This window comes from Viridibacillus sp. NPDC096237 (genome assembly GCF_050278625.1).
Taxonomy (GTDB): domain Bacteria; phylum Bacillota; class Bacilli; order Bacillales_A; family Planococcaceae; genus Viridibacillus.
This window is the reverse complement of record NZ_JBNNTI010000030.1, coordinates 1-52,056: the sequence shown is the minus strand read 5'-3', so window position 1 is coordinate 52,056 and position 52,056 is coordinate 1. Positions and strand designations below refer to the sequence as shown.

The window sequence follows — 52,056 nt, the reverse complement described above, 5'->3', positions numbered from 1 at the left end:
AGGATGAATTAAAAAAGGCGTTATATTTAATTAATAATCGCCCAAGAAAATGCTTGGGCTGGAAATCTGCACACGAAGCGTTCATGGAGCAAGTGGTGCACCTAATTTGACAAAGTAACATATTTTAAAATAATTGGAAATAAGTAGTTTTTATGGATAAAAGCATTCTAAAGAGTCCAAAAATAAAAGGACCTCTGATAGCAGACCTCCAAAAAGTACGATATATGGTAAGTTTGTACAAGGTTATTATCTACAATACGATGCTACATTTTCCGTTATGGGGGCTACAAATAATTACGTTAACTACAATGGAGAACAATTTGAAGTCAATATTAGCGAATAAGGTACAACGTTGTTGACAGTCCTATTATGCACTTATCATTGAGTCAAAAGAACGCGAAAATAAACTAATGGACCATTTATAACGCTCGAATGAATCCCAAGAAATAACGGCGTTAGCTTTACAGAGGATAAACAGTAATCTTTCAGCGTTAGAAGGACGTGTTGATCGTATTGAAAAACATTTATTTAAAAACAGAGAGGAAGACTAATTATGACAGACAAACTAAAACAACATTCACCAGATGCTAAAGCACATCTTTCTTGTATGTATTTTTATTGGCGTATATAGTTAATGAACATTTTTCATAATCCCCTTCAATTTCATCTGTTAATTGAGCATTTGCTATGTTGGTAAACATAAAAAACACACACCATTAATATTAGGTAGTTCAGATAATGTGGAGAAAATGTAAAAAAACATATCAAATCGCACTAGTACGTTTAGCACCAAACGTACTTTCTTTTTATGAAAGGGAAATGAAAATTTATGTTAAAATAAATTCGAGTGAGAATGCTTGTCTTCTTTATAAACCGCAGTATCGAGCTTCAAATCTTCTACTGTCATTTCCCTAAAACGTATCGTGAATTTGTATCAGCTGTACTTGACTGTCTTCTAAACCGAAATACTTTTTACCAACTTGCCCTTTCTTACGAGCATTATTAAGATTGTAGTGTATTTTATCAGTATTTAACCACATTTCTTTGAATGTCTTATTGGTCAAAGGAACCGTCTCATATTTTTCTAAAAACTCCAAGCAACAACGGTACAACCATTCTATTTATGATAGTAAGTGCCAACACCGATTTCTAAAATATCGCAAGTTCGACTGATTGGCATTTTATTTAATAGTATTTTCGCAAACATTGGTCGACTGGATTCGCCGTTCTTCAGTGCCATTTTCAATTGATTTCTTCGACTTCAAAGGTCTGTTGCATCCTCTACATAGATCATAGTTTGTCTTCCAGTTTTTCAGTTTTTGAAATGCGACTTACGTGATAACAAAATTGCATATTATATTTCCAATGTCATATAATTTGGATAGGAGTGTGATTTTATTTTGCTAGTTAAAATTAAAAAACAAGACATTGATTTGATAACATGTCCTGATCTTAGTCAAAAATGCTTTGAACCACTTATTGATTTTTATAAAAGTGGAATATCAAATGAAACTAATTTCACTCAATTCAAAGAACAATTTTACGAGCGACTTTCTGAAGGTCAAAAAGCTTTGTTTATTTTCCACACTTATTACAGTCATGCAAGTAAATCACTTATTGAATTTTATTGGTGGAGTGTCTATTATTACGCTCAACCTAAAAGCTGGTTAGCGCTTAAAGCCAGTACTAGGTATTTTAAGGATGAACCTATGCTTTTACTCTTTGAAAAGATTGAACTAGCACTTAAACAAAGTAATCATCCGAATACATTAGAAGACTTTACTGTCACGCGTGAGGACCTAGACAAAAACATAGAGCTCAAAGCTTCTATCTCATCTCTTCATGTCATATTCGAAAATACAACTCCACTAACAATTAGAAAAATAAATAATAACATTGAAAAAAACATACAAGAATTTGTTGAAATAATTGATTAGAATTTAATCGCTCATAATACAGCATCTTTAAAAAGGTGCTGTTTTTTTAATACTAATACGTAGTTTTTTTCAACTCTGTATCAGTATTGCAAATGTATATGCCATACTGTACTAGGTACAACAATCACTTTATTGTTACCATTAATGAAATACTTTGGAGAATGATTCTTTATGTGACCTAGCAATTTAGCTAATTCAATTTCTATATGAGTAGAATTGAATCTTTTGTATTGAATTATCCGTATAGAACTAAAAGAAGAGAAAAATTATTAGGAGGGATGCGAATGGGAACGGTTATTTTATGTTTTATATTATTTATTCCAATATATGCAATATTAATATGGCAAATTTCTAACCCTAAAGATGCAATATTATGGGGAAAACGATGGATGTACAAAGAAGAGCCCAATGTTACTGAAACTGCTATTACCTACACTAAAATTGCTTCTGTTATATGTATTGTATTTTTAACAATCCTTTTTGTTATCCTTTTCATAAACCAATTATAAAACTCGAATACGCTTATAATTTGAAAAAAATCAACAATCAAGTTAAACAAATCCTATGAATAAAAAATGTCAAAATGGATATCTAATTTTTGTTCATTTAATTTTCATGACCAATACCAAACATATTTAAAACAAATATGTAATCTGCTTATTTCATTGCACGAAGACATCTTGATTAGAATTTTAATTTATAGTCACTAGCACATTCTCAAGTTTGTACTATATTTTTTGTAAAAAAACTAGTTGTCATCCCTACAACAAGTATCGTAATAATAGAAAGGAAGAATGTATCATAAGATAGTAATAGACCGCCCACAATGATTACAACCGAATCTATTAAGATTATAAGTATACCAACATTAATACCCACTTTATCACTTATAAACTGAGCAATAAGATCTGTACCACCTGTACTTGTCTTAAACCGTAACATTATACCAATTCCAAGACCTATAAGAACTCCCCCTAATATCGAACTGTAAATTGGATTAATGTGTACAAGGGTATCAAAAGGTTCTAAGATATCAATAAAAAAGGAGGTAACAAGTAAACCATGTAAACTATTGAAGAAATAATCTCTATAGTAAATCCAAGCAATAATAAATACAGGGATACTTAAAAGTATTATGATGAATCCTGCCTGTAGTCCCCATATATAGTTAGATATTAAACCTAGACCTATAATGCTCCCATCTAATACCTCGTATGGTGCTAAAAAGAGATTTATCCCTAAAGATACTAGTATACTACCAACGACTATAACAATACTTTTCTTTATAAAATACATATAGACTTCCCCCAAAAAATAAACATGTAAGTACTTTATGCGAAAATCTAGATAAAAATGTAAAACTGGAGATGTAAACAATTTTGTATAATGGTATTAAGACAAGAATCAGGGTAGATTACACCACTAAAATTGTTAAAATCCCAATAAAATTACCTACTCTATAGCAGTACATTTTGCAACATAGTCATTATTCATAAAAACTGTTTTAAGGTCTCTTGTTTGCAAAACAAAAAAATCCATTTTGGAATAAACTAAACCAAAATGGATTTTTTCTGTTTTTTATAATTAGTTTCTTAAATAAAATTGACTAGTTTGCTCTCTACCATACAATTTTATGAGCAGAATCAATAACTACTAATAAGTTGGATTCATTAAGCAGTAACTTCATTCTGTAATTTTAGAGATACTTGCAAAATTTGATGATTATCGCTTTTTGCGATTTTCCATTGTTGATTTTCACGATGAATAGGTGCTTGCTTACCGTCCGCTTGTAGCATTTCTGCTTGTATCCATCCTCCGATTGTATCAACATTATACGTATTATCAAATGTGATATTAAATCGATCTTCTAATTCGTCTAAAAGGACACGCCCATTAATCAGATATTCATTTCTACCATTCTCAAAAATATCTGGAATTTCATCGTTATCAAATTCGTCGCGGATTTCACCAACGATTTCCTCTAGAATATCTTCCATTGAAATAATACCCGAAGTTCCGCCAAACTCATCTATGACTATTACAATATGAATTTGTTCCTTCTTCATTTTTAGCAGTACATCTTGTAAACGCGCTGTCTCAAGAATGAAAGGTATTTTGTGAATATGCTCTTCTAATGTTGTTTGCTTGCCAAGTGCATATTTGGTTACCATTTCTTTCGTATTAACTACGCCAATGACTTTATCTTTATTTCCATTTTCTGTTACAGGGTATCTTGTAAAATGATGTTCATCAATTATTTGTAGAATTTCTTCTTTTTCCATTACACTATCTAAAACAACCATCTGAGTACGTGGAACCATTATATCTTTTGCTACACGCTCATCAAATACAAAAATGTTCTGCATGTATGTTAGTTCCGTTTGATTGATCTCGCCACTTTGGAAGCTCTGTGTCATAATAATCTGTAGCTCTTCTTCCGAATGCGCCTGTTCATGACTAGTAGGTTTAACACCTAATAAGCGAAGTAAAGTACGAGATGTTCCATTCATAAACCAGATAAGCGGGAAGAATATTTTACCAAACGTAACTAAAGAAGGTGCTAGAAGTAACGTCAAACGTTCTGCATACTGAATCGCCAATGTTTTTGGTGCTAGCTCCCCTAATACAACGTGAAGCAGGGTCATAACCATTAGCGCAAGAGCGTAAGATGCTACAGTTGACATAGCTGCTGGTATCCCTAAGTAATCAAAAACTGGATGTAGAAGTTTCTCTACTGTAGGCTCTCCGAGAGTACCTAATCCTAAAGCTGTTACAGTGATACCAAGCTGACAAGCAGATAAATAATAATCTAAATCTGAAACAATTTTTTTAGCAGCGACAGCTTTTTTATTTCCTTCTTCAATTAGCTGATCAATTCGAGACATTCGTACTTTAATAACAGCAAATTCAGAAGCTACAAAGAAAGCTGTTAGCATGATTAAGATGGATATTAATATTAAATTCGTAAAAATTGTTATGTCCAATTATTTCCCTTTAAAAAGGGATTCACCTCCGTGATGATATATGACTAAGTAATTATGAACAATGGACACTAACAAATAGTTAATACTGAGTGATGCTACATTTCTCATTTTGTCATGTAATTTCAAGTATTAAAGCCACATACGCTTTTTTTATTTCTTATTCTTTGTATTTTAGAATATTGGTTTCTACCTAATAGTTCACATTTTTTTAGATGCATACTTAGAATATAGACAATATAAAGTAAGCGAGTAGCATAATCCATCGTGTTTAATGGTTTCTCTAATTTAGTAACGTGGATAGTTTTAAATATCGCCTTCCCAATAGTCTCACCTCTTTCAAAGTATGATTTATTCTAACACATCCAAGAATTATCTAACTATTAGTAAGTCTTTATTTTTTATAAATAATTAATTATTTTTCGAAATTTTGTAACATAATAACAAATTTTTAGGTATGAACATAAAAAAAGAACCCTTTATAATATGAATACAAAGGGTTCTAATCTTATATTAAGTCATAATGAAGTTAAAAAATATAAAGAAGGAAAAGACTCTTTCCAACTTTCTATATTATAGAAGAAGTTATTACAACAAACCAGCTTTCTCTAAAAACTCACGTGCTACTTCAGATGCTTTTTTACCTTTTACATTTACTTTATAGTTCATTTCACGCATTTCATCATCAGTTATTTGATCAGCTAGTTTATTTAAGGCTTTTTCAATTTCAGGGTACTTTTTAATTGTTTCATTTCTTAATATAGGTGCACCTTGGTATGGGGGGAACAGTTTTTTGTCATCTTCTAAAACGACTAATTTGTGTTGTCTGATTTCACTATCAGTTGAATAGGCATCTAATAAATCAATATCTCCAGATTTTATAGCCTGATATCTAAGTTTGGGTTCCATCGTAGTAATATTAGATAAAGTAGTATCATAAAGCTTACGTATGCCTCGATAACCATCTTCACGATCATTAAACTCCATTGTAAACCCGGCTTTTATTTTTCCTTGAGCAGCCTTTAAATCCGAAATACTTTTCAATTCATATGTTTTTGCAGCCTCTTTTGATACTGCTAATGCATACGTATTGTTGTATTTCATGGGATTAAGCATTATCATGTCAAACTTCTTCAACATACCTTCTTGAGCTTGATGATAAACATCATCTTGGTTATTATTTATGGCTTTTTCTTTTAAAAACTCAGAAATTGCAGTACCAGTAAACTCGGGATAAATGTCGACACTACCTGATTTCAGTGCATTAAATACAAATGAGGTCTTACCTAAACCAGGCTTTAATTGAACATTCAAATCAGTCTCTTTTTCAATAAGTAATTTATACATATTGATAAGAATTTCAGGCTCTGCTCCAAGTTTACCGGCAATTACGATTTCTTCTTTTTCATTGATATTTATTAGAGGAAGAAGAATCATTAGTAACGCTGCAACACTAATAGTACTTAATGCTGTTACTGTTTTTTTAAAGGAAAGTGATTCAATTTTTTTTAGTAAAAAGTCAAAAGCTAGCGCTAATAGTGCAGCTGGTGCGGCTCCTAAAATAATTAATGATGTATTATTACGATCTATCCCTAGTAAAATAATATCTCCAAGTCCCCCAGCACCGATTAATGCCGCCAATGTAGCTGTACCTACTATTAAAACCATGGCAGTCCTTATTCCAGCCATCATAACAGGCATAGCGAGAGGTAGCTCTACTTTCACTAACCTCTTTCGAGTATTCATCCCCATTGCCATTGCGGCTTCCTTTAACGATGCATCTACTTCATTTATGCCAGTGTATGTATTACGTAAGATTGGTAAAAGCGCATAAACAACTAATGCTATGATGGCTGGTATCTTCCCTATACCAAATAGCGGAATTAACAAGCCTAGTAATGCCAAAGAAGGAATCGTTTGAAGAACAGCGCTAATACCAATAATACTTTCTGCTATTTTTTTCTTATTCGTTAAATAAATCCCTAAAGGTATTGCTATAACAACTGCAAAAAAGAGAGCAATAAATGAAATCTGGATATGTTCAAGTAAAGAGGCTACCAGTTGTCCTTTACGTTCGTTAAAAACACCTACTAAATTTGTCATATGCTTAACCTCTTCCTAAAGAATCTTTTGCCAAATACTTAATAATCGATTCTCTCGTTATAATACCTAATATTTCATCACCTTGAGCTACCGATAAAGTTTCATGATCTGTCAAACTATTAAGGATTACTTGCAATGAATCTTTTACAGACACTTTGTGTAAAACTTGCAAATAGGCATGTTCTTTTGAAATGGGCTGGATGATACTTTGTATATTAAATGTATCGGACATATCCTGATTCAAACCAATAAATTCTCGAACAAAGTCATTGGCTGGTTTTTTCATAATTTCTTGAGGTGTACCAAGTTGTACAATTTCCCCTTCCTTCATAACGCATATCCTGTCTCCAAGTTTTAAAGCCTCTTGCATATCGTGTGAAACAAAGACAATTGTTTTTTTTATTGTTTGCTGTAGGTCTAGAAGGTCATCTTGTAACTTAGTACGACTAATGGGATCTAAAGCACTAAATGGCTCATCCATTAGAATAATTTCAGGATCTGCTGCTAAAGCACGAACTACACCCACTCTTTGTTGTTCTCCACCTGAAAGTTCTGCAGGTTTTCGTTGACTATACTTATCTGCTTCAAGTCCGACCATATTTAGCAACTCACGAATTCGCTTCTGAATCTGTTCCTTGTTCCACTTTTTTAGTTCTGGCACAATGGCAATATTCTCTTCAATCGTCATATGTGGAAAAAGTGCTATTTGTTGAAGGACATACCCAATATTCCAACGTAACTCATTTATGTCATAATCGCTTATTCTTTTTCCTTCAATTCGAATAGTTCCTTCAGTCAAATGAATTAATCGATTAATCATTTTCAATAAAGTCGTTTTCCCACAACCACTTGGACCTATAATGACAAAGAATTCACCTTTTTTTATTTCCAAATTGAGAAAGTTTACTGCCGGTTGATTGTCATCATACTTTTTAGATACATTCTCAAATACGATCATTTCATAACCCCTTATCTTTTCGTATTAATTTTAAATTTTAACTTACTATTTTAAGTATGATTTACGTCGTGCTATTAACAACAATATTATTTAGCTTACTTAAATCACACATGTTATATTCTCACATTGATTGTACAAAAAAAATGCACAACAATTAAAGTTCTTTAAGCAACTATAACATTTAAAATTTTATCCTCTTATTGATATCCACCTCTAATTATTTAAAAACGCAGTTATATGCATATATAAATACCTCATTTGCATTTTCTTTAAACCTTTAATAAACTTCTATTTAATCATTTCTATATCAAATATTGATAACCTCTTATATTGTTGGATATTTTACTTGCATTTTTAATTTATTAGCGTATAATTTATATTTAGGTGCCAAACCTACGTAATGTTTGTTTTCGAACTTTCATTACAAACTAAGATTCCATAACGACTCGGATTGTCGGGAATCTTTTTCTTTTTTCTAGCAGGCAGATGAGCGCCTGCTTTTTTTATGCTCTTTTTTAAACAATCCCCGCTTTTTATTCTTCTATCTAATTAATACATAGTATTGAATTCCTTTAAAATACTAAAATCAACTCTAATTTTGAAGTGCGGACTTCAGACTGAAGACAAACTCGAAAAAAAAGAGTGTTCTACAGTCTTTTTTTATACAGGATAGATCAGGTTTTCCGAAGCTTACCACTGCTTTCCGCGAGCGAGCGCCGAGCCGCTTCGTCGCTACGCTCCTGCAGGGTCTCGTCTGTTTCGCTTTTCCCGCAGGAGTCGAGCAGACGCTTCTCCAAACCAATAAAATGCTACCTCCTACTTTTCTATTGACTCATTCATTTTAATAATTGAAAGTAATAATAATCTTGAGTTATGACGGAAAATGATGGACGAGAAATCAAAATCATGAACTCGACCAATTAGAGACAATTACAATTGAACAACTATTCTACGATTGCCTGCCTTATTCACGTACAAAAACAAACGCTTTCTATTTAACACCATAATTTCCATTAAATAACTTATACTGTTCACAAGCAAGCTGTATGAAATCTTCTAAATAAGAAAAAATATATTTATCCTTATGCCATGCAAGTTCAGTAAAAACAGGCTCCATTGTAATCGTATTTTCTAGTTCTATTAGTAGTCCATTTTCTAACTCTTTTTTAACTGCCATTTTAGGCAACAATGTCATACCTACTCCTGCAATTACGCACTGTTTTATTGCTTCAATACTAGAAAATTCTATCATTTGTTCAGGATAAAAACCTTCTAATTGACACTGATACTCAAATTGATTTCGATATGAGCAGCCTTCTTCAGTTAATAATATCGTTTCTTGAGCAACGTTCTTTATTGTTAAAGTTTTAATTTGTGTTAAATGATGCGTTGGTGCCACTACAAATACTAAATCTTCTTCGATTAATTCCTTTTTACAAAGCATTGTTGTTTCTTTATGTGTATCCGTAATAAAAGCCAAATCCAGATTTCCCGATTGCAATAAATCCTTGGCAACCTCAATAGTATGAACAGGCTTAAAGACTATTTTCACCTTCGGATGACGATTTTTATATAATTGCAATATTTTAGGTAAACGATAAGTACATTGACTTTCCTGCGCTCCAATTGTTAAAGTCACATTCGATTCATCTTGATTAGATAATGCTTCTCTCATGGTTTCATCAAGATCTATCATCTTTTTTGCATATTGTTTTAATTGCTTACCGGCATCTGTTAAATAAATTCGTTTTCCTAAACGCTCAAATAAGGGTACCCCTAATTCTCCCTCTAAAGACTTGATTTGAGCAGTAATACTAGACTGTGCGTAATCAAGTAATTCTGCTGTTTGCGTAAAATTTAATGTTTTAGCAGCAGTTAAAAATGTATGTAAGTGCTTAATATCCATGTTCTGCTTCACCCCTTAATCGTTTTTACCGATTAATTTAATCGAATTATTCATCTTTATTAATAATGAATTTAAGTTTAAGCTTTTTATAGACGAAAGTATAGAGAGGATTGACATATATGAAGATTACAACATTTATCGGTAGTTCAAGAGAAGAAAGTAACAGTAAAATATTGGCCGATTTGGTGACGAAAGATATAAAACATAATAAAATTGATTTAAAAAACTTATCCATTCAACCAATTCATGATTTACGCCATGCCGATGGTGGCTTTCAATTTGTAGACGATGATTATGACACAATCATAAACGCTTTATTAGAAAGTGACCTAGTCATTTTTTCAACTCCAATTTATTGGTATACTATGTCGGGTATTATGAAAAACATGATTGATCGTTTAAGCCACGCAATACGTGATGATCGATTCCCACAGTTTAAAGAACACTTAAAATCTATGGAAGCCATCGTAGTAGCTGTAGGTGGAGACGAACCAAAAATAAAAGGACTACCTCTTATTCAACAATTCCAATATACTTTTGATTTCTTAAATATACGTTTTTCATCTTACATTATAGGTGAAGGTAATAAACCAGGTGATATTTTACAAGATCAGCAAGCAGTAGCGCAAGCTAACCTATTAAATAAACAATTAAAGGATTTAACATAATTGTAGGAAATACCCTTCGTTTTGAAGGGGCTTTCTTACTCCTAACATCTTATCATTTGAAAACGTGATCAACTACTCGATTAGTTGTTTTCAAGAAACCCGCTATCATTCATAAAATCAATATTTAATCAACAAATTATTTCCTGGAAAATAAAAAAACGCACATTAGCCTAAGCCTTACTAGTCATGAAACGTACTAATGATACTTCTTATTTGTTTTATCTACTAAAGTTGTTTTTATAGTGTATGTATTAATTGCTATCGTCCTTTCGTAATTCCTTATTTCTACTACTTTCTATACTCCATTAACCAACAATCCCTTAGCTCGCCTTCATGAAGCTCTTGCTTCGGCAAATACTTCACCTTTTGAAAACCGCATTTCTCATAGCAATGAATGGCTCTCGCATTCCATGCTTGCGGATCCATAACAAGGATATCAGCCTTTTTCTCGTTGACTAAGTATTCCTTCATCGCTAAAATAAGTTTGGTGCCAACACCTTTATTCCAATAACTAGATTCGCCAATAAATTGATCTAACCCATAAATAACATCAGCGTCGTTATTGTAGCCATAAGCAATCCTATCCTCATGCTCTAAAGGATAAAACTGAATATAACCGATGCTCACTCCATCGTATTCAATAATACATCTAGTCTCTTCTTCGTTAACATCGTAAAATTTTTCATGCACTTTTTCAATATCAAATGTATTATCTTTGCCTTCGTAGTATGTTAAAATATCTGCGTCTGAAAGCCATTTGGCAAGATAAATATCATCTTTTCTTTCTAACTTTCGAACTGCTAATTGTTCATTTTGTAATATCATATATATTCTCCATTCTATGTTAAGATAATTTGCACACGATTTTTAAAAAAATAATAGAATATGTTCACCCTCAACCCATATTTTTCATATATTTTTGTTATTTTAGTATGATTTCGGTCAAAATGAGCATAAAAACACCATTTTTACAATCAATTAAGTATCATTTAAGTTACAATTATATATAAGTTTCGTAACACTTGTAACAGTTTTATAACAAATTCATTGATTTGTCCCTATACCCATGATTTTCATGATTTAATTGAAAGAGTGTTAATTTAATTTGACATGGGAAATGAGCACTAGTTTCATATTCCTTATTCAGAATTGATATAAAGCTTAAACTGTATTGGCTTTGAAACTTAAAAAGGAGATTATCATGTCTATATCTACTCAAAATGAAAATAAGAATCTCAGCACTCAAATTGCCCAATATATTTTAGCGCAAAATGAAGCTGTTCCTAATAAATCTGTCTATATTAATTTTGCCAAGCAACTGAAACGTGATAAAAAAGTTGGCCAAGCAAAAAAATTATTAGAAGAAGGTTCAAAAATATATCCACTGAACCTATCTATCCATACTGAATTGATGAAAATTTATGTTCGTCAAAAAAGTTGGAAAGATGTGGCAAAGCATTTACCGAGAATTTTAGTTAATATCCCACGAAAAACAGAATCTACACTTACTTATAAGTTATACAAATACTTGATTAGTAACAGACACTATTCTGAAGCGAGTGAAATACTTGAGCTGCTTGTGAAGGTAAACCCTACGAATGAAACACTTCAATATGAATACGTCCAGTTGGCATTTGCCTCAAAGAATTGGCCTATTGCTATTCAAAGAGTTGAAGAACTCGTGCAATTTTTAGGTGAAAAGGTACCTGCTTCGGTGCTCGTTGACTTAAGTATTGCCTATCAAATAGTAGGCGAACATGAAAAAGCTAAATCATTATTCGCAGAATGTTTGACTAAGTATGCAGATGAGTTGCCTGAACTATTTGTTGATGGATATCGTAAAGTCACTTTATTTGATAATGGTGAAAGTAGAATTGAATTCTATAAATTCATTGAACCAACAAACACTTTATTCGCAACCTTTGATTCCATTGATAAAACATGGGAAAGAACACCATTTGCTTTCAACTTATTGAAGAAAAAGAGAGTCGATTTAGTCTCTTTAAGACGAAGAACAACGAAAAACTATCACCAAGACATCTCACGAGAAGAATATTACGAGACTGTTGCAAAATTGGCTGATGGATATGACAAAAAAGTTGCATACGGTACTAGTTTAGGCGGATATAGCGCATTGTATTTTGGTTCGACTATCGATTGCAACATTTTGGCACTTAGTCCAAGAAACTCTGCACATCCAAACCATGGGACTAAGATGAGAGTTGAAACTATCTTCCAACATGAGTTACAACATCCATATAATCCAACGATTACTCCGACGATTATTTACGACCCTAAAGAATCAATTGATAGTAAATATATGAAAAAAGTAATTAGTAAATCTTATCCAAATGCGAAATTTATCTACTTCCCTTATGCCGGACACCGTATTTCCATTTACTTATCTCAAATTGGTGTATTAAAAGATATTGTAGCTAAATTTATGGGGGAAGAAGAGATTCCAACTTATGAACGTGCACTCCGTTCAAAATCAACTGAATATCATCGTATTTTAGCACTACATTGTGCAAAAACTAACAAAAAGAACTGGGCGCTTCAATTGGCTGATGAATCCATCCGATTATCACCGACTTATGATCGACCACGCGTATTAAAGGTTGAGCTTTTACGTGATTTATATCGTATGGATGAGGCATTTGAAGCTGCTTATGAAGGCCTAGAACTATTCCCTAAATACACAAGATTACATTTATTATTAATCAGTCTATTTGAACAGGAAAATCAGTATAAAGAAGCATTTAACGCAGTCGATGAAGCACTCAAAGTGAGCAAATCGCCAAAGCTAAAAGAAAAAAGAGAAGAATTATTAGCAAAAGTTGAAATTCTTGCTACCGAATAATCCTTATACAAAAAACATCGTAGTGCACTACACTTCGGTGTTTTTTGTATTAATCTTAGCTGAAATTATCTTCTACTTTACTTAATCAGAATCACCTATCTGTTACACAATAAATACTTAGTATCTTAATTTCTACTATAGCAGCGCCGTGTACTTTTCACGATAAATAAGCAAGGATGATTCTAACTGTTCATCATATATTGACGAACATAAATTTATTAAGTTCCACCAGTTCTTTATTCATCGATTGTCCAAAGTTCTATTAGAAATCCTATAGATTCTTCTTCCTCTAATTATTAATATCAAAGCAGTGCTAAAATGATTTTAGAATCTAATGAACATCCATGGTAGCTTGTCGATCAAGTTTGTTCACCTGGAGGTACTACAATTCAAGGTGTCACTTCCTTGCAAAACGACCATTTCGCTAGTACCATTTACGATGCAGTAACTGCAGTTATTAAAAAGGACGAAACTTTATCATAAAATCTTCGCAGACAAAATATTTCGCTACTTTGCGTTCAATTCTGTCTGCTTTTTGTTACCTTAAAACAAATACCTACCTTTCTTATAGGAATAGTGTATAATGATATTAATCTAACTTTGAAATTGAAAGGATGATTTGATGAATAATTTAATGTTTAACTTAACAAATACATCTAGACAATATATCGCTGACGCCAATAAATCACCTAAATATTATACTCTTCAACCCTCGGAGGTTCGAGCTGCAAGAGCTCTTAGCCCGAATCCTTTGATAGACTTACCATTATTAAAACAAATTACGAATCGTAAAATACCTGTTCGAGACGGTAGTGAAATTAATGTTCGTATATATACCCCAAACGGGCAAGGCCCTTTCCCTATGATAGTTTATTATCATGGAGGAGGATGGGTATTCGGTAATTTAGAAACGGCGAATGCAGGATGTCACTTGCTAGCCGCTGAAGCAAATGCCATCGTTATTTCCGTCGACTATCGATTAGCTCCCGAGTATAAATTCCCGACTCCTATACATGACGCCTTTGATGCACTTCTATGGGTCTATGAGTTTGCCGCAGAGTTAAAAGGAGATTCTTCGAATATTATCGTTGCTGGTGATAGTGCAGGCGGTAACCTAGCAACTGTTGTAACGCATATGGCCAAAGAACAAAATGGTCCGCTCATCACTGCACAAGCACTAATCTATCCTGTGACGAATATGGATATGACTACCGCATCTTATGAAAACTATGCTAATGACCTTGGGTTAGATCGTGACGCTATGAAATGGTTTGGTGGGCACTATGTTAATAATGAAGAGAATTATCAACATAGTGCAGTTTCCCCTCTCCAACAAAAGGATTTATCTAATTTACCTAAAGCGCTTATTATTGCAGCTGAATATGATGTTCTTTTTGATGAAGGAATGGACTATGCAAAGCGGTTAAAAGAATCTGGTGTTCCAACACAACATACGGTTATGCCCGGATTAATCCATAGCTACTTTAGTAAGATGGAATTTTTTGAAGAAGAGACGAAAAAAACCGTTCAGCTAATTGCTAATTTTATAAGAAAATAGAAAAAACGCTTGGACAATCTATTTTCCAAGCGTTTTTTCTTAATTACTATTAAACTTCATTTTTATGAAAACGTCCTTTATACACATAAGTTAGCGTAATAAAAATGTAAATTGCTAATGTAATACTAGTAACGATAATAGAAGTTGTGAAAATGATACCGATTAGGATTGCACTTAAAGCAATGATGGCAAACCAAGTTGTATATGGGAACCACTTAACAGCATAAGTACTTGTTTGCTCAGGCTGTTTTTTACGCGATTTTACATGAGCAACCGCAATGATTAACCAAATACATAATACTGTATACCCTAGGGATCCCATTAGAAAATCAAATGTCTTACTCCCCGCAAATAATGAAATTAACACGCCAATATATAAAACAGATGTACATAATAGTATTGCATATACAGGAACTTTCTTTGCCGATAATTTTGAGAAGACTTTAGGAATACGTCCGTCCATAGCTTGAGTATACAGAACGCGTGATGATCCATATAGTCCAGAATTCATCGATGAAATAATAGCAAGTAACACAACCGCATTCATAATATGGTCTGCACCTGGAATACCAATCATTTTAAATACCATTACAAATGGACTTTCTGGTACACCATTAACTTCGTTCCAAGGAATTAAGCTGACAATAATTAAAAATGGTATTAGATAGAAAGAAATAATTCGCACTAATGTACTACGAACTGCTTTTGGAACTACTTTTTCAGGATTTTTCGTTTCAGCTAATGTGACACCAATAATTTCTGTTCCTCCGTATGAGTAAATTACTACAAGCATCGCAGTAATTAACCCTGTTGGGCCATTCGGAAAGAAACCACCATGACTCGTTAAATTAGAGAATCCGACCGCTGTATGATTACCAAAAGTGACAAGTAATAATATGAACCCTGCTATGATAAACACCACAATAACGGTAATTTTAATTAACGCAAGCCAGTATTCTGTTTCAGCAAAAGCTTTAACTGATAGTAAGTTAATGACTGTAACTAAGACTGACACGGATAACGCAAGTATCCAAATTGGATAATCTGGTAGCCAATATTGAATGAAAATCGCAGCAACGATAGATTCAGCTGTAATGTTTAATACCCACATCTTCCAATAAATCCAGTCTAGAAAATATGCTGGGTACTTTCCTAAAATCGATTGAACTAAATCTCTAAATGTTCTTGCATTACTATTGCGGACTGCCATTTCAGCTAATCCTTGCATAACGAATAATAGAATGACACCACCAATTAAGTACGCTAGTAGCACGGATGGACCTGCCATATCAATGGCTGCACTACTCCCTTTAAATAATCCTGCTCCAATTGCCCCACCTAAAGCCATCATCGTAATATGTCGTGAAGTCATTGTTCTCTGTAACTTTTGTTTGTCACTTTCCATATCCTTACCTCCAATAATCAAAAAAAGCATATCGTCTCTTCCTTCATCATCAAATGAAAGAAGAGACGATATGCCTTAAGCAAACCGCGGTACCACTCTTATTGGTTCTTATTTACGAACCCTACTTTAAAAACCTGGTAACGAAGGTTAATCGTTAAAATAAAAATAATAGTCTGTCTATTATTTTCACACTACCACTCCTAGGCAAGTTCAAAGTATTATTGGACTGCGTTGCACCAACCCGCAGCTCTCTATACCAAATAATGAGCTTTTACTACTCCTAATCATTGCGTTTTGAAAAATTATTTCTGAAAATTTTAAATCAATATCCCATACTATACGGTCTTGTTTCAGGTTTGTCAACATTTTATTTTAGAGTAATTATTAAGTTATAATGTTATATACATTTTGGAATGAATTGTTCAAAATGGCGGTTTAAAATACAATTCAAAAGTCCGTATGTTGAGTACAACTAATAGTTTAGACCGTAAAGAGTCTTCGCACGAACACAGTCTGTTACTTTATTTTGAGGAATATCTAAGAAATATTTCAGCTGCCATTCTTGTGTTTTTTTTGCTTGTTTGCTTGTAGGTTTGTCCCAAGGGGGATAAACGCGTATAGCACGTTTACCCCCTTCTCCTATATTGGATATTATATCCTGCTCATTTAAAACCGCTTTGGGAAAGACAAATTGACCAAATAGATTGCCTTTTCTAACGCAAATTACAAAGAAATCAACTGTATCTGATATGTCATAAGGTTGAATTGGACCATCCCCAATTCTCTCCCATAAAGTCACAAATTGTCCGATTTTAGTAGGTGTAATTTTAGCGACACGAAATCTAATCGAAAGACTATTCAAGTTATATACATAAGCTCCATATGCAGCATTTTGTGATTCAATTAGCGGTTGTGAACACGTAAATTTGCACAGATTATAGACAAGTCCCTTGGTTTCTAGAAGATCATAATGAATTGTTTCATAGGCAGTCCAGGCGTTATGATAGCCAAGTTCCCCCTTTGACAATTCTCGTTTTTCCTCATCCTTCTCGCATAATTCACTCTTGTAGTTTACAAGCTTATTATTCATGAGTTAACCGATAGATAGATTTTAATGCTGCCGTCTTTACAATAATGTTCAAAATCCGTTTTATAAGCTCTGTTAATATCGCTTTTCCATATTTCTCCCCAAGCTTTATAAACACCTTTTGGATCACTATGATCTACTTCTATCACAAGGTATTTATCTGCTGGAATTATGACACTATCGTCATTTGTACTTTGCTCTTCAGTACCGATATGGAGATCATAATCGTCTGTAAAATCACTTGCATAATTAGTATAAACAGCATAAATCTCACCTTTTGGATTTAGGCCAAGAAACTTTTCCCACAGTCCCACTATAGCCTCTGTATTTTGATTATTGGTTCTAATACTTCTCCCATAAATATGTTTTTCAGTAATTGCTGTATGCATGTTAATTCCTCCTACTAGTTAATATAAAAAGAATAGCATTCATAATATGACAACAGTTTGTCAGCTTTTATAAATAATTTGAATTTCTTTCATGTATTCATCTTTTAGCCATTGCGGTGATAGGATCTTTACACGGCTACCAAACATCAATATAAATGGCAGTATATTTTTATTTACTTCATAATGAAAAGCTACCGCAATACGTCCATCTTCAAGAATCGATATTTCATCATCAGTAAAAAAATCATATAATTTACCAAGTTCACTTTTGGCAAACTGTAAAATAATCTGCTCCATTTGCTTTTCATTCCCTAAATTAGCATTGCTATGACTATAAGCTGTTCTAGTCTTGTCCTTAATTACTTCCATATTTCTTATCCTTGTTAATTTGAATAATCTCAAAGCCTCTTTATCCTCACAGTAAGCCTCTAAATACCAGCTACCATCCATAAAATTCAGTTTTAATGGTTGAATAATACGACTAGAAATATTCGCGGTCTGAGACACATAAGAAATACAAATTTTATAGCCTTCTTCAATAACAGAAAGTATATTTTTTACCTTTAGTTTTGTTTCTTCTTCAATTGTTTTTCGGTGTAATGTGGATGATAACACCGTGATTGGCGAATGATACTCTTCATTATTTTCTTGCAAAAGTTCTATTTTTCTTTGTAAGATTGAAAATTGATGACTATCAAATAGTTCATTTTTCAATGATAACCCTTCCAATAAGAATTTCTTTTCTTCTTCATTAAAGGTAAATTTATCTAATTGATAAGTATCAATTAACGTAAAACCGCCATTTTTTCCTAGATACGAAATTATCGGAATACCGATTGATGATAATGCATCCATATCCCGATAGATCGTTCTTTTACTTACTTCAAATTCATTTGCTAACTCTTCAGCAGATACTTTCTTTTTCTGCAATAAATAAATCAATATCGAGAGCATTCTCTCTGTTTTCATGGTCTATGTATCCTCCAAATAGGTTCTAATCTAACTTTAATAATAATAAGTACGATTTCCAATTACTTTCGACACTATTTTATCGAACATAGTAACAATTTTCTATACATATGCTAGATAGTCGATTTATATCGTTTTAATTTTCAAATAAAGACGGTATAACTTTAATCATTAAAGAATGTGAAGAATTTATTACTATTTTTGTGTCTAAAAAGTACTATCTAGGTGGAAAAATGCTCTGATTCACTGGAAGTTTTGCAGATTATAAGAGATACTATAAGATAGAGCTTAAAATGTATTATTATTTATGATTAATAGGAGAGAGGTTTACAATGCAAAGTGATGTAAAAGTTGATCAGAGTGTAGAATCATCGCCCGAAACGATGCCGACGCAGCCTCTATCAAAAATATTAGCCCAAACAGTTAAGACCGGAATTATCAAATCAAACTTGATCCCTATGATTGCAGGATTAACATTAGCTTTATATAAAAATCAAATAAGCCCGTTTGAGAAAACTTTAGAGATTATCTGTGCGCTATTTGGTACTGCTTTAGTAATTGGTGCAGCCGGTGCATTTAATAATTTATATGACCGAGATATTGACGCTGTCATGCAAAGAACGAAAAACAGACCAACTGTAACAGGTACTATCAATGCTAAAACTGTCCTTATTTTAGCTATTTCAATGACGATTATTGGATTAGGTGCACTTGCTTACGCAACACCAATGGCTGCACTTATGGGATTCCTAGGTTTATTTGGCTATGTAGTTCCATATACAATGTGGAGTAAACGCAGAACTATATATAATACAGAAATCGGAAGTATTTCAGGTGCAATGCCTCCACTAATTGGTTGGGCAGCGATATCTCAAGATATATCGCACCCAGCTATTATCGGATTATTTGTCTTAACTGTGTTATGGCAAATGCCTCACTTTTATGCAATTGCGATTCGTAAGCATGACGATTATAAGGCAGCAAACGTTCCAATGCTTCCTGTAGTTAAAGGTATGCGTCGTACGTATATTCAAACAAATGTCTATTTAATACTATTAATTGGCGCGAGCCTTTTACTCGGGACTCTAAGTATTGGTCTTATGTTAGTAGCAGTCATTTTAAGTATTTGGTGGCTTCTAATCAGCATTTCAGGGAAAAGAAAAGAGAACCCAGAGAAATGGGCAAAATCAATGTTTATTTTCTCTCTTTATCATATGACTATTTTATTCTCAACAATTATCATATACTCTCTAATCGGTATATTCTTTAAACTATAAAGCCTACAAAACAAAACCAGCAAACGAGAAATTATTCTCGGAGCTGGTTTTTATCTATTATTCTTCTTTTTTTCAATCAACTTATATTCCCCACCTGCATCTATGACACTTCTTTCTATCAAACTTCGAATTTCAAATGCATGCCCATTTTCTTTTATAGTAAGCTTCTCACCATCTTTAAATTTAAATTCATAATATGTAACCTCTGGGTCCATTTTATAAAAATTGACCTTTCTTACTTGATTCCATTCATGACTACTTTCCTTTTTTGCAAAAATCCCTCTATACTTGATAGTATTATCTGTTATTGTAACAAAGGACTTAGATACGCCGTAAAAAAGAACACTACTGCCAATTAAACAGCCGATGGCTAACACAATTGAAGTTTTTTTCAATTTTAATAGAAATAGTAAGGATAGTCCTAAGAATATTAAAAACCATCCCGTTCCATACACCCAATAATTTATTGACGGTGCATATACTAAGCGCACTCCATATTGATAATATAATGTATGTGCAACCCCTAATGGAGCCAACAAAACAAATAGAGGAGAAAATAACAATGCACAAATGGCTAGTACCATGAAAATGTGACGCGTTTCATATCTCTCATAGAGCATTTCAGATACACCTCTCACTTCTTTTTAATTAGGTAATTATCTATGGGAGTATATACACCCTCTTCCCACTTTCTTGCTATTTCAATTGTTTCATACTCGAAACAATCTATAAGTGGTACAACTTTGAAATAACATGTGACTCTATTATTAACTCCTACTCGGCTTCGTGCATCTCCTTTAAAGAGCAGCATTCGATAAGCATTTTGTGTACTAAATTTCAATGTAGTTAAATCCTTTGCAGCGTCATAATTGAAATATTATAACCTCCCTATAAATCACCTACTAACAATGTTAAAGTGGTACATGGAGGTTTTTATATGAAAAAAACAAGTATGTTTATAATTTTATTAATTGCTATTGGATTAATTTTTGAGCTTACTGACTCAAATGATTCAAACAAATCAACAGATCAGCCTTTTACAGGTAAAGCGTCAGATGTATTAGTACATATAATCGACATCGGCCAAGGAGATTCTATTTTACTACAGTCTGAAAATGAAAATATTTTAATAGACGCGGGTAATAAAGGGGCTGGCGATGAAGTCGTTTCTTATTTACAGAAGAATAATGTGACAACGTTAGACGCTGTCATCTCTACTCACCCAGATGCTGACCATGTTGGCGGCCTTGCTGAAGTCATAGATTCTATAAAGGTAAAGAAAGTGTACGCACCTAAAGTAAGTCATACAACAATTGCTTACAAGAATTTCTTAACTGCTGTGAAAAACCAAGGTTTGGGAATTACACAAGCAAAAACTGGGGTAGAAATTCCGACTACTGAAGAAAATTTATCATTAAAATTTATCGCACCTGTTAATACATATAAGCAAAGTGATTTAAATGACTGGAGTGCAGTTTTACTATTACAAAATGGTAATAACAAATTCTTATTTACCGGTGATGCTGAATTCCCTTCTGAAAATGATATGCTAGCCAAAGATTTAGTGCCACAAGTGGACGTTCTAAAAGTAAGCCACCATGGAGCTGAGGAAGCGACGTCTGAAGCGTTTTTAGCAAAAGCAAAACCAACATATGCAGCTATTAGTGTAAGTGCTACCAATGGCTATGGTCACCCTACAGCAGCTACATTAAATCGACTAAAAAAAGTGGGTGCAAAAGTATATAGAACCGATAAGCAAAGTAATATTATCTTCACATCAAATGGTTCAGAAATATCCGTAAAGGACAATCAATAATGAAAACTGGGATAATCGACCGTTTCGAAAGTCAAATAGCCGTCATAGAGTTTGAAAAAGACATGCAGGATATCGCCATTTCCGAATTACCGAATGGTGCCCAACCTGGTGATGTCTTAATCTTTCACCAAGGAAAAGTTACAATTGACCCTTCAGCTAGACATACACGAGATAAGGAAATCCATGAATTAATGGAAAACCTATTTGAAGATTAATTTCCGATTAGCCAGGCGAGTTTAATACGCCTGGTTTTTTTGACTAATTTTCATTAATCTCAAAGTTACTTTCCTTACAGAGTTAGTTAATAAAACTTCACTTGAAAAGCAATGGATTCACGCTGACTTAGGTATTCGGAATACTCTTTTTTAAAAAAATTATTTATTATCGATTTTGGTGAGTCTAGAATCGGGCATCCTTAGTTTGATTTAGCGGCAATCCTCACATCAAACGTACCAGCATATTATAATGCAATTGAAATTAGACATTAAATCGATCGTTTTATCTCATGCTATTCTAAAATTGAATCTATAAATATCTCTTTATTAAAATACTTTATTTTTTTGTGGTTTATTCGCGGCTGCTCACAGCTTATAACAAAAAGCTTTTAATACAGCACTTTACTTCCTTAATATGTTCAACAAATATAAACTCGCTTTTACTGAAATATAGAAAGCTGCTGATGGAGAAAGTTTAATTCTAAACTCCAACAGCAGCTTTCTGCTAAATCTATAGTGTAGCTTTCACAAACTCAGCAAATTTCTCCTCTTCCTCAACAAATGGAAAGTGGTTACTTTCTTCAAATGTAAAAAGCTTGGCATTAGGGATTAGTCCAGCCGTTTCTTTTGAAAAATGATAAGGACATTGGGCATCATGAAGACCACAGTAGATATACGTTGGGACAATGATTTCCGGAAGCTGGGGTCTTAAATCATAATTTATTAATTCTACATACCTGAAGTAATTGAGACGTGCATTTACTACTTTTCCGCTATTTGGTCGATTAAAGTACTCATCATAGCGGTCTCTATAATAGATAGACATCTCAGTCCACTCACGATTTAACTTACGGCGCTCTTCCAACGGCTTTTTCGGATCATTTAATTGTTGCATAATCCCCCTAATACGTTCGTTGTTTTCATTTTCTTTACAGTATATGCTGTCTTTATGTTGCATATATTCTCTTGATGCTGAAGCTCCACCTACAATGATTTTAGTTAAAGCTTTTGGGGTTAAAATAGCATATATGAGCGCCAACATCCCCCCTGTTGAATGGCCGGCAAACGCCCACTTTTCAAACTGAAGTGCTTCTCGAATGGCTTCTAAATCTTTCACTGAATTTACCAAACTTAGATCATGCTCTGTAATGGAAGGTGCTGAATTGCCTGCACCTCTTAAATTTACTAAATAGACCGTATGATACTCCGTAAACTGGTTTGCGAAAGTATTACCATTTGCATTATATTCACTGTACAAATGCGTCACACAAAGGGGTGAGCCACTCCCTTTCACAAAATATTCAAACGTACCACTTGAAGTTTCAATTAACTTCTGTTCCCACATGATGATTCCTCCTTCATAAAAACAAGTTCATGGTGAACATCAAATCCTCCAGATTGGTATAAATGGATTGCACCTAGTTCAGTCTTTTTTACAGTTAGGGAAATTTCCGTTATTGCATCGTATGTAAATAAAAAGTCTAATCCATGCATTAGCAATTTTCCACCTAGTCCTTGCTTACGAAATCGATCATCAACGGCAATATACTCAATTGTACCTTCCCCGTTCTCGACATCCGCTTCCACATATACATAACCCTTTAATCCTTCGTCATCACAATAACAAAAAACAACTCGATTTTCGTTCAAACGTGACAAGATTGATAGTGCATCATAATACGTATTTGGAAATGCTATGTTATGCAGTTTTTGAAAGGCTTCTGCATTGGTTGAATCTAATTTATGGATACTTTCAGAACTTTCAAATACATGATTTTGACGTTCTTTATGTAATATATAGTGATGCCCTCTCATTTTTGTACCAACTTTTTCAGCAAAAGCGATCGCTTCTGTATTGTCAATATTAATGAAAAAATGAGGCTGTTCCAAAGGGATTGGTAGTTGTTCACATAATTTCATCCACATTTCAGGTAAAAGTAATTCTGATACACCTTCCTTAATAAACGGTCCCCAAACTTCTGCAGATTGATCATCCTCATCAAAATCTAGCCCTATAGAGGCATAAATCTGTTCATTTTCTATCGCGATTATCATAGAATTTTCAAAAGGTAAATCTGAGAATTCGTGTTTCAATGTAGATTTAATTTCTCTCTCATCTTGACCACAATAGCCAATATGATGTTTTGAAGTTGCGTTGCAACTGTACAAAAAGTGTGCCAGCTGTTCAATGTCTAGTTCCGTAGCCATTCTAATCATTTGACCACCTCCTTTGTAGATTAATTAGATGGAAATCGAAAGAAGCAAAGTGATAGACCATTTAAAAATACCCCCGATAATGGAAAAAGCTCGTCTTGATAACAGAGCAAATAAAATATCAATTACAGAAAAAACAGTGAATATTACTATAACGAGCTCAAGCTTCACTACTGGCCCACGCATATTTATTTCGAAAAAACACACATACATACATACTTACTTACTTACTTACTTACTTACTTACTTACTTACTTACTTACTTACTTACTTACTTACTTACTTACTTACTTACTTACACAGTAATTCACCAACATTGGTAAAGTCAAGATTATTTTACAAATTAAAACAATCATCTGTCCTTTGGAAGCGCTTTCGTATATACTATAAATAGGAGGGGATCGTTATGAATATGGTTTCTGTTACTTCATCAAAATTGGTAAATGTAGGTTTTGACCCTAGTGCTATGATTTTAAGAATCGAGTTTAGAGATGGTGTATTTGAATATTTTGGCGTTCCTGAGCGAATTTATATAGATTTGATGGAAGCAGACTCAAAAGGCATCTACTTTAAGCGTTATATAAAAGATCGTTTTAGATTTGTCCGTGTTTAAAAAGTAACGGCTAATTATTTTAGAAATACCCCCCGTAAAAGTTAGATTGGTGTCTAACTTTTACGGGGCAGTTCAATTCCATTGGCGACGCTTTTTCTTGTTACTTTAATATTTCATCAAAAAAAGAGTTACAGCTTACATTTTTGTTAAACTCTTGTGTCGTCTAAATGCATAAGAAAACCTGATAAGTGCTTTTCCACTCATCAGGTTTACCAACTATTAATAGCTCCCTAATCGTTCGAGATGCTTTTTAGCTAACTCATCGCCCGCACTTACAGCACGTTCATACCAAACAAATGCGCGATTTATATCCATAGCAACGCCCATAGCAAATTCGTACATTTCTCCAATCCGCACCTTCGCACTTGCATCACCTTGCATAGCTGCACACTTATACCATATAAGTGCTAGATCGTAATCTACAGTTGTTCCAATTCCATTTTGAAACATATACCCAACATTATATTCAGCATCTACATTACCTTCTTCCGCGGCTTTTTTATACCACTGAAAGGCCAGTTCCTTATTTTCCTTTACACCTATCCCTTGATCATATATATTACCCATTCGATATTGTGCTTCTGGATAACCATTTTCTGCTGAGGTCTTATATAATATCAGTGCTTGTCCCATATTCTCTTTTACGCTAAGACCTTGTTCATACATAATACCTAATGTGAATTGAGCTTCTTTAACACCAGCATTTGATGCTATTGTAAACCATTTTAATGCTTCATCTAGATTTTCTTTAACATATTCTCCATTAAAGTACATATCGGCTAGATTGTTGGCCGCATCAGCATGGCCTTGGAAGGCTGCTCGTTCATAAAGTTGAAAAGCTTTCTCTATATCTTCCTGAACACCTAGCCCTTCATAATAATAATTGGCCAAACAAAATTGACCTTCTGCTACATTTAATTCAGTCGCTAATTTATACCATTGGACTGCTTTGTCATATTCTTTTATATTATCGTAAAAGTAGCCAATCCCCGTCGTAGCTGTTGCAAAGTCACCCAACAACCCTTCTTGCATATACGCTGCTATCTGAGTGGATACAGTGAAATCAATATTTTGTATATCCTCATTTAATACCGCCATTAATGCGATCATTCTTTTTGCCAATTGCTTTTCTATGCGGAACACCTCATCTATATTGAAAATCATTTACAACCTTTACACACATATTTGCCAATAAACGTAATATGTATAACTAAAAAACAACTTCTATTCATTTTAGATAGTAGATAACTTTAAGCGTTATTTAATTTAATCTTTTTGTTATCAATATGGGATATCCTTTTCATTAAAACTACCACTTTAAGCCACTACCTTTACCTAGTCGAATATTTCACTTTATCTGCAATAACAACTACATTTCTACACTATTATACTTGAATAACCCCTTGCTATCATAGGATTTAGATGAGGAACATATGTTCTATTTTGAAAAAACAAAAAACAGACAGAGTTTATAAAAAAGCCACTAGCGATTTTTATTTCGCTAGTGGCTTTACTTATTAATAATTTACTTTTAATACGATGCTTTCAGAAATGCTTGGCTTTTTAACGGTAATATATACTTTACCGCCTTTGCTACTTAATGTTTTTAAACTCAGTGTAGCTTTTTTAGTAGTATTTACTGATGAAGCTAATAGTTTTTTCTTGCTTGCATCTGCATAAACCTTTACAGTCGATCCAGCTGTTAAATTTGAAACAATTACTTTATCGTTTTTAGTACCTTTTTTATTAATCACTTTTACATCTGATTTTTTAAGCTTTGTTGTTTTTACTGAAGTTTTTAACGTATAGGATACACGGTCATACATTGAATCCATCATATCTGCACTTACTTTTACATAATAAGTACCCTTTGGTACATATACAGATCCAGTATATTTTCTTTTAACTTTTGTTACTTTTAAGCCTTTAACCGTTTTCTTTTTATCATCTAATACTTTCATTCTAAACTTAGTACTACGTTTTTGATCTGCATAAACTTTCAAGAAACCAGCTTGTGGAACATTTACTTTGTAATAATCATCTGTATCAAAAAGGTTAAATGATGCATTATATGATTTGTTTAAACTGATTGGTGTTGCTTTTGAAGTAGTATTATTTGATTCTTTTTCATAGTTGCTGCCTGCTTTAAAAGATAATTTAGTACTGTAGTTTTTATTTTTTCCAAAGTCTAACTTATATGCTACAAGATAATATGTACCTTTCTTCAAACCAACAGAAATAGAATGCATTGTTGGATCATACCAAGTTAGTCCTGAATTTAAAGCATAACCTAATAATTCAACATCATTAAATGTGCTTTCCAATTTTTCTAGTGCTGACACATCAAAATTTTCGATATCTTCTAATTTACTAGTATCAAAATCATTTAATAGTACAAGAGCTATTTCACGTTCTTTAGGATTATTTAGTTTCATCGTAAATAATCCGTCCGATGGTATAGTAACTTTCATAACATCTGTTTGATCTTTGCCGAATTTTCTATCAAGCGTTTTTGATTTGTCTTTTGTTAAAGTAATCGTATCTACTTTAGTTGTTGCTGCTTCCGTCTTATTTGTTGATGTACCAAATGCTAACGCGAAAGCTAGTACAAGTGCTAACATCACTTTAAAGAAATTTAATTGATTTTTTTTCATAATTATCCCCCAATTTCATCTATCCAGTAAAATTATATACATAATTTTTTGACAAGTATATGGTTATTTAGGTGGATAATTAACATTTCAGCCTATCATTCATACTGAATCATAAGGAACACTATTTTTCATTAAATATCCAATTCATAAAAAAGAAGCTATCCATTAAATAAATAGCTTCTTTTTTTATACAGGATAGATCAGGTTTTCCGATGCTTACCGCTCGCTTTCCGCGGGCGAGTGCCAAGCCGCTTCGTCACTATGCTCCTGCAGGGTCTCGTCTGTCTCGCTTTTCCCGCAGGAGTCGAGCGGTCGCTTCTCCAAACCAATAAAATGCTACCTTCTATTTTTCTATTGACTCATTCATTGTAATAATTGAAAGTACGAATAATCTTGAGGTGATGGTAAATGATGACGAGAGACCAAAATCATAAACACGACCAATAAAGATAGAAAATTAAGAGAAAGTTTAAAGCAGTTGGAATGAGCTCAACTAACTGCCTTTTGTCTTTAATCTGAAGCTATCTACTTAACAAATAGCTTCTTTTTATATACAGGATAGATCAGGTTTTCCGATGCTTACCGCTCGCTTTCCGCGGGCGAGGGCCGAGCCGCTTCGTCGCTACGCTCCTGCAGGGTCTCGTCTGTCTCGCTTTTCCCGCAGGAGTCGAGCGGTCGCTTCTCCAAACCAATAAAATGCTACCTTCTATTTTTCTATTGATTCATTCATTTTAATAATTGAAAGTACGAATAATCTTGAGGTGATGGTAAATGATGACGAGAAACCAAAATCATAAACACGACCAATTAGAGATAATTACAATTGAACAACTTGTTCACAAGACCGTTTAGTTCGCAAATTGTATGCTTTTCAATTACAAACTTCCTATTAGAAAACTAAACCATTTTAGCCCAATGTCTGCAGTTTTCATATAAATGCTCTAGCACGTTCAGCTGATTCGAAAATTAAATCTTGCAATTCAACTGTGTGACCATTTCATTTATTAATCTTTTTTCTAACTCCTCAATAGTTAACATTTTCATTCTCCTTTCCTGTTTCGCTTCATTTTCGTAATGCGCATTAATGCTTAGGTATAATATTTATTGATATCAAACCTTACAAAACTTTAATGTAATGTAATCAAATCAAATTGTTTTACATTGAAATGCATTATAAAATGTCTTTAGTTGATTTAAACAAAAGAGAAAATAAGATGATTGGAAGAATTTAATGAACAAAAAAATTACGATATTATTTGGTGCTGTTTCATTAATACTAGCTGCATGGATTTATTCCATTGTTAACCAAGGTACACCTAATGAATTTAGTGAAGAAACATGGCAAGATACTAAAGAAAAAGTCATACATACTACAGTTGAGTATTTTAAAAACGAAAGAAATATTGATGTTAAGATAGATCAAGTTAGTTCTTCAGGTGAATATGCAACACATGAAGTATATTTAGATGGTCATGTTGTTGGTAATGAGAATAAGAAAGTATCTGCTGTTGTAGATACTTCTGAAAAAAATTATCGAGTAACAACTGTTAATACGAACTTCAAATAATCCACTTTTAAGAACCCTTTGAACAGTTAATCTAAAGTTAGCTGTTCTTTTTTTTGCATATTTTCCTTCAATAACTTCTTAAAACGGCAAATCTGAATCATCCACTTGAATCTGTCCATTTGCTTGAGATAACGGATCATCATTAGTCCGTGGAAAACATGACAGCTTCAGTATGGTGCGACATTTGGCTTGAATTAAAAAAAAGCGATTGGAAACCTACTACTTTAATACGCAACAAAGGCGCCGCGAAAAACATATTAAACCTATGCTTGGTAATCAGAAACTAAATCAACTTGATAAGATTACTTATAGCGTATTTTCATTGAGCCTTTATTCAAAAAATATAAGCCACAATCTGTATTGACATGGCACCGCACTTTTGTAGCCATGGTTAACGCTGCAATAGACAGAAATATTACAACGGAATCGATTTACTAATATTTCTTTTAAAGAGGACGAAAAAGAGGTTGAAAATGTAATTAGTGCAAGTCAACTCAATCAATTACTTGGATATGCAAAAACAAAGAGTGATTTACAATACACAATTATCTATTTATTGGCATTTACTGGAATTCGTTGTGGCGAAGCGTGCAGACTAACCTGGAAAGATGTTAATTTTAAAACTGGTGAAGTTATTATTAATTAAACAAGAGATTATCTAGGAGTGCGATTACCAAAGACTCGCAATAGTTACAGAGTATTTAAAGTGGTTGACGATGTGTTAGAAATGCTAAAAAAGTATAAATTAACAGCGAAAAAAACACATTTAAGATTTGGACATAAATTCAATAAAGAATCTTATTTTTTATTTCTTCTAATTTCGGAAAGCCTATCAATACATCAGCTATTAGGAAAGCATTTAGAGTTGCAAGCGACACTTGGATTTAAGGTAAAAGCTCATACATTAAGACATACGTATGCAAGTTTGTTAATTAGTAGTGGAGTTGATGTTGTGACTGTTGTTAGCCGTTTGGGTGATACAGAAGAAATGGTGTTTAAAGTTTATGCCCATGCGGTAGACGAAAATAAAAACCAAACAATTGAAGTGTTCAAAAATATGCTAGAAAACAACTGATTTTTTATTTTTTTGCTCTTTTTGGGGGTCTTTTTGGGGGACCTTCCCCTATCAAGACCCCTAAACATTGATAAATAAAGGTTTTTATAAAGTAATCACTATCCATTTAATACGTAGCTTGCATAGTTTCCTTGAGTTGCGTACAAGCTTCAGAAATATCTACCTCGTGGCCAAGCTTTTGCAACGTTTCTCCTATTTTCACAATTGCTTCCTCTAACATTTCAGCTGTCGTATTGCCCATATGGCCAATGCGGAATGCTTTTCCCGCTAGATGTGCGAGTGATCCCGCTACAATTACACCTTTTTCTGCAAGTGTTGTGCGGAATTCTGCATCGTTAATCCCCTCTGGATACAGAATACAACTTAATGTTGGAGTAGCGGCCTCTTCTGAAGCAAGCGGTGTCATGCCATATACTTTTAAAGCAGACCTTACAGCTTTTCCATAAGTCCTATGGCGAGCAATTCGTGCTTCCATGCCTTCAGCTACAATATTTTTCATCGATACATCGTATGCGTAAATAAGATTAACTGGTGGTGTCGCGAAATAACTCGTTGGATTGTCCATTACTGGTCTCCAGTTATTGATATCAACATAGTATGCAGGAATTCGTCCTAATTTCTCTCTTGCTAGAAGTGCAGTTTGATTGAATGCTACAATGGCTAAGCCCGGTGGCACTCCGATTGCTTTTTGGGCCCCTGTTAAGATCACATCAATTTTATATTCTGGGTTACCATAGTTTTTTGACATATCTTCTTCCATTGCGGCAGTCGCACAAACACCATCTAAAATAAATAGAGCACCATGCTTTTTCACGACTGGTACTAATTCTTCTAAATTAGCTGCAACGCCTGTTGACGTATCTGCATGCGTTACAGTGACTGCCTTGTAACCACCTATTGTTAATTTTTCATCTACCTCTTCAATCGAAATATGTTGGCCCCATTCAGCTTGTAAAACATCTACCTCAATACCAAACGCTTGTCCTAGCTGAATGAATCGATCGCCAAAGTAGCCATGGCTAACTACTAGTACTTTCTCTCCTACTGCAACAGTATTAATCAATGCCATTTCCATCGCTAATGTCCCAGAACCAGCCACTACATATACTTCACCATCTGTATTGAACATTTTCTTTGTATTCTCTATCGCATTTTTGTAAATTGCTGCAAAACGTGGATCCGTATGTCCTCTCGTCTCGCTTGCAAGTGCATTATAAATTTCATCTGTTACCGGTGTAGGCCCCGGAATTAAAAGTAATTCTTCTTTAATCATAAAAATAGCCCCCTTGTCTCTGTGACTATCATATGTAATATATTGGTATCAAGTCAATAGAATTCAGAAAATTCACATTACAGTAATTAACTTTTTCGTTTCTCACTCGCCTCCAAAGTAAATAACTCTTCTATCGGCAGATCAAAGTATTGCAACAATTTCAAGGCTAATTCAAGACTTGGATTGTATTTATGATTTTCAATGGCGGTAATCGTTTGGCACGTAATTTGTAGTTGGGGAATGCCTTTTTGCTTACGAACTTCCTTTATACGATTATGAACCTTCATAACAATCCCTGCTTCCAAATATAAATATATCTTTACACAAAAAAAGTTACCCAACTTATTAGCAAGATAACTTTGATATAACTTCAAGATTGAGCTAATCTTCTCATCTCAAACTCTGTATATTTTTTCAGATTTTGATCTGAGTAATCATAAAAGTCTTGTAAATGGTCACTCCATTGTTCATTTTCAATAGAGATTATTTTTTCTTTTAATACTTGATCATTCCATATAGTCACTCGCAAAGTTACTGCTAAATCTAAAGCATCCTTTGTTATATTTGAAGTCGTTACTAGTATAGAAGAGTCGCAATCATAATAAACTTTTTCAACAGCAATTTTATGTACTTCATCCATATTGACTAAATTGACATTATTAATGCAACGGAACGCCACTTTACCGTTTGGCCCATCAGCAAATATGTCCACTTTAAAGTCACGATCATCTCGAGCTAGACGAATATTTTCAAAATCAAGTTTTTGCAATAATTTCGCCAAATACAATTTGAAATCATATGGGCTCATTTGATGAACTTTACGTTGACTAAAGAAATTACTATCGTATTTCTTTTTAACATTTCGCACAAACTCATTCACTTGATTTATTTTAGTTGGTGTTTGGAATTTCTCATGCACCTCAGCTTCATTTGCAAAAGGTTTCAGTAATATAGCTTCCTCTTTTTTCAACGCTTTCAAACTTTTAATAGCAGCTATCCAAAAATACCCCCCAAGAGCTATAAAACCTATGGCAACGAGTTGAACAATTGGCTGGAATAGGAACTGACTATACAGATCTTTTACTCCCGATAAGTATTCGGGTAAACTTCTAGGTGAATGAGTAAACAAAACGATGATTATTGGTAGGCATTCTAAGTAAAATGCTAACGCGGTACTCTTCCAAAGCTCATTCATTGCAATATGCCGTCTTTTTCGTATACCTGCTAATTCATCAGATTTTAAAATTTTCTCTTCTTGTAAAACAATTTTATGTATATTAGCTTCAGCACATTTAGGGCAGTACACAACAATTTTCTCGTCTACTAATACCTCAGCTGATTTCACTTTATGTATGTAACAACGATTTTCAGACATGCTAAATCTTCTCACCAACCTAAACAAAAATAAATATAAAGACCTATTATTTCATCGATAATTGTAACTATCACTTATTATATAATAAGTAAATGATTATTCAATGATATTAAAATACTACATTATTGGAACATGATATACAAAAACACCATACAAAACACCCATTATTTAGAATAATATACAAATTTCTTCACTCGTATCTCCAAATAATTTTCAATTCCATTGAATAAAAAGCGTTCAGCAGATGGTCTGCCAAACGCATTCATATTTTTTTTTCAATTAGACAAACATTTTTTGAAAAGATCAAATTTATTATTACATCTACAGAAATCAATTCGGCGTTTTTTTCATATGAATTATTAGCGATTAAAGTACCTTTAATTACTAACTTTTCCATTCACACTGTCAATTAGCTCTGATATGGTGACAAATTTGTACCCTTGCTTTTGAAGTTCAGGTATTATTTTCTCAAGCGCTTTTAAAGTTTGAGTTCTATTCCCGCCTCCGTCGTGAAATAGAATCACATCACCTGGCTTAGAACCTTTCAATACTTTATTTATGATCTTTTGAGACCAAATTCCTTTCCAATCTTCTGTATCTTGATGCCAAGACCAAATTACAACTTTATATCCATTCTTCGTGGCAATATCGATCATTTTTTCATCATATTGCCCACCTACAGGACGAAACAGCACTGGAGAAAAGCCTGTAATACCGTATATAATTTCATTGGTCTCTTTTAGTTCTTTTTCAAATTGCTTAGGCGTTGTCTTATACGGATGTGTAAATGTGTGGTTAGCTAATTCATGTCCTTCGTTATATTCCCGTAAAACTAAATCAGGATGCTTTTCTGCATTTTCCCCAATAACAAAAAAAGTAGCTTTGGCTTTGTATTTAGCCAATAAGTCTAAAATTTGTCCTGTGTATCGTGGATGTGGTCCATCGTCAAATGTAATGGCGATAATCTTCTCTTTGGTATTAATATCCCAAAGCATTTGCCCTGTTCCTTCATAGTATCGCCGTCCCTTGTCAGCAGCGATACTGAAACCAGCGTAAAATACTGAGATGATTAATGCACAAACAGTTAGTATTAATATATGCTTACGTGTCAATACATCACCTACCAAGCTTAATAATTATTTCAAGAAACGCCGTTACCTTAATATTTACTGAATGCAATAAATTATACTTTCTGATAAACCAACTTCCATAAAGAGCACTTAACTTAAACTGTGTAAAAAGTTTCCTTAAAATAAATTCACGGATTTTTTCGGGTATAATTATGTTGTCTAGAGGAAAAATTAACTTTTACAAACAATGTAATCTCATAAAATGAATAATGTTCTACATACTAAAAAAATTAAGCATATAGTGTTTTCTTCCGGTTAAGAATTATTAACTCTTCACTTTTTTTCGATTTTCCATGAATCCAGGACTAATAAATGAATATAATAATTCCTACTACAAATTCTAAAATAAATAGCTTTTTACTTCGGGAAATATTAAATCAGACGTATAGGAGGATTATATATGAACATTTCAATCGAATGGATATACAAAACGCCAAGAGGAACGGAAACCACATTTCGCTCTGAGGAGATGCCTGCTACAAAAGGACTAATAATTGCCGAAGACATTGAGCGAACAGGTCGTGTTAAAAGTATTACATTTACCGATTCGTTCGACAGCACTTGGACGATTAAGGAATTGAAACGATATATTAAAGAAATTGAAACCGAACCGCATAATATAACAGTTTATTTCGATGGCGGATTTGATCGCTCGACTAGCACATCGGGTTTAGGCTGTGTTATATATTTTGAACAAAGTGGGAAATCGTATAGGCTGAGGAAGAATGCTCCTTCTGAGGTACTGAAATCAAATAACGAGGCAGAATATGCAGCGCTTCATTTAAGTCTAAAGGAGCTAGAAAGATTAAATGTACATCATCTACCTGTCGTTTTCATTGGAGATTCTCAGGTTGTCATCAACCAGATGAGCGGGGAATGGGCGTTATTAGAGAAAGAATTATCGTCCTGGGCCGATCGAATTGATGAGAAATTAAAAGAACTTGGCATTCGTCCTAGCTACGAACTTATACCACGTAAAGAGAATTCCGAGGCAGATCGTCTTGCTACACAAGCACTTAATGGAATCGAAATCACTGCACAACTTGAGCTGACAGTAGATACTGATTGATTCACCCTATATATGTAATACTTAAATTAATAGACTCGTTAAAAATTTAGAAAAAAACAATGATTTTCGTCCTCTAACGTGTTATTTTTGTTGAAGAGAAATTGAATAAATGGTCAATTTTCTTATAATAGACAACTATTTGGGCAACGACTAAATCAGATAGCTTTTCCAGCACAACTATGGTAGCATTAACTACTATATAATAATGAGGACGTGAATTTTTTTGATCAAAATTGAAATGCCAAAACCAGACGTAGTAATTCGTCAACGTGAACAAAAAATTAAAGAAGGGGACGCGATTATCCCTTCAATTTATGGATTTATTGATTTCCATGAAATCCCTCGTGATAAAGGCGGCTTTTTCATGTTCTTTAACAAAGAAAATGAGCTTTTATTCGTAGGTAAAGCACGTAAAATCCGTCAACGTGTGAAAAAACACTTTGAAGATAACGTTTCACCAATTAAAGATCACCGTAACGAAGTTCATAAAATTGAAGTATTCGTTGTTGAAGATCAAATGGAACGTGAAATTTATGAAACTTTTGCTATCAATCATTTCCGCGCGAAATACAATACTGAAAAAGTATTCTTTTAAAAACAATGAAGCGTTCAACCTGTGCTCTAGCACTTGTTGAACGCTTTTTTAATGCAATATAGTCCAATCCTTTCCTATCAAGTTAAATAACTACTAAGAAGTTTTTCTTAATAATCCACAAAAAAATGTTACTAACTATTAGCACCAGGTGTTAATATAAAGAGGAATCAATTTATGATTATGGAGGAAAACATATTGTTAGACACACAAAAAATACAAGAAATCATTAAACATCGCTACCCTTTTCTATTAGTTGATCGAGTAATAGAATTAGAAGAAGGGAAAAGAGCAGCTGGTATTAAAAATGTAACAGCAAATGAAGAATTTTTTAATGGACACTTCCCTGGTTACCCAATTATGCCCGGTGTATTAATTGTAGAGGCATTAGCTCAGGTAAGTGCAATTGTAATGCTTACTAAAGAAGGCAATGAAGGACGTTTAGGACTTTTAGCCGGAATTGATAAATGCCGTTTTAAACGCCAAGTAAAACCGGGAGACCAACTTCGTCTAGAAGTAGAAATTACTCGAGTAATAGGTCCTATTGGGAAAGGTAAAGGAATCGCTACTGTAGATGGAGAAATTGTTTGCGAGACAGAATTAATTTTTGCCTTTGGTGATTGATTGAATATTCAAATTACTACAAGAAGGAGAAATAGAGAAAGCAGCCGGAAATTAAAATCGGCTGCTTTCATGTTTTTACCCTGCTATATTCTTGTCCAACCATAGGTAAGTAACTCTAATTTTTTACCACCGATTTGTATTGTATTTGAATCGATGAATTCTGCACCCATCGCCTCATAAAAGCGACAAGATGAATTGTCTTCTAAAACTTTAACAATCGAAGAACTGTAATTCAATTTTTTAAACCCTGCAAATAGCTGATGTAACATAGCTTTGCCAATCCCTTTTCCCTGTTCTTCCTGAAATAAATAGATAGCAGTAACATCCGCATCATAGTTCGGGTATTCACCTTCTTGTGTTTTAGAACCAGAAGTAAACCCTACGATTTGTTCTTCTTCATTTACAGCTACAAGAATAAGATTCCCTTCACTTTCGATACTACGCTGCCATAATGCTTCCCTACTGCTATATGTTAGATTGTCTAAGAAGTCTTGTCTCATAATGCCTTTGTAGGTAGTGCGCCAACTATCTACATGTACTTTCGCAATACCTGCTACATCTAGAATTGTTGCCTGTCGGACAGAATAATTCATAGTCTAACCTCATTTTTTTGTAGAATTACTGTGTACATCATAGCTTCATTTAAAGATACTCTTTCATGATATACCCAGCTATTATAGTCCATTTTGCCACCTGGAATAATCTCTTCAATAGATAATGAAGTACTTGTTATCAGTTTTTCAAATTCTACTACATCATAGCAACGCAAGGATTGTTGCTTTTTTTCATCTGGATTTTCTGACAGCCACCAAGAATCTAACATTCTATTATTCTCTAAATCGTAGTCATATTGTCTATGAATCTTCTGAGATATCTTAACAAATTGACCTGCCGTTTTTCTCCAGTAATTAGGAGCATATACATCTATGAAAGCTTTACCACCAGGTTTTAACCAGATATCTATATTACTGAGTAATAATTGCTGGTCTTCATCTGCTCCAACACCAAAACCATCCCAATAACAGATGGCATCGAATTTATCAGCAAACTGAATAGTATAGAAACTATCATGATGAACGTGCATTCGCTTGGTCACATTATTTTCTTTAGCGAGATGAATCATTTTCTGAATTGCTAGTTGGATTATATCTACAGTAGTAACCTGATGTTCTCGCAACGCTGCAGCAACTGCGAATTCACCGTTTCCACTACCTAATTCTAATAGATGCAACGGCCCTTGCTGACTATTTTTCTCTACTAATCCGACTAATTCATGATGATACTGGCCTATTGCCACTCCAGTGAATTTATTCATCCATTCGTATTGCTTATCATAAAATTGATCATTCTTTTTCATTATTTACACTCCTTTTTTAATAGCTGAAAGGGGTGTTATTTAATTAATGCTCGAATACCCATTTAAAATCATTCCTTTTATTTGATAAAAACATTGTAACATATTGGAAAAATATTTTATACTGAATATTTAATTATTTCGTTAATTTTCACTGTTGATATTGTTAAAAAGGGACCTTCTAATTAGGAGCTCCGGAAGCAGACTTCTATTCCCATTCTGCTTCTAAACCATATTTTCAAATAATAATTCCATTATTGTTCAATTAATTTTAACTGTGGGAATATAAAACTTTTTCATTAAAATAAATCCTTTTTCACAATGACCCTAGCATCTTCAGCTTCAATAAACGCCAAATCACCTTCGAGATTTGGATACATTGGAATGTATACGAGCTGATAATACCCTTCTGAATCATCAGTATATTCCTTACGCCATTGCAGCTCAACATCAAACAAGCTGGTGAATAATTCTTTTGCCTGTTCCTTGGAAATAGCAGGTTCAGAAGGAAGGCCGGCGATTAATTCCGGGTGAATATCAGGTCCCAGATAATTATCGATATGTCCAGTGGTTCGATTGACAGTTATGCATGTAAATCCGAATCTTAAGTGAATGCCACAATGATACAATTCTAAGTGAAAACATGCATTTGTCTCGTCTTCTTCTGTATCTGCCTTCATGCGGAAAAACTGATCAGCTTGCGGATAAAGTTTATATAAAAACTGCATGGCAATTTCCTCACATTCATTCATGCTTAATTGTAATGATCCTTTTCGATCAAGAAAAGAATATACACCTTTTAGCCGACCGCTATCTTTATAAGTGATAATTTTAATCGTTTTATCATTTCTTTGTTTGAAAAAGCCTTCGAAGCTACGATCGGAGAGTTCAGGTTCATCTTTGGCTATTCGCCAGACTGTACCAATCGTATCGCCCATTTCTTGCTCACGAATTTGTTGGAAAATGGAACGATCCAATCCGATAAAAGCATCTACATCCTTTGTTGTTGTTTTCGTTGGTTTAGGTAACGGGATGAGCTGTCTTGAAATCTCTTCTTCCCTTTCGATTTCTGGAGTTTTTCCATCAGCTAGTAGTTGATGGCTTCGCAAGCACGGTTCATACATGAGATGTGACAAATCATCGCCCTCCTCATATACTTCCTTGCTAAGAACATCTATTGTCGTTTCCATTATTAATTCATTTAATAAAATACTTCTTGCCTCGTCTTTATGTATAATCTTATCGGGATGAATAATCTTTTCTGCTACTCCATCGTAACGAAAGCACACAATTTCACCACTCTTTGTTATTTCAACAAAAAAACCCGTGAGGGGAAGGAATAACTCTAATTCATATTGGCTATATGTAAACTGCAATCTACCGCCCTGTCTTTCTTTTATTTTTTCAAGGGTAAATTGTTCGAATGCATTTGGGTAATGATCAAAAACAAATTGTAATGCCAGTTCCTGTAAGCGTTCGTTTGCTAAGTGCTCTATTGTGCTTTTCGAAGAAGTATACTTTGTTAAACCAATTAGTTGACTATCTCGGTCTAATGTAACCCAAATTCCATTTTCTTCATCATGTGGGTCTTTCCAGACGAAAATAGTATCGCTATCCAGTTCGTTTTCTCTGTAATCTTCAATTTCAAGCTCATATCCAGATGGAATACCCCCAATTGCTTGCGCTTTTTGTTTTAATTGTTCTTTTATCATACATATCTTCCCTTCGATTGCACGCTTTTCTGCAATTCCATTAGTCTTTTAGTTTAATTAGTTGTTGGATAATCACCTTTTAACTATGATTATTTTAATATAGCTAAGAAAGATAGATACCTGAAACGGGCTAAGTATTAACCCCGAATAAAGTCACTTTTTTTAAAGTGTCTACTATCCGGGGTTCAGTTCTTACATTAGAATCAAGAATCAAGTTTTTATTTTTCATGTTATGCTACTATTTTTCCCTTTAAAGCTTCTTCAATTTTATGTTGACACTTGATTTGATAACTCTTTCGACTTAATTTCTCATTATTAAATCGCCCAATTATTTGTCTAACATCTTTATCATGTACAATTAATCTTTTCAATTCAGCATCCTCTAATAAAGACATATACCAATTTTGTTTTTTTATTACTTCGATATTTTTTGAAATATCTTCTTCATCTGGTCTAAAAAATGGTAAATAAATTACTAAGTTTAGTACATCAAGAATAATGGACATAAATCGAACCTCCTATTAATTTACACTAACGTATTTTATTTACGTTGCAATTAAGATAAAGTTTCACATTACTATAAATCAAATACTTTAATTGGTCTCGTTCTTGATTTTGGTTTCTCGTCATCATTTTCCATCACTTCAATATTATCTTACTTTCAATTATTAAAATGAATGAGGAAATAGAATAGTAGAAGGTAGCATCTTATTAGTTTGGAGAAGCGTCCGCTCGACTCCTGCGGGAAAGCGAGACAGACGAGACCCTGCAGGAACGTAGCGACGAAGCGGCTCGGCGCTCGCCCGCGGAAAGCGAGCAGTAAGCTTCGGAAAACCGGATCTTTCCTGTGACATAGCCAGATGAATAGAGATTCCTTCGTTTTAAATAAGCTTTTGTAGAAGATAACTAAGTAAATAAAAAAGATACTCATACCCATCTACTACTGGGATAAGTATCTTCCGCTTTATTATTCTGTTATTCCGCTAAATATTGGTGGTTCTTCAATTTCTGATTTCATATCATCTATTGTCAGTGTTAGCCTTTGCAATTTATATTGTGTAGAAATGTTGGATTGAGCTCTAGATATGCTATTATTTTGATCTTCGATTTGTGTACTAGCAATTAATGCTTGATGTGATAATCTTATGCTTTTAATCTTCACTAATGTTTCAATCAGTGAGAGACGTTCCTTTTTTGTCACTATAAGATCCTTTTGCTCAATGAGCTGTCCTACAAATGTCTCCACAAATTCTTTTGCTTCTAAAATATTATTAAAACTATTTAACTGTCTTATTGCTTTTTCCAACTGTTGCTTCTTTTTCTTTCGTTCAGTACTGATTAAACTGACCTTTTTTAAAATTCTAGTGAGATGGCTACTCGCAATATTGTTCAATTGCTGATTTATTTTTTCATATTCGTTGAAAAGCTGAGTTTCCAATTCAAGAATTTTATTGTATTGTTGATCGATTATCTTATGTAATGCCTGAAGTGGCTCAGTCAACTTACTCGATCGTTCACTTTGTTGCTCACTATTAATCTTTGTTTTCAACCCACGTTTCCTCGCTATATGTCGCTGATGATTAGCGCCATGGTTAAACTCTTTCTTGTAACCTTGAAGCAATGTACGATATTCTCTAACAGCCTTTAAATAGTCATTTGCATACTCGACAAAGACCATAACATCGAAAGTTTTTAAATGCGGATTGTTAGAAATTACTTGTATTAACTGATAAAGCGTTTGCACGTCTTTAAAGACAAGACTAGCTTGACGATACTCTCTTTCAAACGTATTCAACTTTTGATATTCATCTTTTTCTCGAGTGGATTCCGTTTGTTTTTCTAATTGGTGCTCTTCTAATAAGTTATATGCCGATAGATAGGGCTCTCTTTGTGGAATTAACTCCACTTCTGTTTGGAACCTCTTTAGCCATTTTATGAAACGATCCATTATTAAATACACATGGTCTGATTGGCTGGCATGTGATTTCTCGATTTCTTGTAATAGAAAATCGAACTGACTTTGTTGCCATTTCTCTTCATCCAACGAAACTGCCTCTTCAGCATTCTTTACAGAGATTCCTATTATCTTACGGAAATAGCGTGACAACATTTCACTTTTTTCCGCAATAAATTGATCGTACGCCGATTCATGAATATCAATTGCATTAATGATGGCAAGGGGTTTGTTTTTCCTCTCTTGTAATTTTCCAAGTAGCTTTAACTCGCTTTGTGTAGGCTTAGTATCGCAGTGGAATATCCAATACAAATCATCCGCACGATTTAAAATGGACTCTTTAACATATGCTGATTCCTCGTTAATAGGTTCTAGAGGTATTGTATCAATTAAGGTAACCTTTTTTAATAAATCATTATTTACATAAACCTCTATATAATCTAGATTTTCACGTAAGATTTCCGCACTAAACGTATCAGATGTCGTAAATAGCTCCACTTTATCAAGGTCAAAACTCGCAACTTGACCATCAAGAAAATAAGCCTTAACTTCTTCTATTTGACCGTATCGAATCATTGTGTTGACAGCTGTAGCCCTTGCCATTTTCGACGGTAATACAGTTCTTTTAAGAAGTGCATTTACTAGACTTGTTTTACCTGATCCAGTCATTCCTATAAGTAAAATCATTGTTTGATTTTGAGCATCTTCTATAATTCGCTCAAGCACTTTATTGGTTCCTTTAACATAAGTATTCGTAGAGAGAATCATATTCAAACTTTTTAGCTTAGCTACGAATTGTTGTAAAAACTCATTAGGTTCATTTTTGTTCCAACGAATAAGCGGTGATTCTTCTAGATGATGTATATTTCTTAGGTCCTTATCCATATTAACCAAACCCCATTTCTAATAGTACTAATTATACAGCAAAATTATATCGTTATAATTAAAGAAAACAAAATCAATGAAAAAATAGGGCAAAACATCGTCCACACACCGCTAAACCCAAGACTATTGAACAGAGAAATGAAGTATTTTATAGTATATTTATAAATTAAATATTAATTTTCAGCTATTTTTATCAAAAATACCATAATGTCTATTTACTCTATATAGAAAATGAATGATTATGGGTATTAATAACCATAATCATTCATTTTCACTCAAGATGATATTGGGAGAATATCTAATTTCCTTTGTAATTCAGAATAAAATTCTTGTTGCTCTATGAGTTCTTTATGATTGCCGCGCTCTATTATTTCTCCGTCTTTAATAACAAGTATTTTATCGGCATTTTCAATCGTTTTTAAACGGTGTGCTATAACAAAACTCGTACGACCTATCATTAAATGCTTTAGGCCTTTCTGAATTTGTACCTCAGTTCGTGTATCTACACTAGAAGTAGCCTCATCAAGAATAAGAATATCAGCATCTTCTAAAATGGCCCTTGCAATTGCCAACAATTGGCGCTGTCCTTGACTTAAATTCGTTCCACCTGACTTAATTTCCGTTTGATATTGAAGAAATTTGCAGTCGTCTTTTTCTCTTGTCCAAACAACGTAATAACTCCAGAGCCTGTGAAAATAAGTAATTGTATTATATAAATCCATTCGTATATCCGTTGCAAAATGGATGGCTGTCCTTGCATTGAAGATGCAATGGACTTAATTCAACCGACTATTATGCAACATATTATAGATACAGGTATTGCTAATCAAGATCATACATACGTAGTGAAAATGGGCCTGCTAATGATTGTTAGTGCATTGGTAGGGCTTTTAAGAGGAGTCACTTCGACAACCACCAATAATGGCCCTAAAATCACCAACCATTTATACGGTTTTAAAAACTGTAAAATTCTTTTAACAGCTTGCATAGTCTTCCTCCAATTTCGAAAAATTAAATAATTATATCATATTGTTTGACGCATTCTCATTCAGCCAATGATTGTCCATTTGACATATACTTGCTTTTTCATTAATAGTACTTTATAATTACTTCCAACATATAGAAATACGCGTTGATGAGGAAAAGTAGAGTAAATTAAGTTGCCAAGAGAACTTCTGTCGGTGGGAATGAAGTGAACTTAACTATTCGAAAATGACCTCTGAGCTTCGTACCGAACGATTTATTTAGTAGGCTACGACGAGAAAGGCACTCGTTATAACAGCAGCTGTATCCCTTAAATGGTGTACTGATGAAGGTAAATAGTGTGAGCTGTTTGCAAATGAAGGTGGTAACACGAGTATATATCCTCGTCCTGATCAATTAATTTGATTGGGGCGAGTTTTTTTATTTTAGGAGGGAAATTATAAATGAGTATTGTTATTGGAGGAGCTTGGCCTTATGCGAATGGATCATTACATTTAGGGCATATTGCTGCATTATTACCAGGAGATATTTTGGCTAGGTATTATCGATTAAAGAAAGAACAAGTTCTTTATGTATCTGGTAGCGATTGTAATGGGACACCTATTTCTATCCGAGCAAATCAAGAAGGTGTTACCGTAAAAGAAATTGCAGATCGATATCATGAAGAATTTACTACTTGTTTTAACAAACTCGGTTTTACTTACGATTTATATACGCGTACGGATGCCGAACATCATCATCAAACCATTAAGAGTATTTTCCTGGACCTACTAGATTCCGACTTTTTGTATAAAAAGACAATTGAACAAACATACTGTGAACATGATCAGCAATTTCTTCCGGACCGTTTTGTAGAAGGAATCTGTCCAGTTTGCTGTAGTAAGGCTCGCGGTGATCAATGTGATCATTGCTCAACTATATTAGATCCACTTGATTTAATCGATAGAAGATGTAAAATATGTGGAAATCAACCCATCGTAAAAGAAACTGAACATTTTTACTTTGCATTTAGCAAGTTGCAAAACGCTTTAGAACACTATGTTCAAAATGCAAAGGAACAAAAAGCATGGCGCCAAAATGCAATCGACTTATCTGAACGATACTTATCTGAGGGCTTACCCGATAGAGCCGTTACAAGAGATTTACCTAACGGAATCGATGTACCAATAGACGGGTTTGATGGTAAGAAAATATATGTATGGATTGAGGCAGTGTCAGGATATTATACAGCCAGTTTAGAATGGGCAAAACAACATCAGGAAAACGTTCAAAATATCTGGAATAACGACACAATCTCTTATTACGTTCACGGCAAAGATAATATTCCCTTTCACACAATCATTTGGCCTGGTATTTTGATAGGGCTTAATAGCCCAACCCTCCCTACTCATATTGTGTCAAATGAATACTTAACACTTGAGAAACGAAAGCTCTCTACAAGTCGAAACTGGGCAGTATGGATACCTTATATTATTGAAAAATATGATGCTGATACAATTCGTTATTTCTTGACAATCAATGCACCAGAAAACCGTGATACAGACTTTTCTTGGCGCGAATTTATTTATAGCCATAATAGCGAACTCTTAGGGGCTTATGGAAATTTTGTGAATAGGACATTAAAATTTATCGAAAAATCATTCGATAAACAAATTCCAAAAGGCGTTCTTAATGATTCAATAAAACTTCACACGCAAAAGCTCTATAATGAGGTAGGTATTGCGATTGAACAAGGGCATTTTAAAACACCACTTGAAGAAATCTTTTCTTACATCCGCTCAGCCAATAAATATTTTGATGAGCAGCAACCATGGTTACAGGTAAAAAATGATGAAATTGGATGTACAAATACACTTGCAACATGTGTCTATATTATTGCGAATTTATCGCAATTACTAGAACCATTCATACCATTCTCAACAAAAAAGATTCGCAATATGCTTGGAATTACAGATATATCTTGGCATGAATTAATCGAATTACCGACATCCGTTCAATCTGTAGAACCTTTGTTTGAACGATTGGACATTGCGCTAATCGATGAAGAATATCAACATCTTTTAAGTCAAAGCAACTCAGATAGATAAACAAAAAAAGCTTTCGATAAATGGCTAGTCCATTCGTTGAAAGCTTTTTACACAAAAATAATTAAGATTCTTCTTTTTGTACCTTGCCATACTTGCCTCCACCACCAACTTCTATTAATAACTCACCTTTGCGAGACTGATCAATATAACGAACTAATTTTTCGGGCACTACTGCTGTTAGTTCTTTGTAGCTAGCTTTATGCAATATATTCATTTCTGTCCCAATAGCAAGAAGCAATCGATCTAGCGATTTAGGTCCGAGCCCTGGTATAAAATCTAGTGGAACTTGATGAATATATGGAGGCCTTTGTCGTACACTCTCCTCACTTTCAGATAGTTCTTTAATTCTCGTGGCAACACCTTTAATAATGTTATGTTTATGACATATTGGGCATTCAGATACGCCTTCATCTACTTTTGCAGCACATCCAGCACAAACCGTTTGATGGTATTTACCAAGTAATGGGTTTAAGCCGTAATTAGCGACGATAGCACGTCCACCTTTTTCTTGAAGAGCTTTTTGTAATTCAGCAAAACTTGCATGATTAAGCCTCACCTTTTGATATTCCCTTGCAATTTTACCTACTGAATGGGCATCTGAATTCGTTAAAAAGGTATATTGTTCTAACTCTTTAATGCCTCTTACCATATACGTATCAGAACTTAAACCAAGCTCAATACCGTCGATTATAGCTGGATCAAACACCTCACTTAAACTAGATAAAACACCTTTACCATATAAGCTTTTAAAAGGGGTAAAAACATGTGCAGGAATAAATAAACCTCCAAGTGAATGCACTTTCTTTTGGAGTGTAATACCATCGCAGTAAATACGCTGAGAGCTTAAATTGATATTCTTCACATAGCCACTCATCCACATTGAAAAAGTTTTCATAATTTCAATAGTAGGAAAATAGGCAAGAACATGAATTGGTCCATGACAATTCTCGTCGTAAATTTCAATTTCAGAACCAAGTATCAAAGTAGCTTGCCCAAACTGTAACCCTCCATCAACAAGTTCCACCATCTCGCCGTTTTGTATCATCTCTTCAATTTCTTCGATAACCTCAGGTGAATGGCAATCTATTATACCTACTAGGTCAATACCTTTCCGTTCACTCGCTGCTTCTAAAATGCGCCTTAAAGTTAATCTCTTACTACCGGTAATTTTAACGGGCCTACCACTTTTGGTACGACCAATATGAATATGTAAATCTGCGTAAATTTCCTTCACTTTTTTCAACACCTTCATAATTAATTTTTTTCAATTTGAAGTTGAAATAGTTCGATTACAGAAGTTAACAGAATATATGATGTTTCACTATATTGCTCTAATCTTATGTTTCACTTTTCTCCAAAGTATTATACCTAAACGTATTGAAGCAATTATTAATGCTCTAAGCCTCGTAATATCAGTTTATGAGCTATCTAGTAAATGCACCATTGTTCGCCACACTATGGAAAATAAAAAAGACAATAAAAAACCGACTCTCAAAAGAGAGTCGGTTTTTCGACAGCTAGTTCAAATTAAGCTTTTTGAACGTTAGCAGCTTGAGCGCCACGAGCGCCTTGCTCAACGTCGAAAGTAACTTTTTGACCTTCGTCTAAAGATTTGAATCCTTCACTTTGGATTGCTGAGAAGTGTACGAATACGTCATCTCCGTTTTCGCGTTCGATAAATCCAAAACCTTTTTCTGCGTTAAACCATTTTACTGTACCTTGTTCCATTATTGTTGCCTCCTAGTGTGATATCCACACATTGTATTACTATCCTTGTCCAAAGTGATGGTCCAGACGACAAGTCAAACTTATACTGCCCTTTGCACCGAACAAAAATAACTAACTTCATAATACCATGCACTTACGAAATATGCAAGTGTTATGAAGAATAAAAAACAAAAGAACTGATTTCCACATTACATTTTCCCTCTCAAATAGCTCACAAACCTTGTCAAATAGGGCTTTTCATTAAAATTCAATCTTTTAAATTATTTTGAAAATATTTTAAAATATACCTTTATTATAATTTTTTTCCTATTAGTTATTATTTTATTTTGATTAAATTGATGATCTTGCCCTTCTATTTAATGACGCCTAATTTGGAAACTTCTTTCATCTAATGTTCCTTCAATTTTAGTATGTCCATTTTTTATTTATTCAACCTCTTTTAGCATTTTTTCTATATTCACGATACGCTTATTCATTTCTGTTAGCGTTTTTTGTTGAACTTGTAGATTTTCACGTTCTATTTGCAATCTCTCATCCGCACGTCTGTTGTATTTTTTCATTGTATAGATGACGAACATAATCGCAATTAGTACTGGCATAAATACTGATAGAAAATTCAATATTAAAAAAATCGAGTCACCTAATCCTGTGTCAAAAACCATACTCATCTCTTCATTCCCCTTTTTTCTTTTTATTTTTGAATGTTAATGTAGGCACTACTGACTTAATCATTTGCTCGTTAATGTCTAACTGGAAAGATATTAGTTCATAAAACTTCATTACCTTACACTTTCGGAGATCTCCATATAACTCGAAATCAAGCCTACTTCCTCTAATTTTTGTATATGTAAGTACAATAGAGGCCTACTAATGCCCAAATCTCTTGCTAGTTGGCCAACATATTGCTTACTTTCTGAAAAGACACCGATAATTTTCAATCGATGTGGATTAGACAAAGCTTCCAAAATCTTTTGTAATTCATTACCGTTATTTATATTTTTCATATGTAAGTATTTTATACGGGTCATATCCAAAATCAACCTTAGTTAGAAATAGAACCTCAAAAAGGTTTTATTTCACCCTTTTTGAGGTTCTATTTTTACAATTTACGCTTTGCTTCTATTAATCGTTGAAATTCACTCTCAAGTTCCTTTGTAGGTTCTATACTGAGTCGTCCTAATACTTCAGATATCTTCAAGTTTAATATTAATAATTCATTTTCTTTATTATCGGGTGCACTCGTTTTCTTTGTTTGCACTCTCTCTTTCAAAGGTCCTTCAAATAGTCGTATTTTTTCTTTTTCAATTTTCAGCTGACTGGTTGAAATATTTTCTATAAAGCGTCGATCATGAGATACGAAGATAATTGTTCCTTCGTATTCTTTTAGGAGCGATTCAAATGCTTCAACTGCATCTATATCAAGAAAATTCGTCGGTTCATCTAACATCAACGTATTTACATCACTAACAAAAATTTTGGCAAGTGCTACTTTTACCCTCTCACCACCACTGAGCACCCCTACCTTTTTATACACATCATCTCTATAAAAATGGAGTCTTGCCAACACAGTTCTAATAAATGTCTCATCTTGTACCGATAGTTCAGTAACATTTTCTAAAATAGTTTTCTCAACATTTAACACATTTAAGTTTTGACTAAAATAACCGATCTTCACTGCAGGTGAAAGGGTAATACCTTTTTCTTGTTCATGGATTTTCTTTAATAAAGTCGTTTTTCCACTACCATTATTCCCGGTAATGGCGATCTTATCTCCTCCACGAATTTGGAAACTGCTTTTCTGCCACAGCAAACGCTCACCAATTCGACCTTCCACATCTTCTACTCGAATAATGATTTTGCCTTTCACTGTTTCACCGTTTGGTAAATCCATTTTAATCGCAACTGGATTTTTTAATTTCTCCACTTTTTCTAGCTGCCCTAATCTCGTTTCAATTGCTTTAGCTGTTTTTTGTAGTTTCTTTTGCTTTTTCGCAAAATACGGTTTTGTCTTGGACGCTTCTAATTGACTCACCGTTTTCGGAACTTTTGCAGCTCTTGCTGCTTTCTTTTCTTTTATTACTAACGCTTCCTCTAACTTTTTTTTCTTTGTTGTATATTTTTCGTAAGATGCTTCGTGTTGTTTTTTTTCTATTTTCTTTTGCTCAATATAGTCGGAATAGTTCCCTTTATATTCTTTTAGTCCACCGTTTTCTAGCTCCCAAATTTTCGTGCAAACTGCATCTAGAAATGCGCGGTCATGGGATACGATTAATAATGCGCCGCCCCTTTTTAGTAACTCTCCTTCAAGCCATTCCACATGATGCGTGTCTAAATGAGTTGTCGGTTCATCTGTTATTAGTAGACGGGCACTCTTTGCTAATGCATCTTGTATATATGCCTTTGTGACTTCCCCACCACTTTTTACGGATGTCGATTCCTTTAACTGTGGTACAAGTTCTAGCGGACTGTAAGCTTTCACATAACCGCTCTCTGGCTCTTTCAACGCTGCTAACACTTCCAGCAACGTCGTTTTTCCAGAACCATTTTTACCGATTAAACCGATGCGGTCATGGTCATTGATTTGTAATTTCTCTATATTGAAAACTTCTCTATCCCTAATTGAATACTGCAATTTATGTGCTTCTAATAACATCATAACAATCTCTCCCCTCATGTATCGGGGCAAAAAAATGCCCCCTATTACAATCAGAATAGGAGGCATGGGTGCACAGAAAAAAGAGACGTCTCTTTTTTTGTCCAACACATGAATACAATTCCTATTCTGAAAACACTGGAATGAAGGCATTTTGAATAAACAGAGTATTTCATCTGATTTTAAATGCGATTCATTCTGAGCTTTCGAAAAATAGGATTAGTACTTCATGTAATTGGGTCACCCTTTCGTTTTTAGTTACATTTAATATACAAAATTTCACTCGTAATGTCTACTCCACTAACTAAAAATAATCAATAAAACTTGGTACTGCGTTTGGCAGGATTGCTTCAAGTAAAGCAATAGATGCAGTATCACCTTTTAATCTTTCTATACTATGCAAATAGGTTGGACGCTTATAACCAAGGAACATCGTCACAAACGTTTGTACCGTCATTTGTACAGTATTAGGCTCGAGCTCATTGCAAATCTTCTCAACTGCCACTTCACCTGATTGGACAGTGATTTCAAAGGTACCATGATTCCATTCAAGAAGTGAATCCATGATAGCTAATCGAATAAGGAAATTCGAACTTGCAAAAGGATATCGCTCGAGAAATTTTTGTACATCAATAATTCTTGCCATAAAATACGGGGAGACATTTTGCTTAATCTCACTATCCTCCATTAAAAAAGCAATCGCATCATTACCAGAAGTTTTACCATACACATGATAAATCATTGAGCGATGTGCATGTACAAAGTTCCATAATGCTTTTCGCGCAACTTCCTTCAAATAGACAAGCTCATCAATATAGAAATCTTCCTCCATAATGCGGTAAAACATATATCCGAGCGCTAATCCATCATCGTCATAGTACACGGCAGCCTGCAATTTTGTATCGCTACCTTCAAACTTCTCTTCCCAATAAGATTCTTGAAATTTCTCATTCCAAGCTATTGCGTTGCGTTTCATTGCACCATGCGTATTGCGTGCATACCTATTGTATACGTCACGAAGATCTGAAAAGTCATCTTTCATACGTCTTACTTGTCCTGGAATATCTCTGTAAAAGGGCAATTGTGTATCTTTTACTTGATACTCTAGAATATCGCTCATAATTTCAAATCCCTTTTTGCGATAATAAGGAATTGAATACGGGAATAAATAAGCTATATGTCGCCCTTCTTTACGCATCCTTTTCATACTTTCAACCATTAGTGTATGCATCAAACCATGGCTTGAATACTCCGGATACGTACCAACAGCTGTCATGCCACTCATATCATAAATCGTCCCATGAATATTTACTTGAAATGGTAAATTTAAAATTTGTGCGACAAGTTGCTCTCGATCGAACCAACCAAGCGCTAGCCCTTCATCGAACTGTTTACTTTTAGCATTTACAAATAATCGGTCCTTATTTATAGATAAAGAAATTTGAAACACATAGTTTAATAATTCAATTGACTGTCCGATTTCGGATTGTGGAATTTCCCGCATAACTAATTCTTTGGACCTTCCCATTCAAAAGCCCCCTTATCTCTTCAACTCTTATTTAAAATATAACCAAGTTTTCTTCATTTTGTTCTAATTCCAACATTATATTATGTTAAACTAGGTAAAATTCTTTAAGGAGGGATTTTCTTGAAATGGAAAAATAGCATTACTCTCTTTATTTTCTTTTTGTTTAATGGCCTTAACTAATCATACTTCTGCTACTACATGGGTGTATTCACTCGTTACTTGGGATGGCTACGTTTATGAAGTAACTGATGAACTTGTCACTGAAATAGACAAAGAAATTGGTCATGTCACGAGTTATTCAGATATGGAATCACTTGGTGGGAACTTTTCGATATAAAAAAGGAACTAAATACTTCTCAGTTAAAGGTATTAGTACGAAGAAAGCAATTGCTGTTCAAGTAAAGGATGGACAGTTTTTGAAGGCGGTTATGAGGCATGAACAACAATCCACTGTGCTCAATACGATAGGGAACAAACACTTTTTCTCTGTCGGGGCTGGTATTATTGTTTTGATATTGATGATCATCGTTATTATTAGGCGCTTTAAATAAAACTGCCAAGAGCTACATATTGTAGTTACTTAGTTATTATAGTAAAACCTATATTATTATTTTTCGGCGTACTGATAATATGAAATAAGATAAAGAATATGTAGCTATGATAAAGGAGAGTATAATGTACACAATTGGACAAGTAGCTAAATTTTTAGGTGTATCTAGAGATACCTTGAAATTTTATGAAGAAAAGGAATTAGTAAAGCCTTGGTATGTCAACACTAAACTGGACAACTTTTATAAGGACTGCTGCTTGAATTCCACCGGTGTTAAATAGCCCAGTGTTCCATGAATTCGAATAT

Annotated in this window: 50 protein-coding genes, 4 pseudogenes and 2 other annotated features; of the genes and pseudogenes, 22 read left to right on the top strand and 32 right to left on the bottom strand. The window is 33.8% G+C overall.

Translation table 11 applies throughout. The features are described from left to right. Positions 1–110: pseudogene (locus ACQKMD_RS15615) on the top strand (IS30 family transposase); the annotation flags it as partial. Between the two features lie 828 nt (positions 111–938). Here ACQKMD_RS15615 and ACQKMD_RS15610 read toward each other — a convergent pair. Further along, a pseudogene (locus tag ACQKMD_RS15610) lies at positions 939–1,210 on the bottom strand (insertion element protein); the annotation flags it as partial. A gap of 190 nt (positions 1,211–1,400) precedes the next feature. On the opposite strand from ACQKMD_RS15610, the gene ACQKMD_RS15605 reads away from it, so the two are divergent. Together ACQKMD_RS15605 and ACQKMD_RS15600 are read left to right on the top strand one after the other, a co-directional pair. Continuing rightward, positions 1,401–1,937 (top strand): hypothetical protein, encoded by a 537-nt coding sequence (locus ACQKMD_RS15605; protein ID WP_427753062.1) that lies wholly within the window; start codon positions 1,401–1,403, stop codon positions 1,935–1,937. A 284-nt stretch (positions 1,938–2,221) separates the two neighbouring features. Further along, the gene (locus ACQKMD_RS15600) at positions 2,222–2,446 is read left to right on the top strand and encodes a hypothetical protein (protein ID WP_427753061.1); all 225 of its coding nucleotides are present in this window, start codon (positions 2,222–2,224) and stop codon (positions 2,444–2,446) included. A 208-nt stretch (positions 2,447–2,654) separates the two neighbouring features. On the opposite strand, the gene ACQKMD_RS15595 is transcribed toward ACQKMD_RS15600, so the two are convergent. The 5 genes from ACQKMD_RS15595 to ACQKMD_RS15575 all read right to left on the bottom strand — a co-directional run bounded on the left by ACQKMD_RS15595 (position 2,655) and on the right by ACQKMD_RS15575 (position 9,885). Further along, the gene (locus ACQKMD_RS15595) at positions 2,655–3,233 is read right to left on the bottom strand and encodes a YitT family protein (RefSeq protein ID WP_427753060.1); all 579 of its coding nucleotides are present in this window, start codon (positions 3,231–3,233) and stop codon (positions 2,655–2,657) included. Positions 3,234–3,607: 374 nt separating this feature from the next. Further along, a complete protein-coding gene (locus ACQKMD_RS15590; RefSeq protein WP_427753059.1) occupies positions 3,608–4,921 on the bottom strand; it encodes a hemolysin family protein in 1,314 nt (437 codons plus the stop codon). Positions 4,922–5,506: 585 nt separating this feature from the next. Continuing rightward, positions 5,507–7,021, bottom strand: a complete 1,515-nt coding sequence (locus ACQKMD_RS15585) for an ABC transporter permease/substrate-binding protein (protein WP_427753058.1) — start codon at positions 7,019–7,021, stop codon at positions 5,507–5,509. Positions 7,022–7,025: 4 nt separating this feature from the next. Beyond that, the gene (locus ACQKMD_RS15580) at positions 7,026–7,979 is read right to left on the bottom strand and encodes an ABC transporter ATP-binding protein (protein WP_427753057.1); all 954 of its coding nucleotides are present in this window, start codon (positions 7,977–7,979) and stop codon (positions 7,026–7,028) included. Positions 7,980–8,970: 991 nt separating this feature from the next. After that, positions 8,971–9,885 carry a LysR family transcriptional regulator gene (locus ACQKMD_RS15575; RefSeq protein ID WP_427753056.1) on the bottom strand — a complete coding sequence of 305 codons (915 nt, stop codon included), beginning with the start codon at positions 9,883–9,885 and terminating at the stop codon, positions 8,971–8,973. A gap of 119 nt (positions 9,886–10,004) precedes the next feature. Between ACQKMD_RS15575 and ACQKMD_RS15570 the strand changes: the two genes are divergently transcribed. Continuing rightward, positions 10,005–10,553, top strand: coding sequence for a flavodoxin family protein (locus ACQKMD_RS15570; protein WP_427753055.1), 549 nt, complete (start codon positions 10,005–10,007; stop codon positions 10,551–10,553). Positions 10,554–10,841: 288 nt separating this feature from the next. Here ACQKMD_RS15570 and ACQKMD_RS15565 read toward each other — a convergent pair whose 3' ends face one another. Beyond that, positions 10,842–11,378, bottom strand: coding sequence for a GNAT family N-acetyltransferase (locus tag ACQKMD_RS15565; RefSeq protein WP_427753054.1), 537 nt, complete (start codon positions 11,376–11,378; stop codon positions 10,842–10,844). A 376-nt stretch (positions 11,379–11,754) separates the two neighbouring features. On the opposite strand from ACQKMD_RS15565, the gene ACQKMD_RS15560 reads away from it, so the two are divergent. From ACQKMD_RS15560 to ACQKMD_RS15550, 3 genes are all read left to right on the top strand, one after another. Beyond that, a complete protein-coding gene (locus ACQKMD_RS15560; protein WP_427753053.1) occupies positions 11,755–13,413 on the top strand; it encodes a hypothetical protein in 1,659 nt (552 codons plus the stop codon). Positions 13,414–13,818: 405 nt separating this feature from the next. Beyond that, complete coding sequence (locus tag ACQKMD_RS15555; protein WP_427753065.1) at positions 13,819–13,896, top strand: hypothetical protein; 78 nt, start codon at positions 13,819–13,821, stop codon at positions 13,894–13,896. A gap of 139 nt (positions 13,897–14,035) precedes the next feature. Next, positions 14,036–14,971: an alpha/beta hydrolase gene (locus ACQKMD_RS15550; RefSeq protein ID WP_427753052.1), complete on the top strand. Its 936-nt coding sequence runs from the start codon at positions 14,036–14,038 to the stop codon at positions 14,969–14,971. 49 nt (positions 14,972–15,020) lie between these two features. Here the strand turns inward: ACQKMD_RS15550 and ACQKMD_RS15545 are convergent, their stop codons facing one another. From ACQKMD_RS15545 to ACQKMD_RS15530, 4 genes are all read right to left on the bottom strand, one after another. Further along, positions 15,021–16,376, bottom strand: coding sequence for an amino acid permease (locus ACQKMD_RS15545; RefSeq protein WP_427753051.1), 1,356 nt, complete (start codon positions 16,374–16,376; stop codon positions 15,021–15,023). A 58-nt stretch (positions 16,377–16,434) separates the two neighbouring features. Then, positions 16,435–16,673 (bottom strand) — a binding site (T-box leader). Positions 16,674–16,848: 175 nt separating this feature from the next. Further along, positions 16,849–17,403: a MepB family protein gene (locus ACQKMD_RS15540; RefSeq protein WP_427753050.1), complete on the bottom strand. Its 555-nt coding sequence runs from the start codon at positions 17,401–17,403 to the stop codon at positions 16,849–16,851. Between the two features lie 59 nt (positions 17,404–17,462). Beyond that, entirely contained in the window at positions 17,463–17,852 is a 390-nt protein-coding gene (locus ACQKMD_RS15535; RefSeq protein WP_427753049.1) for a GyrI-like domain-containing protein, read from the bottom strand. A 60-nt stretch (positions 17,853–17,912) separates the two neighbouring features. Beyond that, on the bottom strand, positions 17,913–18,821 hold the full coding sequence (locus ACQKMD_RS15530; RefSeq protein WP_427753048.1) for a helix-turn-helix transcriptional regulator: 909 nt from the start codon (positions 18,819–18,821) through the stop codon (positions 17,913–17,915). A gap of 332 nt (positions 18,822–19,153) precedes the next feature. On the opposite strand from ACQKMD_RS15530, the gene cyoE reads away from it, so the two are divergent. Next, positions 19,154–20,098, top strand: a complete 945-nt coding sequence (cyoE, locus tag ACQKMD_RS15525) for a heme o synthase (RefSeq protein WP_427753047.1) — start codon at positions 19,154–19,156, stop codon at positions 20,096–20,098. A 50-nt stretch (positions 20,099–20,148) separates the two neighbouring features. Here cyoE and ACQKMD_RS15520 read toward each other — a convergent pair whose 3' ends face one another. Beyond that, the gene (locus ACQKMD_RS15520) at positions 20,149–20,718 is read right to left on the bottom strand and encodes a hypothetical protein (protein WP_427753046.1); all 570 of its coding nucleotides are present in this window, start codon (positions 20,716–20,718) and stop codon (positions 20,149–20,151) included. A 317-nt stretch (positions 20,719–21,035) separates the two neighbouring features. On the opposite strand from ACQKMD_RS15520, the gene ACQKMD_RS15515 reads away from it, so the two are divergent. Continuing rightward, complete coding sequence (locus ACQKMD_RS15515) at positions 21,036–21,914, top strand: ComEC/Rec2 family competence protein (RefSeq protein ID WP_427753045.1); 879 nt, start codon at positions 21,036–21,038, stop codon at positions 21,912–21,914. Continuing rightward, positions 21,914–22,129 carry a DUF3006 domain-containing protein gene (locus ACQKMD_RS15510; protein WP_427753044.1) on the top strand — a complete coding sequence of 72 codons (216 nt, stop codon included), beginning with the start codon at positions 21,914–21,916 and terminating at the stop codon, positions 22,127–22,129. Before ACQKMD_RS15515 ends, ACQKMD_RS15510 begins: the two co-directional genes overlap by 1 nt. A 511-nt stretch (positions 22,130–22,640) precedes the next feature. Here ACQKMD_RS15510 and ACQKMD_RS15505 read toward each other — a convergent pair. Beyond that, positions 22,641–23,474, bottom strand: a complete 834-nt coding sequence (locus ACQKMD_RS15505) for an alpha/beta fold hydrolase (RefSeq protein ID WP_427753043.1) — start codon at positions 23,472–23,474, stop codon at positions 22,641–22,643. Next, complete coding sequence (locus ACQKMD_RS15500; protein WP_427753042.1) at positions 23,456–24,346, bottom strand: GNAT family N-acetyltransferase; 891 nt, start codon at positions 24,344–24,346, stop codon at positions 23,456–23,458. The genes ACQKMD_RS15505 and ACQKMD_RS15500 overlap by 19 nt, the downstream gene beginning before the upstream one ends. 403 nt (positions 24,347–24,749) lie before the next feature. Here ACQKMD_RS15500 and ACQKMD_RS15495 point away from each other — a divergent pair, with 403 nt between their 5' ends. Further along, complete coding sequence (locus tag ACQKMD_RS15495) at positions 24,750–24,956, top strand: KTSC domain-containing protein (protein ID WP_427753041.1); 207 nt, start codon at positions 24,750–24,752, stop codon at positions 24,954–24,956. A gap of 219 nt (positions 24,957–25,175) precedes the next feature. Here ACQKMD_RS15495 and ACQKMD_RS15490 read toward each other — a convergent pair whose 3' ends face one another. Both ACQKMD_RS15490 and ACQKMD_RS15485 read right to left on the bottom strand, forming a co-directional pair. Continuing rightward, a complete protein-coding gene (locus tag ACQKMD_RS15490; protein WP_427753040.1) occupies positions 25,176–26,120 on the bottom strand; it encodes a tetratricopeptide repeat protein in 945 nt (314 codons plus the stop codon). A 353-nt stretch (positions 26,121–26,473) separates the two neighbouring features. Then, entirely contained in the window at positions 26,474–27,610 is a 1,137-nt protein-coding gene (locus tag ACQKMD_RS15485) for a hypothetical protein (protein WP_427753039.1), read from the bottom strand. 1,231 nt (positions 27,611–28,841) lie between these two features. Between ACQKMD_RS15485 and ACQKMD_RS15480 the strand changes: the two genes are divergently transcribed. From ACQKMD_RS15480 to ACQKMD_RS15460, 5 genes are all read left to right on the top strand, one after another. Then, positions 28,842–29,177 carry a hypothetical protein gene (locus ACQKMD_RS15480; protein ID WP_427753038.1) on the top strand — a complete coding sequence of 112 codons (336 nt, stop codon included), beginning with the start codon at positions 28,842–28,844 and terminating at the stop codon, positions 29,175–29,177. A gap of 158 nt (positions 29,178–29,335) precedes the next feature. Next, entirely contained in the window at positions 29,336–29,464 is a 129-nt protein-coding gene (locus ACQKMD_RS15475) for a hypothetical protein (protein ID WP_427753037.1), read from the top strand. Further along, positions 29,434–29,541 (top strand): hypothetical protein, encoded by a 108-nt coding sequence (locus ACQKMD_RS15470; RefSeq protein WP_427753064.1) that lies wholly within the window; start codon positions 29,434–29,436, stop codon positions 29,539–29,541. Before ACQKMD_RS15475 ends, ACQKMD_RS15470 begins: the two co-directional genes overlap by 31 nt. A gap of 48 nt (positions 29,542–29,589) precedes the next feature. Further along, a complete protein-coding gene (locus ACQKMD_RS15465; protein ID WP_427753063.1) occupies positions 29,590–29,823 on the top strand; it encodes a tyrosine-type recombinase/integrase in 234 nt (77 codons plus the stop codon). Between the two features lie 72 nt (positions 29,824–29,895). Continuing rightward, positions 29,896–30,252: a hypothetical protein gene (locus ACQKMD_RS15460; RefSeq protein ID WP_427753036.1), complete on the top strand. Its 357-nt coding sequence runs from the start codon at positions 29,896–29,898 to the stop codon at positions 30,250–30,252. 106 nt (positions 30,253–30,358) lie between these two features. Here the strand turns inward: ACQKMD_RS15460 and ACQKMD_RS15455 are convergent, their stop codons facing one another. The 4 genes from ACQKMD_RS15455 to ACQKMD_RS15440 all read right to left on the bottom strand — a co-directional run bounded on the left by ACQKMD_RS15455 (position 30,359) and on the right by ACQKMD_RS15440 (position 34,012). After that, the gene (locus ACQKMD_RS15455) at positions 30,359–31,525 is read right to left on the bottom strand and encodes a pyridoxal-phosphate-dependent aminotransferase family protein (RefSeq protein ID WP_427753035.1); all 1,167 of its coding nucleotides are present in this window, start codon (positions 31,523–31,525) and stop codon (positions 30,359–30,361) included. 86 nt (positions 31,526–31,611) lie between these two features. Beyond that, on the bottom strand, positions 31,612–31,812 hold the full coding sequence (locus ACQKMD_RS15450; protein ID WP_427753034.1) for a helix-turn-helix transcriptional regulator: 201 nt from the start codon (positions 31,810–31,812) through the stop codon (positions 31,612–31,614). Positions 31,813–31,895: 83 nt separating this feature from the next. Then, positions 31,896–32,900: a restriction endonuclease gene (locus ACQKMD_RS15445; protein ID WP_427753033.1), complete on the bottom strand. Its 1,005-nt coding sequence runs from the start codon at positions 32,898–32,900 to the stop codon at positions 31,896–31,898. Between the two features lie 377 nt (positions 32,901–33,277). Next, a complete protein-coding gene (locus ACQKMD_RS15440) occupies positions 33,278–34,012 on the bottom strand; it encodes a polysaccharide deacetylase family protein (RefSeq protein WP_427753032.1) in 735 nt (244 codons plus the stop codon). A gap of 418 nt (positions 34,013–34,430) precedes the next feature. Between ACQKMD_RS15440 and ACQKMD_RS15435 the strand changes: the two genes are divergently transcribed. From ACQKMD_RS15435 to fabZ, 3 genes are all read left to right on the top strand, one after another. Continuing rightward, positions 34,431–35,099, top strand: coding sequence for a ribonuclease H family protein (locus tag ACQKMD_RS15435; RefSeq protein ID WP_427753031.1), 669 nt, complete (start codon positions 34,431–34,433; stop codon positions 35,097–35,099). A gap of 223 nt (positions 35,100–35,322) precedes the next feature. Beyond that, the gene (locus tag ACQKMD_RS15430; protein ID WP_053416132.1) at positions 35,323–35,694 is read left to right on the top strand and encodes a nucleotide excision repair endonuclease; all 372 of its coding nucleotides are present in this window, start codon (positions 35,323–35,325) and stop codon (positions 35,692–35,694) included. 195 nt (positions 35,695–35,889) lie between these two features. After that, the gene (gene fabZ, locus ACQKMD_RS15425; protein ID WP_427753030.1) at positions 35,890–36,315 is read left to right on the top strand and encodes a 3-hydroxyacyl-ACP dehydratase FabZ; all 426 of its coding nucleotides are present in this window, start codon (positions 35,890–35,892) and stop codon (positions 36,313–36,315) included. A gap of 83 nt (positions 36,316–36,398) precedes the next feature. On the opposite strand, the gene ACQKMD_RS15420 is transcribed toward fabZ, so the two are convergent. The 6 genes and pseudogenes from ACQKMD_RS15420 to ACQKMD_RS15395 form a co-directional block, all read right to left on the bottom strand. After that, a complete protein-coding gene (locus ACQKMD_RS15420) occupies positions 36,399–36,908 on the bottom strand; it encodes an N-acetyltransferase family protein (protein WP_427753029.1) in 510 nt (169 codons plus the stop codon). Next, complete coding sequence (locus tag ACQKMD_RS15415; protein ID WP_427753028.1) at positions 36,905–37,672, bottom strand: class I SAM-dependent methyltransferase; 768 nt, start codon at positions 37,670–37,672, stop codon at positions 36,905–36,907. Before ACQKMD_RS15415 ends, ACQKMD_RS15420 begins: the two co-directional genes overlap by 4 nt. Positions 37,673–37,968: 296 nt before the next feature. Beyond that, positions 37,969–39,381: a YcdB/YcdC domain-containing protein gene (locus tag ACQKMD_RS15410; protein ID WP_427753027.1), complete on the bottom strand. Its 1,413-nt coding sequence runs from the start codon at positions 39,379–39,381 to the stop codon at positions 37,969–37,971. Positions 39,382–39,611: 230 nt separating this feature from the next. After that, entirely contained in the window at positions 39,612–39,887 is a 276-nt protein-coding gene (locus ACQKMD_RS15405; RefSeq protein ID WP_427753026.1) for a hypothetical protein, read from the bottom strand. Between the two features lie 461 nt (positions 39,888–40,348). Continuing rightward, positions 40,349–42,220, bottom strand: coding sequence for a dynamin family protein (locus ACQKMD_RS15400; RefSeq protein ID WP_427753025.1), 1,872 nt, complete (start codon positions 42,218–42,220; stop codon positions 40,349–40,351). A 275-nt stretch (positions 42,221–42,495) separates the two neighbouring features. Next, positions 42,496–42,852: pseudogene (locus tag ACQKMD_RS15395) on the bottom strand (ATP-binding cassette domain-containing protein); the annotation flags it as partial. A gap of 491 nt (positions 42,853–43,343) precedes the next feature. Next, positions 43,344–43,598, top strand: a binding site (T-box leader). Between the two features lie 49 nt (positions 43,599–43,647). Between ACQKMD_RS15395 and metG the strand changes: the two are divergent. Further along, positions 43,648–45,291: a methionine--tRNA ligase gene (gene metG, locus ACQKMD_RS15390; RefSeq protein ID WP_427753024.1), complete on the top strand. Its 1,644-nt coding sequence runs from the start codon at positions 43,648–43,650 to the stop codon at positions 45,289–45,291. Between the two features lie 61 nt (positions 45,292–45,352). Here the strand turns inward: metG and ACQKMD_RS15385 are convergent, their stop codons facing one another. The 6 genes from ACQKMD_RS15385 to ACQKMD_RS15360 all read right to left on the bottom strand — a co-directional run bounded on the left by ACQKMD_RS15385 (position 45,353) and on the right by ACQKMD_RS15360 (position 51,200). Further along, positions 45,353–46,525 (bottom strand): endonuclease Q family protein, encoded by a 1,173-nt coding sequence (locus tag ACQKMD_RS15385; RefSeq protein WP_427753023.1) that lies wholly within the window; start codon positions 46,523–46,525, stop codon positions 45,353–45,355. Between the two features lie 293 nt (positions 46,526–46,818). Then, positions 46,819–47,019, bottom strand: coding sequence for a cold shock protein CspC (cspC, locus tag ACQKMD_RS15380; protein WP_010331195.1), 201 nt, complete (start codon positions 47,017–47,019; stop codon positions 46,819–46,821). Positions 47,020–47,444: 425 nt separating this feature from the next. Next, the gene (locus ACQKMD_RS15375; protein ID WP_427753022.1) at positions 47,445–47,687 is read right to left on the bottom strand and encodes a hypothetical protein; all 243 of its coding nucleotides are present in this window, start codon (positions 47,685–47,687) and stop codon (positions 47,445–47,447) included. 111 nt (positions 47,688–47,798) lie between these two features. Beyond that, positions 47,799–48,047, bottom strand: a complete 249-nt coding sequence (locus ACQKMD_RS15370; protein ID WP_427753021.1) for an ArsR/SmtB family transcription factor — start codon at positions 48,045–48,047, stop codon at positions 47,799–47,801. Positions 48,048–48,118: 71 nt separating this feature from the next. Then, positions 48,119–49,675, bottom strand: coding sequence for a Vga family ABC-F type ribosomal protection protein (locus ACQKMD_RS15365; RefSeq protein ID WP_427753020.1), 1,557 nt, complete (start codon positions 49,673–49,675; stop codon positions 48,119–48,121). 301 nt (positions 49,676–49,976) lie between these two features. After that, the gene (locus ACQKMD_RS15360; RefSeq protein ID WP_427753019.1) at positions 49,977–51,200 is read right to left on the bottom strand and encodes a GNAT family N-acetyltransferase; all 1,224 of its coding nucleotides are present in this window, start codon (positions 51,198–51,200) and stop codon (positions 49,977–49,979) included. A 317-nt stretch (positions 51,201–51,517) separates the two neighbouring features. On the opposite strand from ACQKMD_RS15360, the gene ACQKMD_RS15355 reads away from it, so the two are divergent. Together ACQKMD_RS15355 and ACQKMD_RS15350 are read left to right on the top strand one after the other, a co-directional pair. Continuing rightward, positions 51,518–51,751, top strand: coding sequence for a hypothetical protein (locus tag ACQKMD_RS15355; protein ID WP_427753018.1), 234 nt, complete (start codon positions 51,518–51,520; stop codon positions 51,749–51,751). A gap of 124 nt (positions 51,752–51,875) precedes the next feature. After that, positions 51,876–51,998, top strand: a pseudogene (locus ACQKMD_RS15350) (MerR family transcriptional regulator); the annotation flags it as partial. Positions 51,999–52,056: the final 58 nt, after the last annotated feature.

Excerpts from the sequence above, each read along its gene's own strand:
- ACQKMD_RS15600 (WP_427753061.1), top strand. The coding sequence starts at position 2,222 with ATGGGAACGGTTATTTTATGTTTTATATTATTTATTCCAATATATGCA.
- ACQKMD_RS15595 (WP_427753060.1), bottom strand. The coding sequence starts at position 3,233 with ATGTATTTTATAAAGAAAAGTATTGTTATAGTCGTTGGTAGTATACTA.
- ACQKMD_RS15585 (WP_427753058.1), bottom strand. The coding sequence starts at position 7,021 with ATGACAAATTTAGTAGGTGTTTTTAACGAACGTAAAGGACAACTGGTA.
- ACQKMD_RS15580 (WP_427753057.1), bottom strand. The coding sequence starts at position 7,979 with ATGATCGTATTTGAGAATGTATCTAAAAAGTATGATGACAATCAACCG.
- ACQKMD_RS15575 (WP_427753056.1), bottom strand. The coding sequence starts at position 9,885 with ATGGATATTAAGCACTTACATACATTTTTAACTGCTGCTAAAACATTA.
- ACQKMD_RS15570 (WP_427753055.1), top strand. The coding sequence starts at position 10,005 with ATGAAGATTACAACATTTATCGGTAGTTCAAGAGAAGAAAGTAACAGT.
- ACQKMD_RS15565 (WP_427753054.1), bottom strand. The coding sequence starts at position 11,378 with ATGATATTACAAAATGAACAATTAGCAGTTCGAAAGTTAGAAAGAAAA.
- ACQKMD_RS15560 (WP_427753053.1), top strand. The coding sequence starts at position 11,755 with ATGTCTATATCTACTCAAAATGAAAATAAGAATCTCAGCACTCAAATT.
- ACQKMD_RS15550 (WP_427753052.1), top strand. The coding sequence starts at position 14,036 with ATGAATAATTTAATGTTTAACTTAACAAATACATCTAGACAATATATC.
- ACQKMD_RS15545 (WP_427753051.1), bottom strand. The coding sequence starts at position 16,376 with ATGGAAAGTGACAAACAAAAGTTACAGAGAACAATGACTTCACGACAT.
- ACQKMD_RS15535 (WP_427753049.1), bottom strand. The coding sequence starts at position 17,852 with ATGCATACAGCAATTACTGAAAAACATATTTATGGGAGAAGTATTAGA.
- ACQKMD_RS15530 (WP_427753048.1), bottom strand. The coding sequence starts at position 18,821 with ATGAAAACAGAGAGAATGCTCTCGATATTGATTTATTTATTGCAGAAA.
- cyoE (WP_427753047.1), top strand. The coding sequence starts at position 19,154 with ATGCAAAGTGATGTAAAAGTTGATCAGAGTGTAGAATCATCGCCCGAA.
- ACQKMD_RS15520 (WP_427753046.1), bottom strand. The coding sequence starts at position 20,718 with ATGCTCTATGAGAGATATGAAACGCGTCACATTTTCATGGTACTAGCC.
- ACQKMD_RS15515 (WP_427753045.1), top strand. The coding sequence starts at position 21,036 with ATGAAAAAAACAAGTATGTTTATAATTTTATTAATTGCTATTGGATTA.
- ACQKMD_RS15510 (WP_427753044.1), top strand. The coding sequence starts at position 21,914 with ATGAAAACTGGGATAATCGACCGTTTCGAAAGTCAAATAGCCGTCATA.
- ACQKMD_RS15505 (WP_427753043.1), bottom strand. The coding sequence starts at position 23,474 with ATGTGGGAACAGAAGTTAATTGAAACTTCAAGTGGTACGTTTGAATAT.
- ACQKMD_RS15500 (WP_427753042.1), bottom strand. The coding sequence starts at position 24,346 with ATGATTAGAATGGCTACGGAACTAGACATTGAACAGCTGGCACACTTT.
- ACQKMD_RS15495 (WP_427753041.1), top strand. The coding sequence starts at position 24,750 with ATGAATATGGTTTCTGTTACTTCATCAAAATTGGTAAATGTAGGTTTT.
- ACQKMD_RS15490 (WP_427753040.1), bottom strand. The coding sequence starts at position 26,120 with ATGATTTTCAATATAGATGAGGTGTTCCGCATAGAAAAGCAATTGGCA.
- ACQKMD_RS15485 (WP_427753039.1), bottom strand. The coding sequence starts at position 27,610 with ATGAAAAAAAATCAATTAAATTTCTTTAAAGTGATGTTAGCACTTGTA.
- ACQKMD_RS15480 (WP_427753038.1), top strand. The coding sequence starts at position 28,842 with ATGAACAAAAAAATTACGATATTATTTGGTGCTGTTTCATTAATACTA.
- ACQKMD_RS15475 (WP_427753037.1), top strand. The coding sequence starts at position 29,336 with ATGACAGCTTCAGTATGGTGCGACATTTGGCTTGAATTAAAAAAAAGC.
- ACQKMD_RS15455 (WP_427753035.1), bottom strand. The coding sequence starts at position 31,525 with ATGATTAAAGAAGAATTACTTTTAATTCCGGGGCCTACACCGGTAACA.
- ACQKMD_RS15450 (WP_427753034.1), bottom strand. The coding sequence starts at position 31,812 with ATGAAGGTTCATAATCGTATAAAGGAAGTTCGTAAGCAAAAAGGCATT.
- ACQKMD_RS15445 (WP_427753033.1), bottom strand. The coding sequence starts at position 32,900 with ATGTCTGAAAATCGTTGTTACATACATAAAGTGAAATCAGCTGAGGTA.
- ACQKMD_RS15435 (WP_427753031.1), top strand. The coding sequence starts at position 34,431 with ATGAACATTTCAATCGAATGGATATACAAAACGCCAAGAGGAACGGAA.
- ACQKMD_RS15420 (WP_427753029.1), bottom strand. The coding sequence starts at position 36,908 with ATGAATTATTCTGTCCGACAGGCAACAATTCTAGATGTAGCAGGTATT.
- ACQKMD_RS15415 (WP_427753028.1), bottom strand. The coding sequence starts at position 37,672 with ATGAAAAAGAATGATCAATTTTATGATAAGCAATACGAATGGATGAAT.
- ACQKMD_RS15410 (WP_427753027.1), bottom strand. The coding sequence starts at position 39,381 with ATGATAAAAGAACAATTAAAACAAAAAGCGCAAGCAATTGGGGGTATT.
- ACQKMD_RS15405 (WP_427753026.1), bottom strand. The coding sequence starts at position 39,887 with ATGTCCATTATTCTTGATGTACTAAACTTAGTAATTTATTTACCATTT.
- ACQKMD_RS15400 (WP_427753025.1), bottom strand. The coding sequence starts at position 42,220 with ATGGATAAGGACCTAAGAAATATACATCATCTAGAAGAATCACCGCTT.
- metG (WP_427753024.1), top strand. The coding sequence starts at position 43,648 with ATGAGTATTGTTATTGGAGGAGCTTGGCCTTATGCGAATGGATCATTA.
- cspC (WP_010331195.1), bottom strand. The coding sequence starts at position 47,019 with ATGGAACAAGGTACAGTAAAATGGTTTAACGCAGAAAAAGGTTTTGGA.
- ACQKMD_RS15375 (WP_427753022.1), bottom strand. The coding sequence starts at position 47,687 with ATGAGTATGGTTTTTGACACAGGATTAGGTGACTCGATTTTTTTAATA.
- ACQKMD_RS15370 (WP_427753021.1), bottom strand. The coding sequence starts at position 48,047 with ATGACCCGTATAAAATACTTACATATGAAAAATATAAATAACGGTAAT.
- ACQKMD_RS15365 (WP_427753020.1), bottom strand. The coding sequence starts at position 49,675 with ATGATGTTATTAGAAGCACATAAATTGCAGTATTCAATTAGGGATAGA.
- ACQKMD_RS15360 (WP_427753019.1), bottom strand. The coding sequence starts at position 51,200 with ATGGGAAGGTCCAAAGAATTAGTTATGCGGGAAATTCCACAATCCGAA.